The sequence below is a fragment of the Streptomyces sp. MK7 genome, assembly GCF_032658145.1.
Taxonomy (GTDB): Bacteria; Actinomycetota; Actinomycetes; order Streptomycetales; family Streptomycetaceae; genus Streptomyces; species Streptomyces spiralis.
On the sequence record NZ_JAVACL010000006.1, the window covers coordinates 1 to 56563 of the forward strand.

Consider the following 56563-nt stretch of genomic DNA (forward strand, 5'->3'; position numbering starts at 1 on the left):
ACCGCACCAACCAGCCCTTCCCCATCGTCGGCCCCATGCGACGACGCATGTGCGGTGGGTACAGGACCAGCGGGCCGGACCGCTCGTCCTGCCGGATGCCACCTGGATCTACGCTGGGCTCGCAGCAGGCTCGGACACCGCCGGCCAGCAGGGATAAGGCTGAACGAGGTTTTTAACGCTCCCTTGATGGCTTTCTGATGTGTGTGGCTGCCCAGTCCGGTGATCGCCCTCCTAGCATCGCCAGGTGTGAGGTTGCTGCCCAAACACATGCTTGTCGGCCGTCCCCTGCGAACGACCCAGCTCAGCGAGACCCTGCTGCCCAAGCGGCTCGCCATCCCGGTCTTCTGCAGCGACCCGCTCTCCTCGGTGGCGTACGCGACGGAGGAGATCCTGCTGATCCTGGCCTTCGGCGGTACCCAGCTGTTGCACCTGGCCTGGTACATCGCCGCCGCGATCATCCTTCTGCTGGTCGTCGTGATCTCCTCCTACCGGCAGACCTGCTACGCCTATCCGAACGGCGGCGGCGCCTATGCGGTCAGCACCGACAACCTCGGCCGCACCGCGGCCCTGACGGCGGCCAGCGCCCTGCTGGTGGACTACGTCCTGACCGTCGCCGTCTCAGTGGTCGCCGGAGTCGCCGCCATCACCTCGGCCGCGCCCTCGCTGTCGAAATACGCGGTCGAGCTTTCCGTGGCCGCGGTCGCCCTGCTGACGCTGATGAACCTGCGCGGGGTGAAGGAGTCCGGGCGGATCTTCGCCATCCCCACCTACGGCTTCGTGGTCGGCATTTACGCGATGTTCGCCTTCGCCGCGGTGCGCCTGGCCACCGGGCAGACGATCCGAGCCGAGTCGGCCCACCTGTCGATCCACGCCACCGGCACCTACGCCGGCCTGGCCCTGGTCTTTCTCGGCATGCGAGCCTTCGCCTCCGGCTGTACCGCGCTGACCGGTGTGGAGGCGATCAGCAACGGCGTGCCCGCTTTCCGCAAGCCCAAGAGCCACAACGCGGCGATGTCGCTGGCCATCATGGGCCTGATGTCGATCACCATGTTCGCCGGCATCACCGTCCTGGCGCTGCTCTACCACGTGCACGTCGCCGACAGCCCGACCGAGCTGGGACTGCCCGCCTACGCCTCGACGCCGACGGCGCTCGCCCAGATCGCCAAGGCGTCCTTCGGCAACGCCAGTTTCCTCTTCTACTACGTGCAGGCGTTCACCGCGGGCATTCTGATCCTGGCCGCCAACACCGCCTTCAACGGCTTCCCTCTGCTCGCCTCCCTGCTGGCCCAGCACCGCTTCCTGCCCCGCCAACTGCACAACCGCGGGGACCGGCTGGTCTTCTCCAACGGCATCATCCTGCTGGCGCTCGCCGCGATCGGACTGATCATCGCCTTCGACGCCGACGTCTCCTCGATCATCCAGCTCTACATCGTCGGCGTGTTCGTTTCCTTCACGCTGTCCCAGGCCGGCATGGTCAAGCACTGGAGCAAGGAGCTCGGCGAGACGACCGACCCGTCCGCCCGGCGCCGTATCCGCCGCTCGCAGGCCATCAACGCCACCGGTGCCTTCTTCACCGGCGTTGTGCTGATCATCGTGCTGGCGACGAAGTTCCTGCATGGCGCCTGGATCGTCACGATCGCCATGCCGCTGCTGTTCCTCGCCATGCAGCGTATCCGCCGCCACTACGACCGCGTCTCGAAGGAACTGGCCGTCGCCCCGGCAGCCGGAGCCCAGCCGCCCTCCCGCAACCGCGCGATCGTGCTGGTCTCCCAGATCCACGCCCCCACGCTGCGTGCCCTTGGTTACGCGCGGTCCACGCGCCCGCACACGATCGAGGCGCTCAACGTGTCCGTCGAGCCGCACGAGAGCGACCAGCTGCGACGCCAGTGGGACGAGTACGCCCTGGACGTACCGCTGGTGGTGCTGGACTCCCCCTACCGGGAGGTGACCCGGCCGGTCCTCGACTACGTCCGCCGGATCCGCCGCGAGAGCCCCCGCGACGTCGTCACCGTGATCATCCCCGAGTATGTGCTGGGTCGATGGTGGGAGCAGTTGCTGCACAACCAGAGCGCCCTGCGCCTGAAGACACGCCTTCTCTTCATGCCCGGTGTGATGGTCACCAGCGTCCCCTACCAGCTCGACGCCGCCCTCCCCCAGCCGGGTGAGACCGAGGTGCAGTGACCGGCGACCGCGGCGCCCTGTCGTACGGATCGCGTCAATGTGCCGTACAGGCTCCATCAAGGATGTCCGCGACTCGTGGCCAACGCCGAGGCCACGTGCGTTGCTGAGCTGGGAGCACTTCGCACGGGGCCGACGATCGAGGAGGGCGGTCATGGTGGAGTGGCGGACGCTGCGCACCACACCCGTCCGGCCGGTGCCCGAGCCGATCGCGACACCGTTCGTCTGGGCGGCGACCTTTGCAGGCTGCTTGCTCCTGATGGCCGTGCTCAGCGCGGCCGGGGCTCCGCCCAGCCCGTCAGTCATGCTCATCGCGCTGGGCGCATGGGCCATGCTGCTGGGTCTGCCGGCCCGCTTCCGCGCCGCACCCGGCATCGCCGTGGTGTGCTGGCTGTTTCTCAACGACTACGCCGTCACACCCCGCGGCCAACTCGCCTGGCAGGGCGATCGTGACATCATCCGGCTGCTTCTGCTGCTGGCCGCCGCGGTCCTCGGCACCGTCATCGCGCGGATCACCAACGCGATCGGCGCCCACCATCACGTCACCCCCGGTCACGATATGGAGTGACGCGGGGGCGCGGGCCATCCGTGCCGGTTGCCGCACAATGGCAGCGGTATACGAAGCGGAACGGGAGCCGACCGTGCGGGCACGTGACCTGGCAGTGGAGTACGAGACCGTGAGCGTCGACACCGACGCGACGACGGCGGCCCGGCTGATGGCCGAGCACCGGCTGCCCGCCCTGCTGGTCGTTGACCACACCGGCGCTCCGAAAGCCATCCTGCCCGCATCACAGATGATCAAGATCCTGGTGCCCGGGTACGTCATCGAGGACCCCACACTGGCCGCCGTGGTCGACGAACGCCACGCCGACCGGCTGTGCCAGGCACTCAAGGGCCGCACCGTCCACGACTGCCTGTCGCAGAGCGTTCCCCCTCCCCCCATCGCCCCACCCGACGCGACCGCCCTCCAAGTCGCGGCACTCATGGCACAGGTCCGCAGCCCCCTCGTCGCAGTCGCGGAGAAGGACACGACCGGTACACGACTCCTGGGCGTGATCACCGCCTCCCACCTGCTGGAACGGCTTCTCGTGGCCGCTTCATGACGGCGGCATCGCTCCTGGCACCTGCGATCTTCATAGCCGTCTTTACGGCTGTCGCCGTGCATCGCGCCCGGACTTCCACCTCATGAGCGCGGCAGCCCGACGGGGGTCGGTGATCAGATCGGTTTCGATGCCCGACCGCCGCGTAGCCGCCCCCCTCGTCCGTCACGGCCTGTGGCTGTTCGGCAGGTACCTACGAGGGAGCCGTGGCGGAGATGTCCGAAGTCTCCGGTGAATGGCCTGACGCGGGAACGTTGAGGACCATGGTGAGGCCGCCGCCGGGGGTGTCCTCGGCGCGCAGGGTGCAGCCCATGGCCTCGGCGAAGCCGCGGGCGACGGCGAGGCCGAGGCCGACGCCGTTGCCGCTCGGGGCGTCGCCGTAGCGCTGGAAGGGCTCGAAGACGCGGTCCTTGGCCTCGTCGGGGATGCCGGGGCCGCGGTCCACGATGCGGATCTCGACCCGGTCGCCCAGGGCGCTGCCGGAGACGAGGACCGGTTCGTCGGCGGGGCTGTACTTCACCGCGTTCTCCACGACGTTGGCGACGACTCGCTCCAGCAGGCCCTTGTCCACGGCGACCATGGGCAGGGTCTCCGGAACGTCCAGGTCCACGCTGTCCTCGGGAACGCCGGCCAGGGCCATGGGGACGAACTCGTCCACGTCCACCTCGCGGATCACCGGTGCCACGGTCCCGGTCTGGAGCCGGGACATGTCCAGCAGGTTGCCGACCAGGTGGTCGAGGCGGTCGCACCCCTCCTCGATGCCTGCGAGGAGTTCGGCCTGGTCCTCCTCCGACCAGGCCACGTCGTCCGACCGCAGTGAGGTGACGGACGCCTTGATGCCGGCCAGCGGGGTGCGCAGGTCGTGGCTGACCGCGGCGAGCAGCGCGGTGCGCATCCGGTTCCCCTCGGCCAGCACCTTGGCCCGGTCGGCCTCCTCCTGAAGACGCTGGCGGTCCACGACCACGGCCGCCTGCGCCGCGAACGCGGCCAGCACCCGGCGGTCCTCCGCCGGCAGCACCCGGCCGGAGAGGGCCAGTGTCATGTGGTCGCCGGCCGGCACGTCCACGTCGGCGTCCTCGGGACGTTCGATGGCGGGGCCCAGGCCCATCCTGCCCGCCACTGTCCAGGGTGCGGCGTCGTTCTCGCGCTCCAGCAGGGCCGCGGATTCCATGGCGAACGTCTCGCGGACCCGTTCGAGAAGGGCCTCCAGGCTGGTCTCACCGCGCAGCACGTTACCGGCCAGGAAGGAGAGGATCTCCGACTCGGCGCGCAGCCGGGCCGCCTGGTGGGTGCGGCGGGCGGCCAGGTCGACGACGGAGGCCACCGACACGGCGACCGCCACGAAGATCACCAAGGCGAGGATGTTCTTGGGGTCGGCGATCGTGATGCGGTGCACCGGCGGGGTGAAGTACCAGTTGAGAAGCATGGACCCGAACGCCGCCGAGGCCAGTGCCGGCAGCAGCCCGCCGAGCAGGGCCGCCGCCACCGTCAGGGTCAGGAACAACAGCATGTCGTTCGTGAGGCCGAGGTCGGCGTCGATGTGGGTCAGCAGCAGCGTCAGCAGCATCGGTCCCGCGATGCCCGTGAGCCAGCCGCAGATGATGCGGGAGCGGCCCAGGCGGGCACCGCGGGCGATGGGCAGTCCGCGGCCCTTGCCCGCCTCGTCGTGGGTGATGAGGTGGACGTCGAGGTCGGGACCGGAGTCCCGGGCGACACTCGCGCCGACGCCGGGCCCGAAGACGTACTGCCAGCTCTTGCGGCGGGAGACGCCGAGGACGATCTGGGTCGCGTTCGCCCCTCGGGCGAAGGCGAGAAGCGCCGCGGGGACGTCGTCGCCGACGACCTGGTGGAAGGTTCCGCCCAGGTCCTCCACCAGCGTGCGCTGGACGGCCAGTTCCTTGGGCGAGGCGGAGGTCAGTCCGTCGCTGCGGGCCACGTACACCGCCAGTACCTCGCCACCGGCACCCTTCTCGGCCAGCCGGGCCGCCCGCCGGATCAGGGTTCGCCCCTCCGGACCACCGGTCAGCCCGACGACGATGCGCTCCCTCGACCCCCAGATCTTCGAGACGCGGTGCTCGCTGCGGTACTGCTTGAGGTACTGGTCGACCCGGTCGGCCACCCACAGCAGCGCCAGTTCCCGCAAGGCGGTGAGATTGCCCGGCCGGAAGTAGTTGGACAGGGCCGCGTCGACCTTGTCCGGCTTGTAGATGTTGCCGTGCGCCATGCGGCGGCGCAGTGCCTCCGGTGACATGTCGACCAGCTCGATCTGGTCGGCACGGCGTACGACTTCGTCGGGGACCGTTTCCTGCTGCCGTATCCCGGTGATCGAATCCACGACGTCACCGAGGGACTCCAGGTGCTGGATGTTGACGGTCGTGATCACGTCGATCCCGGCCGCCAGGAGTTCCTCGACGTCCTGCCAGCGCTTGGTGTTGCGGGAGCCGGGGATGTTGGTGTGCGCCAGTTCGTCCACCAGCGCCACCTGCGGCTTGCGGGCCAGCACCGCGTCGACGTCCATCTCGGTGAACAGCGCGTCCCGGTACTCCAGCTGCTTGCGGGGTACCTGCTCCAGGCCGTGCAGCATCACCTCGGTACGCGGCCGGTCGTGGTGCTCGACGAACGCCACCACGCAGTCCGTGCCCCGCTCGACGCGCCGGTGCGCCTCGGACAGCATTGCGTAGGTCTTGCCGACGCCCGGTGCCGCGCCGAGGTAGATGCGAAGCTTGCCTCGTGCCATGTCAGTGGTCTCTTGGTCTCTGCTCGTAGCTTCGGCCGCTGCCCGGGCCCGTCATGCCTCGAATCGGTAGCCCATGCCCGGCTCGGTGATCAAGTAGCGGGGGTGTGCGGGGTCCGCTTCCAGTTTGCGGCGCAGCTGGGCCATGTAGACGCGCAGGTAGTTGCTCTTGTTGCTCTGGGAGACGCCCCAGACCTCCTGCAGCAGCTGTTTCTGGGTGACGAGCCGGCCGGGATGGGTGATCAGGATCTCCAGCAGGTGCCACTCGGTGGGGGTGAGCCGCACGTCCCGGCCGCCCCGGGTTGCCTTCTTCGCCAGCAGGTCGATGGCGAACTCGTCTGTCTTGACGAGTGTGGTCTCGGAGACGAGCGGACTCTCTTCGGTACGGCGGACGCAGGCCCGCAGCCGCGCCATGAGTTCGTCCATGCTGAACGGTTTGGTGATGTAGTCGTCCGCTCCCGCGTCGAGTGCAGCGACCTTCTCGTCCGAGGAACGGCGCGCGGACAGCACAAGGATCGGGACGCGCGTCCAGCCGCGCAGGGCCTTGATCACATCCACGCCGTCCATGTCGGGCAGCCCGAGGTCGAGTATCACCACGTCCGGCCGGCGGGCGGCGGCCAGCCGAAGGGCGGTGGCACCGTCGGGCGCCGCGTCGACGCCGTACTGCCTGGCCTGCATGTTGATCAGGAGAGCCCGTACGAGCTGCGGGTCGTCCTCCACCACCAGCACCCGGGTCATCGGTGTGCGGCCTTCCTCTCGTAGGCGGGATCAGAGGTGTGGGGACGGCGGCGGGAGCCGGCGGACCGGAGGTTCCGGTTCGCCGGCTCCCAGCCGACCCGGTCCACAACCCCATTACTTCCGGGTCAGTTCCTTGAGCGCGATGTTGAGCCGCAGGACGTTCACGCGCGGCTCGCCCATGAAGCCGAGCGTGCGGCCCGTCGTGTGGTCCTCGACCAGCTTCCGCACCTGCGCGGCTGGCAGTCCGTTGGCCTTGGCCACGCGGTTGACCTGGAGGTCCGCGTACTCCTTGGAGATGTCCGGGTCGATGGCGGAGGCCGATCCGGTGACCGCGTCGGCGGGCACCTTCGACTCCGGGACACCGTTGAAGTCGGCAACCTGCTTCTTGGCTGCCTTGACGTTCTTCACGAGCGTCGGGTCGCCGGCACCCAGCTGGCTGGAGCCGGTGGTCAGCGGGTCGTAGTCGCTGTTGGACGGACGCCCCTGGAACCACTTCGGGTCCGGCTTGTGAGTGCCCTTGATGTTCCAGCTCTGGCCGATCAGCGTTGAGCCGACCTCGTTGCCGTCGACCTTGACGATCGAGCCGTTGGCCTTGTCGTGGAAGGCCGCCTGGCCGATACCGGTGACCACGAGCGGATAGACGATGCCGGTCACGACGGTGAGGACGAGCAGCATGCGCAGCGCGGCCCACGCCATGCGCGCGGAGTTCGCGAATGTGGTGTTCATGTCCTTCACCCGATCCCGGGGATCAGAGAGATGAGCAGGTCGATGATCTTGATGCCGATGAAGGGAGCGACCAGGCCGCCGAGGCCGTAGATGCCGAGGTTGCGGCGGAGCATCTTGTCCGCGCTGACCGGCTTGTACTGCACGCCCTTCAGTGCGAGTGGCACCAGCGCGATGATGATCAGCGCGTTGAAGATCACCGCGGACAGGATCGCGGAGTCGGGCGAGGACAGGTGCATGATGTTCAGCTTGTCCAGGCCCGGGTAGACCGCCGCGAACAGCGCCGGGATGATCGCGAAGTACTTCGCCACGTCGTTGGCTATGGAGAAGGTCGTCAACGCACCCCGGGTGATGAGGAGTTGCTTGCCGATCTCCACGATCTCGATGAGCTTGGTCGGGTTGGAGTCGAGGTCGACCATGTTGCCGGCCTCCTTGGCGGCCGACGTACCGGTGTTCATCGCCACGCCGACGTCGGCCTGCGCGAGGGCCGGTGCGTCGTTGGTGCCGTCACCGGTCATCGCGACCAGCTTGCCGCCCGCCTGCTCCCTCTTGATCAGCGCCATCTTGTCCTCGGGAGTGGCCTCGGCGAGGAAGTCGTCGACGCCCGCCTCCTCGGCGATCGCCTTCGCGGTCAGCGGGTTGTCACCCGTGATCATGACCGTCTTGATGCCCATGCGGCGCAGCTCCTCGAACCGCTCCCGCATGCCCTCCTTGACGATGTCCTTCAGGTGGATGACACCCAGCACCCGGGCGCCCTCGCCGTCCTTCACGGCCACCAGCAGCGGCGTACCGCCCGCCTCGGAGATCCGGTTCGCCATGGCGTCCGCGTCCCCGGCGACCGTGCCGCCCTGCTCCTTCACCCAGGCGATGACCGAGGCCGTGGCGCCCTTGCGGACCTTGCGGCCGTCCACGTCCACACCCGACATACGGGTCTGCGCGGTGAACTCGACCCACTCCGCGTGCGCCAGCTCGCCCTGGTGCCGCTCGCGCAGCCCGTACTTCTCCTTGGCGAGGACGACGACGGAACGGCCCTCGGGGGTCTCGTCGGCCAGCGAGGACAGCTGGGCCGCGTCGGCCACCTCCGCCTCCGTCGTACCGCGCACCGGCACGAACTCGGACGCCTGCCGGTTGCCGAGGGTGATGGTGCCGGTCTTGTCCAGCAGCAGGGTGGAGACGTCACCGGCGGCCTCGACCGCACGCCCCGACATGGCCAGCACGTTGCGCTGCACCAGCCGGTCCATGCCGGCGATGCCGATCGCGGAGAGCAGCGCGCCGATGGTGGTCGGGATCAGGCAGACCAGCAGGGCCACCAGCACGACCATGCCCAGCTCGGAGCCGGCGTAGTCCGCGAACGGCGGCAGAGTCGACACCGCCAGCAGGAAGACGATCGTCAGGGACGCCAGCAGGATGTTCAGGGCGATCTCGTTCGGCGTCTTCTGCCGGGCCGCGCCCTCGACGAGGTTGATCATCCGGTCGATGAAGGTCTCACCGGGCTTCGTCGTGATCCTGATGACGATCCGGTCGGAGAGCACCTTCGTACCGCCGGTCACCGCGGAGCGGTCACCGCCGGACTCGCGGATGACCGGTGCCGACTCACCGGTGATCGCCGACTCGTCCACCGACGCGACACCCTCGACGACGTCGCCGTCACCGGGGATGATGTCGCCGGCCTCGCAGACCACCAGATCGCCGATGGTCAGCTCGGTGCCCGGCACCCGCTCCTCGGTCCTGCCGTCCTTGGACAGCCGCCGTGCCACGGTGTCGGTCTTGGCCTTGCGCAGGGTGTCCGCCTGGGCCTTGCCGCGGCCCTCGGCGACCGCCTCCGCCAGATTGGCGAAGATCACCGTCAGCCACAGCCAGGCACTGATCGTCCATCCGAACCAGTCGGACGGGTCCTTGAAGGAGAAGACCGTCGTCAGGACGGATCCGACGAGGACGACGAACATCACGGGCGACTTGACCATCACCCGCGGGTCGAGCTTGCGGAAGGCGTCCGGCAGCGACTTGACCAGCTGCTTGGGGTCGAACAGTCCTCCGCCGACCCGCCCGTCGGGCTTGTGCCCGGTGGGCGCGTCCTGGTGGGGCGCGAGGGTGGGAGTGGACGTGGGGGTGGACATCGAGTCCTGCTTCTTTACGTCGGTTTTCTCAGTGTCGGTCGTCATCACGCCAGCCCTTCGGCGAGCGGGCCCAGCGCCAGGGCCGGGAAGAACGTGAGGCCGGTGATGATCAGGATCGCGCCCACCAGCAGGCCGGTGAACATCGGCTTCTCGGTGCGCAGCGTGCCTGCCGTGACCGGGACGGGCTTCTGCTCGGCCAGCGAGCCGGCCAGCGCCAGCACGAACACCATCGGCAGGAAGCGGCCCAGCAGCATGCAGAAGCCCAGCATCGTGTTGTGGTACTCGGTGTTCGCGCCGAAGCCGGCGAACGCGGAGCCGTTGTTGTTCGACGCGGAGGTGTAGGCGTACAGCACCTCGGAGAAGCCGTGCGCGCCCACGTTCGTCATCGAGGACTGGCCCTTGCCCAGCGCCATCGCCAGCGCGGTGCCGACGAGGACCAGGGCCGGGGTGATCAGGATGTAGGCAGCGGCCAGCTTGATCTCGCGGGAGCCGATCTTCTTGCCCAGGTACTCGGGCGTGCGGCCGACCATCAGTCCGGCGATGAACACCGCGATGATCGCCATGATCAGCATGCCGTACAGGCCGGAGCCGACGCCGCCCGGCGCGATCTCGCCCAGCATCATGCCCAGCAGCAGCACACCGCCGGACAGACCGCTGAAGGAGTCGTGGAAGGAGTCCACCGAACCCGTCGACGTCATCGTGGTCGACACGGCGAAGAGCGAGGAGTTGCCCTCACCGAACCGCTGCTCCTTGCCCTCCATCGCGCCGCCCGCCAGCTGCGAGGCGGTGCCCGGGTGGGCGTACTCGATCCAGGTCACGGCGACCACGGCGAGGAACCAGATGACGCCCATCGCGGCGACGATCGCATAGCCCTGCTTCACCGAGCCGACCATCCTGCCGAAGGTGCGCGGCAGCGAGAACGGGATCACCAGCAGCAGGAAGATCTCCAGCAGGTTGGTGAAGCCGTTGGGGTTCTCGAACGGATGCGAGGAGTTGGCGTTGAAGAAGCCGCCACCGTTGGTGCCCAGGTCCTTGATGGCCTCCTGGGAGGCGACCGCACCCGGGCTGATCGCCTGCTTGTCACCCGTGAGCGTGGTGATCGTGTGGATGTCGCCGAAGTTCTGGATGGCACCGCAGGCGATCAGGACCACGGCCGCGATCACGGAGACCGGGATCAGGATGCGGATGGTGCCGCGCACCAGGTCGGCCCAGAAGTTGCCCAGCTCACCCGTGCGCGAGCGACTGAAGCCACGCACCAGCGCCACCGCGACGGCGATGCCCACCGCGGCGGAGACGAAGTTCTGCACGGCCAGACCCATGGTCTGGGTGACGTGGCTCATCGCCGCCTCGCCCGAGTACGACTGCCAGTTCGTGTTGGACACGAAGGAGGCGGCGGTGTTGAACGCCTGGTCCGGGCTGATCGGCTTGAAGCCGAGGGACAGCGGCAGCTTGTCCTGCACCCGCTGAAGCAGGTAGAGGAACAGCACGCTCACCCCGGAGAAGAACAGCACTCCGCGCAGATAGGCGGGCCAGCGCATCTCGGCGTCCGGATTGGCGCCCACCGCACGGTAGATCCAGCGCTCGACGCGCAGGTGCTTCTGGGACTGGAAAACGGCGGCCATGTAGTCGCCGAGGGGACGGTGCACGAGCGCGAGCGCGCCGATCAGCGCGATCACGAAGAGCACATCAGCAAGTACGGGACCCATGTGTGCTCTCAGAACCTCTCCGGGAGGACGAGGGCGAGGACGAGGTAACCCAACAGGGCGACGGCCACGACCAGGCCGACGATGTTCTCGGCGGTCACAGCTTCGTCACCCCCCGGGCGACGAGAGCCACCAGCGCGAATGCCGCAATGATGGCGATGACGAAGGCCACGTCGGCCATCGTGAACTCCTGGATGAGGTTCGAAACGAGATCGGACCCCTACAGGGAACCTGCCATTCGGCCGGATTCCATGCCCCTTAACAGCCCTCATACGGAGAGGCCGACGGCTTTGACGCACCTTTTACGGCGCGCCGCACCCCACCCCGCGGTTGACCACGAAGTTCGTGGGACGGGTCACTCTTTCGGTCAGCTGCTGCCGGACGTGTTCGACGACGATGCCGGCCGGCGTGGTGGTCCGGGCGAGGTCGGCCGTCTCGTGGACGACAGCGAAGGTGTTCGGGCGTCGGTCCCCGTCACCACCTCCAGGCGCCGGGCGCGGGCGGCCGGTTGGGAGACGATCAGGCCGACGGCCGGGAGCGGCACGGCCGTTTCGACGTCGTCCGTGTTCGTCATGGTGAACCGCTCGTACGGGCGGCTGAGAAAGGGGTCGGACCAGGCCGCCGCCGACAACGCCACGGCATCCGGTAGGCCTTGCCCACTTCGGGGGCGGCCGCGAGCCAGACCTTCAGCCGCCCCGGCCGTACGTCATTCGTCGGGCCGTCTCAGAACCTCTCCGGGAACTTGACCGCCAGGACGAGGTACCCGACCAGACCGACCGCGACGATCACTCCCACGATGTGTTGGGCACTCACCGATGTTCAGCTCCTCCAGCTCCCTGGCGGCGTCCTGTTGTGCGCCGCACCCGGCTGTTTCCCCCACCGAAGCGGTTCCACCGCCGGCCGGGGACCTGTTGTGACGGATCTCTGACGCCGCTCACGTGGACTTCGGCGCTGCTTTGACGAGGTGGCGCCCGAGTACGGATCGCACCGTGGGTCGGGAGACGGCGGCACATCGCGGCGCCGGTCGTTTCAGGGGCGGGGCTGTCGTCCGAGCAACTCGGCGAGCCCCCTCCGGGTGACCGCGAGGACGACCCGGTCCTGGGGGCGAAGGACATAGCCGGGATGGAGGTCCCAGACGAGGTCCCTGGCACGGCCACGAGGCCGGGGTGTCGTGGCCAGGTCGGGCAGGCGTTCCCCGGGCGCGGCGGTGTCCAGGGCGATCACCCGCCAGGCCCCGGGCCGGAACGCCTCGGCGATCGTACGGCCTTCCAGCTGGGGGTGGCCGGCCACGTCGAGCGCCGAGAAGAGAAGGACCGTGCGCTCGACCGGTATGGCGCCCAGGACCTGCCGGCCCATCATCGCTCCCGCGAAGGCGGGCGCGGCCAGGTGGGAGACGCTGCGGCTGCGTGTCACGGCGTGTGGATGCGCGGCCCGCAGCGTGCGATAGACGGCACTGGCAAAGTCGTCATCGTGAAGACGCAGGGACACCCGCAGACCGGGATGATCGGAGCGGGCGTGGAGCGCGGCTTCGAGGTTGGTGGTGTCGGAGCTGGTGAGCGCCAGCAGGGCCTGAGCCCGATGGACGCGGGCCGTCTCCAGGACGGCCTCCTGGGTGATGTCACCGACGATGACGGGCACCCGCAGGCGGCGGGCCACCGCTATGCCGCGAGCCTCGGGATTCCTCTCCACACACACCACCGGGATGGCGAGGTCGGCCAGCTGCGCCAGGACCCGGGTGCCCACCTTGCCCAGACCGAGCAGCACCACATGGCCGGACATCCGGCGCGGCACGCGCCCGAGAGAACTGGCGGCCCGGAAGGTGCCCAGGGCCTCCAGGAGGCCCGCGACGAGGACCGGCAGGAGCAGCAGCCCGGCGAAACCGGAGAGGATCTGCAGGATCTGCCGGGTGGCCGACGCGCCGACGGCAGGGTCGTTGATGGCGAAGATGTCGAGCAGCGTCATATAGGCGGCGTGCAGGGGATGGTCGCCTAGAGCGATCGTGGAGGCGAGGGTGAGGGCGACGACCGCGGCCCCCATACCGCCGATCGACCACCACAGTCGGCGCGAGAAGATCGAGGTCAAGGGCGCCGCGGCCAGTCGGCGGACGGGTGCGGGCGAACCCGCGTGGGCGACGGTCTCCAGAGCGATGGTGCCGCGGCCCGTCGCCGCGGCGACCTCCCGGTCGTCCGGCAGCAGCCGCGGCCCGTCCGCCCCACTGCCCTCCGCTCCCTCGTTGCCCGCCGGATCACCGGTGGTGGACGACAGGAGCGCCAGAGTGCACAGCCCCGGGGCCGGTACCACGCCGCGGCCCGGCGGAGCGTGCTCGACCGCCCGCAGCAGCAGTCCGTCCGCCTGGACGACCTTGCTGGTCCCCGCGACGGCGGTCGCGGCGAGCGCGGGCGCGGCGGTGTCCGCGTCCGACAGGACGGTGGTGGAGGTGTCCAGTTCCTCGGGGTCCACGCCCGGCGTGGCCTGGTCGAGCAGCTGGGCCAGGTGTTCGCCGAGCCTGCGGTTGTACAGCCGGACGACCAGGCGGAGGCGTGGGTTGAGCCGGCGCGCGGCAAGTGCCGTACGGATGTTGGTCTCGTCGTTCTCGTACACCAGCGCCAGGGCACTCGCGCCGGCGAGACCCGCCTCGGCCAGGACCGTGTCGTCCGGGGCCGTCTCCGGCAGCACGCGAATCTCCTGCACTGCCGCCGGGGCACCGCCTTCGGGTACACGTGCCCTGGCTCTCGGGACGCGTGTGAGCACGGCCGACGCCAGCGCCGCCGCGCGGCCCGGTCGGCCGACGCCGTCCGTTCCGGGTACGACGAGTGTGACCTGTTCGCGGTAGACGTCCCGGAGTTCTGCCGCCAGGCGTTGGGCGAGCGCGTCGTCACCGCAGACGACCATGTGACCGGTGGTCGGCGCGGGTTGAGGGTGACCAGGTAGGAAAATCACGTGTCACAGACTGCCGCAAAGGACCGTGGGGGTCTCTCACGGCAGTCGCGTGACGTCGTTGGGCGCCCTTCTCATGGGCCTTCACCCGGCCGTGCAGGGACTCTTCTGCCTCGGCATCGCTCCGGAGCTGTCCTGGGGTTTCAGCGCTCCTCACGGAAGTCGACGTGACGGCCGACGACCGGGTCGTACTTGCGCGGCGTCAGCCGGTCGGGGTCGTTACGGCGGTTCTTGCGAGTCACGTAGGTGTAGCCGGTGCCGGCGGTGGATCTCAGACCGCATGCTGTGGGCCACAGCCGGTCGAGGTCGACGAGAACTCGGCATCGACGTCCTGCCCTCCGCCCGCCTCGTCGGCCCGACCGTGACGACGACGCCCCCGCCCGTTCCCGCGTGCAGCTCTCCGACGCTTCGCGATCATGCCGGCCGGTTCCACGGCGTCGAAGGAGCCCGCGCGGGAAAGCCGCGCTCCGTGGCGGGTGTCAGGCCCAGGGGGAGGTGACGACCCAGCTGGTGTCGTCGGCCCAGAACGCGGTGGCGTCCCAGTCGTGGGAGCCGCCGTCGCTCGCGACGTAGGCCGCGTGGTTGTAATGGCGTACGAAGTCGCTGGGGTAGTTGGCGGAGCGGAGCGAGATGCCCTGGCCGTCGTGACTGGCCTGTGGGCAGAAGGTGGCGTCCTGCCGGAAGAGCGCACTGCCGTCGTTGCTGTCGATGCGCAGCCGGAAGTCGTAGTGCCGCAGGTACTGGCCCGGTTTGTCGGCGGACTCGAAGGAGACGCAGGAGGTGTCGCCCAGGCCGGCGCGTACGGTCCAGGTGGCGGCGGACTTGTCGGCGGAGGAACTGGACGAGGAGACCGTCGCGATGGCGGCGTTGCTGTCGGCGCTGTCGTGGCGGAGGTACTCGGTGGTGCAGCAGGACGTGGTGGCCCGCAGCGAGACCCTGGAGCCCACCGTGAGCCGGCTCGCCGTGGAGGACGGCGCGTAGCCGGCCGCGTTGATGTCGGCCTGCACGGCGTTCTCGGTCGCGTCCGAGGGGTATCCGGACGTCATGACGCCTTCGTAGAAGGTGCCGGCGGAGCCGTTGCTGTTGTCGCCGCCGATGCCGAGGATGATGGCCCCTTCCTTGTGCATCGGGTTGTAGCCGGAGACGTTGGGGCGCGGTCCGCTGTAGTAGGTGGACAGGCCCCCGGACTGTGCGTTGCCGGCCCGGATCGCCCACTGGTTCGGCCCGCCCTTGACGGCGGCGGTGAGGAACCGGTGGCTGACGCTCGGGTCGCCCGCGTTGTAGCCGCGGTTGACCCCGGAGAACAGGCCGTTCTCGAGGTCGGCCATGACCCAGGGGCCGTTGCCGGTGCCGTAGCCCCAGGTCTTGCTGTTGCCGAAGTAGATGGTCTCCATGTGGCCGTTGCCGGTGTCGCGGCCGCTGATCTCGGCGTTGCCGTAGTCGAAGCAGCAACCGCCGTTGTAGTGGGTGCCGTCGAGGATCGCGTACATGCCTTCCGGCTGGTCCCCGGTGGCGATGCCGTTGGTGTTGTTGTTGCGGTAACCGGTGCCGGGGGCGATGAAGACGCCGTACGCCTTGTGGCCGCCCACGGTGACCGGCGCGGCCGCCGCTTCCGCGAGGTTGTCGTACCCGCCCGCGGCGGGGCCCGAGAACCCTCCGGGCGGTGCCTGGGTGAGGTGGTTGCCGCGGCCTGACTGGTCGTAGACGACGGTGATGAGGCAGCTCGTTCCCGCGCAGAACGCGTCCTGGGCGGCGGCGTCGGCGTAACCGCCGGTGCTGAGCACGCCGATGTCCCGGGCCGCGCCGTCCGAGGCGCGCTTGACCTGGTAGAGACGGCCGTTGTACGCCGAGTACAGCGCGCGGGTCGTGCTGTGCGCGGCCACGCATGGGGTGCCGCCGGAGGCGTACAGGTCGCAGGGGAGCGAGCCGGCGGCCGCGGCGCTGCTGCCGGCGGACGCCTGACCGCCGAGCCCGGCCAGTGCCAGTGTCAGGGCCAGCGTGAGCAGGGCGAGTGGTCCGATGCGCCGTAAGCGGCTCGAAGTCACGGTCATGGTTTGTCTCCTGAGGATGAGTGGGGTGGGGTTGTGGTCGGCGGCGTCCCACCGCCGGGTGCTCCGAGTCCTTGGTCGGATTGATCAGCCAGCGCTAGTCATGAGCATGACACACTCATTCGGCATTTCGAACGTCGGTCGCATATCCGGACAGGCATTGATGATAGGAAGCCGCCGATGGGTGTCAACAGCCCACGCACGTCCGATACTTCGACCGTCGAAGGCCGAGGTCAGCGGGGTGGTGGGGGCCCGCTCCGCACGGACACGGCCCGCCCCCGGGGAGGGGACGGGCCGTCCTTTCGGCGCTGTCGGGTCGTCGGGCCACCCGCGTCAGGGGCTGGTGCACGTGAGGGTGCCGTCCAGTTCGGTGAACGGGTCGGGAAGCAGCGATCCGGAGGGCGTGGAGCCCGTGCCGGGCACCGGGCAGTCGGCGCCGTCGTCCTCCACGCCGGAGGCGGCCGGCGCGGCGGCCACCACCGCACCGACGGGTCGGGCGTCGTGCAGGACCGAGCCGGCCAGGGCGGCCACGGCGGCCAGGGCTGTGGCGCCTAAAGCGCTCATGAGCGAGGGCGCGACTCACTGGCGCTCTCGATCGAATCGCACGTAGCTCGAAATTTTCGAAACGCCGGCGCGGGACGGCGCGGGCCTTCAGAGGTCGCCGGGAGCGACGAGGCCCGTCAGCGCGCCGACCGGGTCCAGGTCGGGGGTGCCGCGGGGCCACCAGTCGTCGCGGCCGGGCTCCGACTCGTACGCGTACCACAGGCCGTCCCGGCCCAGGCGGAGCTGGAGGTGACCGTGGGGGTGGGTGAGCCGGTTGCGCGAGGGGCGGAAGGCGGGCAGGTCGGCAGCGAGGAGCAGCGGACGGGCCCGGTCGAAGCGGCCGGCCGGCGGATCCCAGGGCTCCTCCAGGACGGCGAGTCCTTCCGGGCCGCCCTGCCGCCAGGCGGCCACCGCGCGTGCCAGGTCGGCCGGGGTGCGGCCGGTGACGGAGGCGAGGGAGGAGTACAGGGTGCGGGTGGCCGCGGTCAGCCCGGAACCGGGGCGGGCCGCGGCGAGCCGTACCGCGTCCTGCCACAGCGTCAGACCGCCGACGGGGTCCCGCCCGGTGGTGAGCAGCGCGTGGGCGCGGGCGGCGGCGTCGGTCGCGAGCTGGTCCAGGGCGAACGGGTCCGGGCCGCCCGGCGCCGCCGGATACACCGGGGGCGGCTCGGGGTGCGCAGGTGGCGGCGGCGGAGCGGGCAGGGGCGGCAGCCGGCGGGGGGCGAGGGCGTCACCGGCGCGCACTCCCGGCAACGGCTCGGGGACGCGCTCGCGCGCGGCTCGGGCGGAGCGGGCGGCGCTCAGCCGGGACAGGGCGTCCAGCAGCTCACGCTCGCCCCGGCCGCGGAGCAGCAGCAGGACGAACGGGTCGGCGTCCAGCAGGCGTGCGGTCTGGTAGCACACGGCCGCCGCGTGTTTGCAGGGGTGGCCGCGATCGGGGCAGCTGCAGTGCGGGGAGAGGTCGCCGGGGCCGGGGAGCAGCGGGACGCCGCAGTCGGCCAGGGACTGGGGCATCTCCTTGTCCAGAAGCGCTGCGATGTGCCCCGGACGCTCGGCGGCCGCGTCCAGGAACCGGTCCCAGTCGGCGTCGTCCAGCGTCCGCACCCGAACCTGGACCCGGTACGGCCGCGGGCGGCTCCCCCGTACGTACGCCAGGACGAGGCCCGGGGTCACGGTGATGGCGTCCACGTGCCCCTGCTCCGCGTAACCCCGCCCTCGGGCCAGCCGCGCCGCGTGGAGGGCGCCCTTCTCCAGCGCGTCCAGCCACGCCTCGCCCCACCAGGTCCCGGCGAAGCCGGACTCCCCCGCCGTCCGGACGGGCGAGGCCGGAAAGGTCCGCCGCACATCACCGTCCCGCCGGGGGGAGGCCATGGTGCGGGGAACGGGGTGGGGTGCGTGGGGTGCGGTGGTGCCCCCGGAGGACTTCACCGCCGTCCGCTCCGACCCACCGGACTCGGGGCCGGCGCCGCGCCGGGCGGAAACCGCGGCACGCAGAGCCTCACGGGCCGCATCACCCGGCCGCTCCGACCCGGGAGACTCGCCAGGGTCGCGGTGGGGTGGGCTGTTGTCCCCGGAGGACGCCGCCGTCATCCCCTCCGGCCCGCCGGGCCCGGGACCGGCGCCGCGCCGGGCGGAAACCGCGGCACGCAGAGCCTCACGGGCCGCATCACCCGGCCGGTCGCCACCGCCGCCGGTGCCCTTCTGCTCCGGACGGTCGGCGTCAGCGGCCGGCCGCTCCGGCCGCTCCGACCCGCCGACCTCGCCGGCCTCGGGGTGGAGTGCTCTGTCGCCCTCGGAGGGCTCCGCCGTCATCCCCTCCGGCCCGCCGGGCCCGCGACCGGCGCCGCGCCGGGCGGAAACCGCGGCACGCAGAGCCTCACGGGCCGCATCACCCGGCCGGTCGCCACCGCCGCCGGTGCCCTTCTGCTCCGGACGGTCGGCGTCAGCGGCCCGCTGTTCCGGCTGTTCCGGCTGTTCCGGCTGTTCCGGCTGTTCCGGCCGGGGGGTCTCGTGGGACTCGGGCATTCGGGGGTCGTCCGGGCCCTGTGCCGGGGTCGGCCGCTGTTGCCTGGCCGCTCGGAGGGCTCGGCGTGCCGCGTCGGCGGGTCGTGGGTTCATCAGCCCTCCCTCCGCAGCGACACCAGGTCGGACAGCTCGCGGTCGGTCAGCTCGGTCAGGGCCGACTCGCCGGTGCCGAGGATCGCGTCGGCCAGGGCGCGCTTGGCGGCGAGCATCTCGGCGATACGGTCCTCGACGGTGCCCTCGGTGATCAGGCGGTGCACCTGGACGGGCTGGGTCTGGCCGATGCGGTAGGCGCGGTCGGTGGCCTGCTCCTCGACCGCCGGGTTCCACCAGCGGTCGAAGTGGACGACATGGCCCGCGCGGGTGAGGTTCAGGCCGGTTCCGGCCGCCTTCAGGGACAGGACGAGGACCGGGGTCGCGCCCTCCTGGAACCGGTCGACCATGCGCTCGCGCTCCGGGACCGGCGTACCGCCGTGGAGGAGGTCGACGGGGACCGCGCGGGCGGCGAGGTGGGTCGTGATCAGGCGGGCCATGCCGACGTACTGGGTGAAGACCAGGGCCGAGCCGTCCTCGGCGAGCAGGGTGTCGAGCAGCTCGTCCAGCAGGGCGAGTTTGCCCGAGCGTGCGGCCAGGCGGTCTCCGCCGCGCGGGTGCTCCTCCTTCAGGTAGAGCGCCGGGTGGTCGCAGATCTGCTTGAGCGAGGTCAGCAGCTTGAGCACCAGGCCCCGGCGGGCGATGCCCTCGGCGGTCTCGATGGCGAGCATCGACTCGCGCACCACCGCCTCGTACAGCGCGGCCTGTTCGCGGGTGAGCGGGACCGGGTGGTCGGTCTCGGTCTTGGGCGGCAGCTCGGGGACGATGCCGGGGTCGGACTTCCTGCGGCGCAGCAGGAAGGGCCGGACCAGGCGGGCCAGCCGCTCCACCGCCTGCTCGTCCTCGCCGTTCTCCACCGCGCGCGCGTGCCGGGCGCGGAAGGACTTCAGGGGGCCCAGGAGTCCGGGGGTGGTCCAGTCGAGCAGGGCCCACAGTTCGGAGAGGTTGTTCTCGACGGGGGTGCCGGTGAGGGCCACGCGCGCGGGTGACGGGATCGTGCGCAGGGCCTTCGCGGTCGCCGAGTAGGGGTTCTTGACGTGCTGGGCCTCGTCCGCGACGACCATCCCCCACTCCTGCTCGGCCAGCCGGGGCACCGCCGATCGCATGGTGCCGTACGTGGTGAGCACGAAACCGCCGCCCAGGTCGTCCAGGGTGCGGTCGGGGCCGTGGAAGCGGCGGACGGGGACGCCGGGCGCGAACCGGGTGATCTCCCGCTGCCAGTTGCCCAGCAGGGAGGCCGGGCAGACCACGAGGGTGGGTGCGCGGTGCGGCCGCTTGAGGTGCAGGGCGATGACGGTGACCGTCTTGCCGAGACCCATGTCGTCGGCGAGGCAGCCGCCGAGGCCGAGGGAGGTCATGAGGTCGAGCCAGGCCAGGCCGCGCAGCTGGTAGTCGCGCAGGGTGGCGGCGAGTCCGGGTGGCGGTTCGGCCGGCCGTACGCCGGCCGTGATGCGGTCCCGCAGGGCCGCGAGCGCGCCCACCGGCACCGCCTCGACCGTCTCGCCGTCGACCTCCGCGGCGCCGGTGAGGGCGACGGAGAGCGCGTCGACCGGGTCGAGCAGGCCCAGATCGCGCTTGCGGGCCTTGCGGACGAGGGCCGGGTCGACGAGGACCCAGCTGTCCCGCAGCCGTACGACCGGGCGGTGGGCCTCGGCGAGCACGTCCATCTCGGACTCGGTGAGCGGGTCGCCGCCGAGTGCCAGTTGCCAGCGGAAGCTCAGCAGCTGCTCGGACTCGAAGAAGCCGGTGCCGTCGGTCGCGGAGCCCGGTGCGGGTCGCACCACGGCGGTGGCGGCGAGGTCCTGGGCCAGGTCGCGCGGCCAGTGCACCGCGACGCCGGCCGCCGCGAGCCGGGTCGCGGCCACGCCGAGGAGTTCGCTCACCTCGTCCTCGGACAGGGCGAGGACGTCGGGGACCTCCTGCTCGCCGAGCCGGTCCAGCGGGGGCCAGACGCGCGCCGCGCGGCGCACGGCGAGGGCGGCGTCCACCCGTGCGCGCGGGCCGAAGGACGCGTCGGCCTCCCCGGCCCACAGGGCCGCCGCGTCGGCGACGAGGGTGGGGTCGGCGAGGCTGTGCACCTGGACGATCGCCGCGCCCGCCCGGCGCGCCGTCCCACCGTCACCGCCGTGACGGCCGTCGCCGCCGTCGCCGTCGCCGTCGCCGTCGAACAGGTCGTACGCCGACAGGTCCAGGCGCAGTGAGATCCGCACCCCGGCGTCCATGCCGGCGGCGACCTCGGCCGCCCAGTCGCGGGCGGCCGGCAGGTGCTGCGGCCGGCGGTCGGCGAAGGGCCTGCCGGAGGTGTGAGGCGCGGCGGGGGTCCGGGGCAGGGTGTCGGCGACGGCGTCGAGGAAGGCGCGCAGCAGCGCCTCGGGTTCCGGCAGCCGGAGCGGGCCGGTGCCGGGCAGTGGCACGGCGTGGCCCTCGTACGGCAGGGCGGCTGCGATAGCGCGCAGGTGCGCGATGTCGTCCGGGTCGAGGGGGCCCGCGCGCCAGGCGTCGTGCCCGGTGGCGGTCAGGCCGGGCAGCATCCGTCCGCGGGCGGTGAGCCGCAGCGCGTGCAGCGCGGCCGCTCCCCAGCAGGCGGTGGCGGGGTGGGCCGCCGGATCGTGCCGGGCACGCACCAGGTGGGGCAGGGCCGCGTCGACCGGCAGGGTGAGGGCGGGTGCCGTCCTGCGGCGGACGCCCCGCCCGTGCGGTCCTACGACCGTGAGCTCGGTGCGCGCGACAGGGGCGCCGGGCGGCCGCTCGTCCTGCCACACCTCGCCGGCCGGGTCCCAGAAGGCGACGCGGCCCTCGCGCGGCAGGGGTGCGGGCAGGAAGACGGCGGCCAGCCGCACGGACACGTGGTCGGCCGTGCCGGCCGTCTCGGCCACGGCCATGTCGCTCATACGTCCTGTCACCTCCCCCTCACCGGTCGAGTCGGTCGTCTTCGACTCTACGGGCGGGGTCTGACAATCGGCTCCGGCTCCGGCCCGCAGGGCCGCTGGAGGACGCGGCGTCAGGGGACGGTGCGGGAGACGACGTAGACCATCGGCAGAACCGGGTTGGAGAGGTTCACGACGACGTCCTGGGTGGGGGCGGGGTTCTTCTGGTGGTGGCTCAGGCCCCACCAGGGGCCGGGGCCGGTGAACTTCCAGCCGCTGATCTTCTGGTCGCGGGCGCTGATGGTGATCGCGCCCTTCCTCAGGTCGTTCCGGTTCACACCCATGGCGTCGAGGTACGTGTCGAGGCCGGCCTGGGTGGTGCGGAACTGGACGTAGAGACGGCTGGTCTTCCAGTTGTTCGTCTCGTAGGAGGCGACCCGGTCGGCGGGGTGCGGGATCGGCACCTGGTAGAGGCGGCGCTGCACCTTGGCGGGGTAGGTGGGGGTGAGGCCGGTCGCCGCGTACTTGGCCTCCTTGTCCTTGCCGCTGTCGCGGCTCTGGTTGGCGGAGATCACCAGATAGCCGGCCGGCACGCCGATCAGCAGCACGATGATCAGCAGGGTGAGGGCCCGGCGGCGGTTGCGGTGCCGGCGGTCCTCGGCCGGCCGGGGCGGTGGTGCGTCCGGGGGCGTCGCCTGGCGTGGCAGCGACATCGTCACAGTGCCTCCCGGGCCGCCCGCCGGGCCTCGGCGTACCGCTCGTAGCGCTCGTAGCGCTCCACGCGGCGCCGCTTGGCGCGCCGGAAGCGGCGGGCGACGAGCCGGGCGAGGTCGGCGGCGCCGACCATGCCGGCCTCGGGGCCGAGCTGGGCGCGCACGATGCGGGCCTCGGGCCGGTAGCCGCGGCCGGTGAGGTGACGTTTGAAGGCGTCCCGGGCCGGGCCGATCAGCAGGTCGTCGGCCGCGGAGACGCCGCCGCCGATGACGAAGCAGGACGGGTCGAGGGCGGCGGCCAGGTTGGCGATGCCGACGCCGAGCCACTGGCCGATGTCCTCCAGCAGCTCGGTGCACATGGCGTCGCCCTCGCGGGCCAGCTCGGTGATCATCGGGCCGGTGATGTCGGAGATGGAGCCCTTGACGTGCTCGATGATCCCGTAGGCCACCGGGGAGTCGGCCGCGGCCAGTTCGCGCGCCTCGCGCACCAGTGCGTTGCCGGAGCTGTACTGCTCCCAGCAGCCGCGGTTGCCGCAGGGGCAGCGGTGGCCGCCGGGCACGACCTGCATGTGCCCGAACTCGCCGGCGACGCCGTACTTGCCCCGCTTGACCTGGCCGTCCTCAAGGATCGCGCCGCCGATGCCGGTGCCCAGCGTGATCATGACGAGGTGATCCTCGCCGCGGCCGGCGCCGAAGCGCCACTCGGCCCAGGCGGCGGCGTTGGCGTCGTTGTCGACCAGGACCGGCACCGACAGGCGTTCGGAGAGGCGGTCGCGCAGCGGCTCGTTGCGCCAGGACAGGTGGGGGGCGAACAGCACGCGGTTGCGGTCGGCGTCGACCCAGCCGGCCGCGCCGATGCCGACCGCGTGCACGTCGTGCCGGTCGGACAGGTCCAGGACCAGCTCGACGATGGTGTCCTCGACGACCTTCGGGCTCTTGGACTTGTCCGGGGTCTCCGTGCGGAGCCTCTCCAGGATGTTGCCGTCGGCGTCGACGACGCCCGCCATCACCTTGGTGCCGCCGATGTCGATCCCGACCGTGGGCACCCGGGGTGCGGTCAGGTGCGAGCGGCGCTCCCGGGTGCCGACCGTGCGCAGCACGGTGGCGCGGCGGGAGCCGATGGGGGCGGTGAGGTCGCGGTAGGTGCTCATCGGCCTCGATTCTGCCGCACCGCCGGTAAGGGTGTCGTAGGGGGCACCGGGGGGCGGGTGCCGCGTACGGCTCGCACGCGCGCGCGTGGAGGCCGTACGGGCGGGTCCCCGCCGCGCCCTACGGGGTGCTTTTCTCCAGCTCGTGACGGAGGTCGTCGAGCTCGCTGCCGCCCGCCATCTGACGGGTCAGCTCCTCCAGGGTGATCTCTTCCCGTGTGTGGCGGCCCACCATCGTGCCCCGCTTCAGCAGCACGAAGCGGTTCCCCACGAGGTACGCGTGGTGCGGGTTGTGCGTGATGAGAACGACACCGAGGCCCTGGTCCCGGGCGGCGGCCACGTACTTCAGGACCACGCCGGACTGCTTCACGCCGAGCGCCGCCGTCGGCTCGTCCAGGATCAGGACCTTCGCCCCGAAGTGGACCGCCCGGGCGATCGCCACGCACTGGCGTTCGCCGCCCGACAGCGTGCCGATGGGCTGGTCGACGTCCCTGAGGTCGATGCCCATGCGGAGCAGCGCCTCGCGGGTGGTGCGGCGCATGAGGTCGATGTCGAGGCGCTTGAACGGGCCCGCGCCCTTGCGGGGCTCGGAGCCGAGGAAGAAGTTGCGCCAGACCGGCATCAGGGGGACGACCGCCAGGTCCTGGTAGACCGTGGCGATACCGCGGTCCAGGGCGTCGCGCGGGGAGGCGAGGCGGGTCTCCTCGCCCTCGATGCGCAGGGTGCCGTCGTCGTGCTGGTGCAGGCCGGCGATCGTCTTGATCAGTGTCGACTTGCCGGCGCCGTTGTCGCCGAGGACGCAGGTGATCTCGCCCGCGTGGACCTCCATGGAGACGCCCTGGAGGGCGCGAACGGTGCCGTAGTGCTTGCTGACGTCGGTCAGCTCGATCAGCGGCGTGCGCTCGGGGGTTCCTGGTGTGCGCCCGGTGGTCCCCGGCGTGCGCTTGGCGGCCTCCGGCGTGCGCCCGGTGGTCTCGGTCATGTCGTCGTCGCCTCCGCGCGCTTGCGGACCCAGGCGTTCAGCAGGGTCGCGAGGAGCAGCATCGCTCCCAGGAAGAACTTGAACCAGTCGGGGTTCCACTCGGCGAAGACGATGCCCTTGCTGGTCATGCCGAACAGGAGCGCGCCGACCGCCGAGCCGACGGCGCTTCCGTGGCCGCCGGTGATCAGACAGCCGCCGATGACGGCGGCGATGATGTAGATCAGTTCGTTGCCGACGCCCTCGCCGGACTGGACGGCGTCGAAGGAGAACAGCAGGTGCTGGCCGGAGATCCAGGCGCCGAAGGCCACGCCCACGTAGAGGGCGATCTTGGTCCTGGCGACCGGTACCCCGACCGCGCGGGCCGCGTCCTGGTTGCCGCCCACCGCGAAGATCCAGTTGCCGGCGCGGGTGCGCAGCAGGATCCAGGAGGCGAGGGCGACCAGGCCCAGCCACCACAAGATGGTGACCTTGACGTCGACACCGCCGATCGTCAGGGTCGAGGCGAAGACTGCGTGGGCGCTCGGGAAGCCCTCCATGTCGGCGATGGTCTTGGTGGAGACCGTGCCGTCGATCAGCTTGGTGAAGCCGAGGTTCATGCCGGTCAGCATCAGGAAGGTGCCCAGCGTGATGATGAAGCTGGGCAGCTTGGTGCGGGTCAGCATGAAGCCGTTGAACGCGCCGACCGCGAGGGTCACCAGGAGCGATACGCCCACGCCGACCCAGGTGTTCGCCGTCATCTGGTAGCTGAACATCGACGAGATCAGCGCCGAGGAGGTCACCATCACGCCCGCGGACAGGTCGAACTCGCCGCCGATCATCAGCAGGGCGACCGGGACCGCCATGATGCCGATCGTGGAGGACGCGTACAGGACGGTGCTGAGGCTGGAGGCCCGCAGGAAGCCGTCCGCGGCGAAGGCGAAGACGACGAAGACGGCGAGTGCGCCGACGAGCGAGCCCAGTTCGGGGCGGGAGAGCAGCTTCCGCAGCGGAGAACCCTGCAGAATCCTTTCGTCAGCGGTTCGTTCCATGGTCGCGCTCATCGGGTGCCCCGCTTCGCGTACTCCTCCAGCGCGGCCGCCTGGTCCTTGGTGACGATCTGCGGGCCGGTGAGCACGGGCCTGCCGCCGCCGAGGACGTCGCCGTTGTACTTGTACAGCCACAGCAGGTCGACGGCCTGGTAGCCCTGGAGGTACGGCTGCTGGTCGACGGCGAAGCCGAGCGTGCCGTCCCTGAGCTCGGCGGCGACCTTGGCGTTGAGGTCGAAGGTGTCGATCTCCGCCGTGCTGCCCGCGTCCGCCTTCGCCTTCACGGCGGTGTCCGCGTACGGGGCGCCGAGGGTGACGACCGCGTCGACGGACTTGTCGGCCTGGAGCTTGGCCTCGATCGCGGACTGCACGTCCGGCATGTCGGTGCCGTTGACGTAGAGGTTCTCGACCTTGCCGGCGAACGTCTTCGCCACACCGGCGCAGCGCTGCTCGTGGCCGACGTTGCCCTGCTCGTGCAGGACGCACAGGGCCCTCTTCTTCCCGCGCTTGGTCAGCTCCTCGCCCACGGCCTCGCCGGCCACGGTCTCGTCCTGGCCGACGTGGGTGAGCGCGCCGAACGCCTTGGACTGAGCCGAGCCGGAGTTCACCGTGACGACCGGGATGCCCGCCTTCTCGGCGCGGGCCACGGCCGCCTTCAGCGCGTCGGGCTTGGCCAGCGTGACGATGATGCCGTCGACCTTCTTGTCCACGGCCGCGTCGACGAGCTGTGCCTGCTGCTGGGCCTCGTCGTCGTGCGAGTACAGGAAGTTGATGTTGTCCTTGACGGCGGCCTGCTTGGCACCGCTCTGCACGATGTCCCAGAAGGTGTCGCCGTCACCGGAGTGGGTGATCATCGCGAAGGTCCAGCGGGGAGTGTTCACCGCCGCCCTTCCCTGGGCCGCCGCGGCCTTGCGGGCGTCCTCCGCCCGTTTGCCGCCGGTGCTGCTGCATCCCGCGAGGGACAGCGACAGTGCCCCTGCCAGCGCGATGCCTACCCAGGTTGGAAATCGTGCCACGAGGCCGTGCCCTTCTTGCCGTGTTCGAACGTACGCACGGGGCTGACGGCAATCCCATCAGCCCCGAACATCCCATTATCGAACACGGGCACGGCGGGACGGACGGCCGGGGAGCAGGCCAGGGTCACATTGTCCGGACATCACGACGCGGCCACGCATGTGGGAGGCGGGAAATCCAGGCCTGCGGGAGGGGCGGTACCGGGGGCCGCTCAGGGCCGTACGAGCAGCTGGAACTCGAAGGAGTAGCGGGAGGGCCGGTAGGTGTGGGTGCCGAACTCCACGGCGCGGCCGGTGTCGTCGAACGTGGTGCGCTGCATGGTGAGCAGGGCGGCGCCCTCCTCCTCGCCGAGGCGCTCGGCCTCGTCGCGGGTGGCGGCCCGGGCACCGATGGACTGGCGGGCGCTGTGGAGGGTGATCCCGGCGGAGCGCATCAGCCGGTACAGGCCGGTGGCCTCCAGCTGTCCGGTGTCCAGGTCGAGCAGGCCGAGGGGGAGGTGGTTGACCAGGTACGCCATCGGCTCGCCGTGCGCGAGCCGCAGCCGTTCGATGCGGTGCACGTCGCCGTCCTCGGCCACGCCGAGGGCCGCTGCGACCTCGGCGGAGGCCGGGACGACCGTGTTGACCAGGACCGTGGTCGCCGGCCGCTGACCGGCCGCCTCCAGATCGTCGTAGAGACTGCTCAGCTCCAGCGGCCGCTTGACCTGGCTGTGCACGACCTGGGTGCCGACACCACGGCGGCGCACCAGCAGCCCCTTGTCGACGAGCGACTGGATGGCCTGGCGGACGGTGGGCCGGGACAGGCCGAGCCGCGCGGCGAGCTCGATCTCGTTGCCCAGCAGGCTGCCGGGGGTGAGGGCGCCGCGCTCGATCGCCGCCTCCAGCTGCTGCGCCAGCTGGAAGTACAACGGCACCGGCGAGCTCCGGTCCACACGGAGGTCGAGCGGGGCGGTAGGGTCCACGACTGGTTTCGGCACGGCCCGAGCGTAGCCCCGTGGCCGGTTGACGGGAAGTCGTGTAGTCAGATTGTCCGGACATGGAGATTGACAGGTGCCCGGGTCCGCCCCCACTTTGTTTCCATGCGCATCGGGGTCATCGGTACGGGCCGCATCGGCACCGTCCATGCGAACACGCTCAGCCGTCATCGCGAGGTCGGCTCACTGATCCTCACGGACGCCGACCCGGCGCGGGCGCAGGCACTGGCCCACCGGCTGGGCGAGACGGCGGCGCCCGGGGTGGACGAGATCTTCACCTGGGGCGTGGACGCCGTGGTGATCACCACGGCCACCTCGGCGCACGCGGAACTGATCGGCCGGGCGGCACGCTCGGGACTGCCCGTGTTCTGCGAGAAGCCGATCGCCCTGGACCTGCCGGGCACGCTGCACGCGCTCGCCGAGGTGGAGGCGGCCGGCACGATCCTCCAGATGGGCTTCCAGCGGCGCTTCGACGCGGGCTACGCCGGCGCCCGCGCGGCGGTGCGCTCGGGCCGGCTCGGCCGGCTGCACACCGTCCGCGCGCTGACCTCGGACCAGGCGCCGCCGCCCGCGGCGTGGCTGCCGCTGTCCGGCGGGCTGTTCCGGGACACGCTGATCCACGACTTCGACGTGCTGCGCTGGGTGACGGGGCGTGAGGTCGTCGACGTGTACGCGACCGGGTCCGACGCCGGGCCCGCGATGTTCCGGGAGGCGGGCGACATCGACACGGGCGCGGCGGTGCTGACCCTCGACGACGGCACCCTCGCCACGGCCACGGCGACCCGGCTGAACGGCGCGGGCTACGACGTCCGCATGGAGCTGGCCGGGGAGCTGGACCAGATCGTGGTCGGCCTCGACGACCGCACGCCCATCGCCTCCACCGAGCCGACCGGGCCGCCGGCCGCGGACAAGCCGTGGACCGGTTTCCTGGAGCGCTTCGGCCCGGCCTACGAGGCCGAGCTGTGCGCCTTCGTCGAACTGGTGCTCGGCGAGCGGCCCAACCCGTGCGACGGACGCGAGGCACTCCAGGCCCTGCGCATCGCCGAGGCCTGCGAACTCTCGCGCCGCGCACACCGGCCGGTCGCCCTCGCGGAGATCCCGGGAGGCACACGGGCCACGACCGGAACCGGGTGACGGCCGGACCAGCACGCGCCGCCACGGGGCGGGCCGCGGTCCACGGTGGTGGACGCCGGGCCTGCCACGCCGTTCGAGGCCGGTCCGCGCCCGTGGAGGCCGGTCGTGCCGGTGCAGGCCGGTCCGTGCCGGTGCAGGCCGGTCCGTGCCCGTGGAGGCCGGTCCGTGCCGGTGCAGGCCGGTCCGTGCCGGTGCAGGCCGGTCCGCTGTGGTCACCAGCGGACCGGGAGGCTTCGCAGGCCGCGGATCAGCATGCCGGGCAGCCACTCGCCCGGCGGGCCGTCGAGGGCGAGGCCGGGGGCGCGGTGCAGCAGGGTGCGCAGGGCGGTGCGGGCCTCCAGGCGCGCCAAAGGGGCGCCGAGGCAGTAGTGCATGCCGTGGCCGAAGGCGAGGTGGCCGCGGGTGTCGCGGTGGATGTCGAAGCGGTCCGGGGCGGGGAAGCGTCCGGCGTCCCGGTCGGCCGCAGCGAGACCGATCATCACCGGATCGCCCGGCGCGATGGCGGTGCCCGCGATCCGCAGCGGTCGCGCCGCGTACCGGAACGTGGCGTTCTCCACCGGGCCCTCGTGGCGCAGCGTCTCCTCGACGGCCTCGTCGACGAGATCGAGGTCGGCGCGCAGTGCGGCGAGCTGGTCGGGGTGGGTGAGCAGCGCGTACACGCTGTTGGTGATGAGGTTGACCGTGGTCTCGTGGCCGGCGATCAGCAGCAGGAAGGCCATGCCGCGCAGCTCCCCGGCCGAGAGCCGGTCACCGTCCTCGGCGGTGGTCCGGATCAGCTCGCTGAGCAGGTCGCCGGCCGGGCCGGCGCACCGCTTGTCCTCGATCAGCTCGGTGAGATAGGCGCCGAGCCGGTCCACGGCCTGTGCGTTCGTCTCCGCGCTGGTCGGCGCGACCACCTCGTTCGACATCTCGCGGAACGCGGCCCGGTCGATCTCGGGCACACCGAGGAGCTCGCAGATGACGGTGATCGGCAGCGGGTACGCGAAGTCCTCCACGAGGTCGGCGCGGCCGCGCGGCAGCATCGCGTCCAGCAGTTCGTCGGTGATCTGCTGTACCCGGGACCGCAGTGCCTCGACCCTGCGCGCGGTGAACGCCCGGGTCACGAGCGAGCGCAGCCGCGTGTGCTGCGGCGGGTCGGTGATCAGCAGGTGCTTGCCGATCACCTGCTCCTCCAGGAACGCCGCGTCCACCGCGCCGATGTCCTTCACCAGCCTCGTGTCGGCCAGGGCGGCGCGCGCCTCCTCGTGTCCGACGACGAGCCAGGTGTCGTAGCCCTCGGGCGGTGGCAGCCGCACCCGGTGGACCGGGCCGAGTTCGCGCAGTCGCGCGTAGACCGGGTGCGGGTCCTCTCGGAACGCCTCTCCGTACTCGGTCAGGTCGATCACGTCCGCCATCACCGCTCCCTCCGGAGCACGAAACTCCCCACGGAGCACGAAAGGCTCCCCCCTGACACGTCAACGCATGAGGTGTCCCCGAAGTGCCCCGGACCCCGATGCCGCTGGACCCCGATGCCGCCGGGCCCGGATGCCCCTGGGCCCGGATGCCCTGGGCTCCCAGGCCCGGTCGTCTTCGTCGAGGAGCCCGGCGTCGTGGGCGAGCAGCGCCATCTGGACCCGGTTGTCGAGGTCAAGCTCGGCCAGGATGCGCGAGACGTGGGTCTTGACGGTGGCGACGCTCATGTACGGTTCCGCGGCGATCTGCGCGTTGGCCAGACCCGGCCGACACGGACGGCGACCTCCCGTTCCCGCTCGTTGAGGGCGGCGAGGCGTTCGCGCGCGCGGGTGCGCCGGTCGTGGGCCGCGCCGCCGGCCGCGTGCCGTATCAGCCGGCGGGTGACGGTCGGCGAGAGCGCCGGGTCGCCCGCCGCGACCCGGCGCACCGCCTCGACGATCTCGGGTCGCCGACGATCTCGATGTCCTCGGCACCCCCAGCATGAGGGACAGCCCCGCCCTCACCAGCGGGTCGTCATCCACGAGGAGCAGTCGGATCGCGGTCATGGGCCCCACCCGACCAAACCGCCGACGCGCCGGCCACACCGGCCCGCCGTCGCCGGACGCGCGCCCGCCGGCCCGGTGGGAGAATGATCGGTCATGCGTGCCGCGTACATCGAGCGACTGGGTTCACCCGACGTCATCCGCTGGGGCGAACTGCCCGCACCCGTGCCGGGTCCCGGCGAGGTGCTGGTGGACGTGCTGGTGACCACGGTCAATCCGGTGGACGCCTTCGTCCGTTCGGGGGTGTTCCGTACGCCGATCCCCCTGCCCTTCGTCATCGGGCGCGATCTCGTGGGCACCGTCGCCTCACCCGGGTGCGGCTTCGCCGTGGGCGAGACGGTGTGGTGCGACAGTCTCGGCCACGACGGGCGGCAGGGGGCGACCGCCGAGCAGGCCGTGGTGCCCTCCGACCGCCTGTACCGGCTGCCGGCCGGCGTACGCCCGGAGGAGGCGGTGGCCGTGTTCCATCCCGCCGCCACCGCCCATCTGGCCCTCCACACCCACGGCGGGCTGCGTCCGGGCGAGACGGTGCTGGTCGGCGGGGCGGGCGGCAATGTGGGCAGCGCGCTGGTGGAGCTCGCGGCGCGGGCGGGGGCGCGGGTGCTCGCGACGGCGGCGCCGCGTGACCACGTCCACGTACGGTCCCTGGGGGCGGCGGAGGTCCTGGACTACCGAGCCGCCGGCCTCACCGAGCGGCTGGCGGCGCTGGCGCCCGACGGGGTGGACGTCCATGTCGACACCTCCGGCCACCACGACCTCGGGGCCGCCGTCGGCCTGCTCGCGCGACGCGGGCGTATCGTCCTCATGGCCGGTCCCAGGGCCGAGCCGGTCCTGCCGGTCGGCCCGCTGTACACGAAGCACGGGTCGCTGCGCGGTTTCGTCATCTCCCACGCGACGGTGGCGGAACTCGCCGAGGCGGCGGCCGCGCTCAACGAGCTGCTCGCGGCGGGCGGCCTGCGGCCCCGGTCGGTCGAGCACCGCCCCATGAGCGAGGCGGCGGACGTCCACCGCCGCCTGGAGCGGGGCGACCTGCACGGCCGGCGCGTCGTGCTTCATCCCTGACCGCTCGCGGCCCGCCCCGCTCCCCGCCTGCCCGACCGGTCGCGGTCCCGGCAAGTCCGGTGAAGTGGCGGGTAGTTCACCTGCGGCCCGGCACCGTCACATCACCTCCACAAGTGAGCGCCGGGCCGCGGGCGCGCCGCACGCCGCCCGGCCCGACCGGTCAGGTGTCCTCCGGGAGCTCGTAGGAGCCTTGACGCCCTCTCCTGCCCGAGGCAGGAGATTCTGGTCCGTACCGCTTGGCGGTACCACCTGGGGTTCCTGTTTCCCAGGCCACCGCCGACCGGTGAGGGTCGGTCTTACACGGCCTCCGCAGGCCTGACTTCCCGCCCGTCCGGCGGTAGGTCCGACAACTCCGTCGTCGGACAAGGCGATCTTAGCCATGTCCCTGCGCCCCTTCGGGCCGCTACGGGCAGGATGCCCTACACCTCCACCCTGAAGGTTGGAGCACTGGGCAAGCGTTCGATAGCGGGGACGGCCCGCGAGGTCGTACGACTGGATGGGCACGGTGTCGACGAGGTCCTGCGCCGGCAGGGAACGGGCGAGGGCGCCGCTGCCGTGGACCTGGAGTTCGCCGTCGGTGCGCTCCTTGATCTCGGTGACCTGCCGGCGAGGTCTTTCGGGGTGCGGTCCGTCGCCTGTCATGAGGTCAGGCCCCACCGGCCCGCAACTCATCGGTGGTTCCGGAGCGGGTCCGGCCGGCCGGCCGACGTCGGTGTCCGTTGGCCGCCAGCGTCCGCGCCGCCCGGCCGCTGGGATGGGGGCATGACTTCTTCAGCGCAGACGAACGGCAAGGTGGCTCTTGTGACCGGCGGCAGCCGTGGCATCGGCGCGGCGACGGCGGTACGCCTCGCTCGCGAGGGCCACGACGTGGCGGTCACCTATGTGAACGCAAAGGAGGCGGCGGCGGAGGTCGTACGGGCCGTCGAGGGGCTCGGGCGGCGGGCGGTGGCCCTGCGGGCGGACGCGGCCGACCCGCGGGAGGCGGCGGGGGCCGTGGGCCGTACGGTGGACGAGCTGGGCGGACTCGACGTGCTGGTGAACAACGCGGGGGTCGGGCTGCTCGGGCCGGTGGAGTCCCTGACGCTCGCCGATGTCGACCAGGTGCTCGCCGTCAACGTGCGCGCGGTGTTCCTGGCCTGCCAGGCGGCTGCTTCCCGCATGGGGCACGGCGGCCGGATCGTCACCATCGGCACCTGCATGACCCAGCGCGTCCCCGGGCCCGGCGGGACCCTCTACGCGACGAGCAAGGCGGCCCTGATCGGCCTGACCAAGGCGCTCGCCCGGGAACTCGGGCCGCGCGGGATCACGGCGAACATCGTCCACCCCGGTCCGATCGACACCGACATGAACCCCGCCGACGGCCCCTACGCGTCCGGCCAGGCGCAAATGACGGCCCTGGGCCGCTTCGGCACCCCCGCCGAGGTGGCGTCCACGGTGGCGTACCTGGCGAGCGCCGAGGCGGCCTACGTCACCGGAACCGAGTTCGCGGTGGACGGCGGCCACGCCGCCTGACGCGACGGCGGCCATCGCGGGGCACGCCGGTGCTGTCAGGCCGGCGCGCCCCGCGAGTTCGGTGGGGCCCCGAACCTCCGGGCCGGCCCGGGGCCGGCAGGGGCAGTCGGCCCGGGGGGCGGGCCGGTGGCCGTAGGCCCGTCGGTCCGTGGTGGCGGGGGGGTCAGCCACCCAGTTCCTGGTGGTGGGCCGTGAGGTGGGTTGCGCCCTGCTGTGTCAGGGTGCCGAAGAGACGCAGGCGGGAGATGCCTCCGTCCGGGAAGATGTCCACGCGCGCGTGCGTGCCGACGGTGGGCGTGGGCAGCACGAAGCGGTGGTTGGTGTCGGGCTGGAGGCGGGTGCGCGGGAGGATCTCCGTCCACTCGCCGTTCTCGCCGTCCTTCACCGACACCGACGCCCAGCCCGCGCTGTTGCCCTTGAGGCAGGCGGTGTCGATCTCGAGGGCACGGATCTCCGACTGGGCGGCCAGCCGGTAGCGGATCCAGTCGTTGCCCCGGTCGCGGCGGCGCCGGGTCTCCCAGCCGTCGTCCATCTTGCGGGAGCGGCCCGGCTGGATGGTGTTGGTGGCCGGTGAGTAGAAGAGGTCGGAGGCGTCCTCGACCCGGCCGCCGTTCTCCAGGGCGACCACGTCGAAGGTGCCGAGCGCCGCGAGCCACTTCGGGTCCGGGACCACCTCGCCGTACACCCGCAGCCGGGCGATGCCGCCATCGGGGTGCTGCTTGACGCGCAGGTGGGTGAAGCGCTGCTCGACGTCGACCGCGAAGCCGTTGGCCGCGTGGCCGCCGACGGCGGTGCGCGGGACCAGCGTCGCCCACTTGACGTCGTCGGCCAGCAGCTCCTCCGGCGACGGGGAGCCGGGCACCGAGGTGCCCTCGACGGACACCGCCTGCGGGTAGTTGCCGCGGAAGTGGGCCGTGTCGACGACGATGCCGCGCACGACGCCCGGCGCGCCGAGCCGGATCAGCGCCCAGTCGTGGTCGTCCTCGATGGGCCAGGGGTGGTCGGCGGAGGCACCGCGCCGCCGCCGGGTCTCCCAGCCGTCCATGATCTTGCCCTTGTGCCCGAAGTGCTCGGGGTCGAACTCGGCGCGCTCGGGCACCAGCAGGTTCTCGCGCTGGGCGAAGAACTCGTCGTTGGCGGCGACGACACCGGCGCCGAGCTGCCGGTCGGCGAGGTTGGCGTACTGGGTGAAGGGGAAGTCGGCGGTGCGGTAGTCCGCGTACGGGTCACCGCCTCCGTAGGGGTTCGCGTCGCCGGTGAAGCTCGCCCAACTGGATTGATGCAGCGCCGTCACGGTGATCAGTTCTTCCTTTCGGTTCGGTGGTGGGCCGGTGCGGGTGGGTCGGGAGGCCCGGTCAAACCCGGTCAGGCCCGGTCAGGCCCGGCCGAGGAGGCGGCCCTTCGGCTCGGTGAACTCGCCGTCCGCCACGATCCGCTCGCCACGCAGCCAGGTGGACTTCACGACGCCGCTGAGGGTCCTGCCCGCGTACGCCGTGACGCGGTTGCGGTGCTGGAGGGCCGCCGGATCCACGGTGAACGTCTCCTCGGGCGCGAACACCGCGAAATCGGCGTCACGGCCGGGTGCGACGGCGCCCTTGCGGGCGTCGAGGCCGACCAGTCGCGCGGTCCGCTCCGACATCCAGCGCACCACGTCCTCCAGGCCGTGACCGCGCCTGCGCGCCTCGGTCCACACGGCGGACAGGCTCAGCTGCAGCGAGGAGATGCCGCCCCAGGCGGTGGCGAAGTCGTCGGTCTTCAGGTCGGCGGTGGAGGGCGAGTGGTCGGTGACCACGCAGTCGATGGTGCCGTCGGCCAGCGCCTGCCAGAGCAGGTCCTGGTTGGCGGCCTCGCGGATGGGCGGGCAGCACTTGAACTCGCTGGCCCCGTCCGGGACCTCCTCGGCGGTCAGGGTCAGGTAGTGCGGGCAGGTCTCGACCGTGATCCGCACGCCCTCCGCCCTGGCCTCGGCGATCAGCGGCAGGGCGTCGCCGGAGGACAGGTGCAGCACGTGGACGCGTGCGTTCAGCCGCCTGGCCTGCGCGATCAGGGCGGCGACGGCGGTGTCCTCGGCGTCGCGCGGACGGGAGGCGAGGAAGTCGGCGTACCTGGGGCCGCCGTGCTGCGGCGCGGCGTCCAGGTGGTGCGGGTCCTCGGCGTGCACGATCAGCAGGCCCCCGAAGCCGGATATCTCGGCGAGCGAGCCGGCCAGCTGGTCCTGGCTCAGATGCGGGAACTCGTCCACGCCCGAGGGGGACAGGAACGCCTTGAAGCCGAAGACGCCGGCGTCGTGCAGCGGGCGCAGGTCCTTGACGTTGCCGGGCAGGGCGCCGCCCCAGAAGCCGACGTCGATGTGCGCCTTGTCGCGGGCCACGTCCTGCTTGACGCGCAGGTTGTCCACCGTGGTGGTGGGGGGCAGGGAGTTGAGCGGCATGTCGATGAGGGTGGTGATGCCGCCGGCCGCCGCCGCTCGCGTGGCTGTCCAGAAGCCCTCCCACTCGGTGCGGCCGGGGTCGTTGACGTGCACATGGGTGTCGACCAGGCCGGGCAGCAGGGCGTCGTCGCCGAGGTCCTCCAGGCGGGCTCCGGCGGGCACGTCCGCGTCGTGGGGCAGTACGGCCGTGATGGTGCCGTCGGCGACCGCGACCGACGCGGCGCGCGTCCCCTCGGGCGTGATGACGCGCGTCGAGCGCAGCACCAGTTCAGCGTCGGACACCCGGACCCCTCTCTGCCACTGTGTGCTTCCGTGGAACGGAAACTGGATGTACGCGGATGGACGCCCACGTAACGCATTTCAACGTTCTGTTGAAGGAGTCTTCACTCCCGCCTTCACCCCGTCAAGGGGGCACACTGCTGAACAGCGGCTCACCGCGTTGCAGTCTGGACGTTTCCACAACGCGGAATTAGAATTCCGATAGACAGAACGTAGTTCCGTACAGGCAGGGAGTCAACCGTGCCCCGGGTAGGCTTTGGCCCTTCCTGCCCGCCTCGAAAGGAACGCGCCGTGCCGACGTCCAGCGCCAGCACCACCGACTCCGCCAAGTCCTCCGCCAGCGGTGGCGTCCAGTCCCTCGAGCGCGCCTTCGATCTGCTGGAGCGGATGGCCGACTCGGGCGGCGAGGTCGGTCTCAGTGAGCTCTCCGCGAGCAGCGGACTGCCGCTGCCCACCATCCACCGCCTGATGCGGACCCTCGTGGCCTGCGGATACGTCCGTCAGCAGCCGAACCGGCGGTATGCGCTCGGCCCCCGGCTGATCCGCCTGGGCGAGTCCGCCTCACGGCTGCTGGGCACCTGGGCCCGCCCCTATCTCGCCCGCCTGGTCGACGAGACCGGTGAGACGGCGAACATGGCCCTGCTGGACGGCGACGAGATCGTGTACGTGGCGCAGGTGCCGTCCAAGCACTCGATGCGCATGTTCACCGAGGTCGGCCGGCGCGTGCTGCCGCACTCCACGGGGGTCGGCAAGGCGCTGCTCGCCCACACCCCGGACGACGAGGTGCGCGCCCTGCTCTCCCGGACCGGCATGCCCGCCGCCACGGAGAAGACGATCACCACTCCGGACGGCTTCCTGGCGGCCCTGGAGGACGTACGCCGGCTCGGTTACGCGATGGACGACAACGAGCAGGAGATAGGGGTCCGCTGCATCGCGGTCACCATCCCGGACTCCCCCACGTCCGCGGCGATCTCCATCTCCGGTCCGGCGGGCCGGGTCACCGAGGCCGCGAAGGAGCGGATCGTCCCGGTGCTCCAGCAGGTGGCGAAGGAGCTCTCCCAGGCACTGGCCAGCTCGGGCCCGACGAGCTGAGCCGGCCGGGCGGCGGCCTGATCCACCCGGGGCCCAGGCCCGACCCGGGCGGCCCTGAAGCGTGCGGGCGCCGGCCGCCCACGCCGGCGGTGGAGCGCGCGGACGCGGCCGCGCCCGTGCCGTTGTGTACGTGTGTGCCGCGCGGGCCGTCAGCCGGGCGGCTGCTGCCCGAACAGGTCCACCGCGGCGCGGACCTCCGACAGGCCGCGGGCCAGGGCGCTGACCGAGCCGATCGATCCGGCGATCAGCAGCAGGGAGCGGCGCAGCCGCGGGAGCTCGGGGACGCCGTGGGCGGCCATCGCGGCAAGGGCGGCGAGTTCGTCCTCGGCTATCGCGCGGTCGGGGAACTCGACGGGGTGGGTGGCGAGTTCGCGGCGTAAGCGGGACACGGCGGCGCGCAGTTCCGCCACCCTGGGGTCCTCTCCGCTCCCGGTCACCGGCGTCTGTTCCAAGCTCCGCAACACAGTCCTCCCCCTCGCACTCCGTCGTGCGCAGTCCCCGGACCCGGGCCAGTAAACGCCACCCGGGGCGGGGTGCGCCAGCGCGCGGACCGAAATTCAGCCCCCCGTTCCCCGGCGCGGCCGACGGACCGTCAGGTATGCAGGACCCATGACACGTACAGATGACGAGGTCGCCGGGCTGGTGCTGGCCGCCGGCGGCGGGCGGCGGCTCGGCGGGCGGCCCAAGGCACTGCTGGTCCACCGGGGCCGGCCCCTGGTGGAGCACGCGGTCGCGGTCCTGCGCTCGGCCGGGTGCGCGCGCGTCCATGTCGTCCTCGGCGCCCGGGCGGACGACGTACGGCGGCAGGCCCGGCTCGACGGCTGTGTCCTGGTGGACAACGCGGACTGGGAGCAGGGCATGGGCTCCTCGCTGCGGGCCGGGCTGGAGTCGCTCTCCGGTACGGGCGCCCGGGCGGCGCTGGTCTCGCTCGTCGACCAGCCGGGGATCACGGCGGAGGCGGCGGCGCGGATCCTGGCCGCCTACCGGGACGAGACGTCGCTGGCCTCGGGTGCGTACGACGGTGTGCGCGGCCACCCCGTCCTGCTCGGCGCCGACCACTGGGCGGGCATCGCGGCGAGTGCCACCGGGGACCGGGGGGCACGCGCCTATCTGAAGGAGCACGCGGCCGCGATCACCCTCGTGGAGTGCGGGGACGTGGCGCGGCCGTACGACATCGACACCGAAGCGGACCTGGGCCACCTCGAGTGAGCGCCGTGGCACGGAGCGCCGCCTTGCCTCGACCAAGAGAATCTCGACATCAACAAACCATTGAACTTCCACTATGAGGAAACTAGTATCCACTGCTCAGAAGCGCCTGACGGGTCCGCAGGCGCCAAACGCCCCCTTTGGCCCGATTGGCATCCAGTGCCACGGCATGGTGGCGATGCACGTGGTTCGCTGAAGAAGCTCCCCCGAAGGAAGTGACAGCTGATGTCCGCTCCAGCGCCGTCCCCGCTGGCCATCGTCGACGCCGCGCCCCTGCCCCGGCAGGAAGAGGTCCTCTCCGACGCGGCGCTCGCCTTCGTGGCGGAGCTGCACCGGCGGTTCACGCCGCGACGCGACGAACTCCTCGCCCGCCGTGCCGAGCGCCGCGCCGAGATCGCCCGCACCTCCGCCCTCGACTTCCTCCCCGAGACGGCCGCGATCCGCGCGGACGACTCCTGGAGGGTCGCGCCGGCCCCGGCGGCCCTGAACGACCGCCGGGTCGAGATCACCGGCCCCACCGACCGCAAGATGACCATCAACGCGCTCAACTCGGGCGCGAAGGTCTGGCTCGCCGACTTCGAGGACGCCTCCGCCCCCACCTGGGAGAACGTCGTCCTCGGCCAGCTCAACCTGACCGACGCCTACACCCGGAACATCGACTTCACCGATCCCGCGTCGGGCAAGTCCTACGCCCTGCGGCCGGCCGAGGAGCTCGCCACGGTCGTCATGCGCCCGCGTGGCTGGCACCTGAACGAGCGCCACCTGGTCGACGCCGACGGCAAGCAGGTCCCCGGCGCCCTCGTCGACTTCGGCCTGTACCTCTTCCACAACGCCCAGCGCCTGCTGGACCTCGGCAAGGGCCCGTACTTCTACCTGCCGAAGACGGAGTCGCACCTGGAGGCCCGCCTCTGGAACGAGATCTTCGTCTTCGCCCAGAACCACGTCGGCATCCCGCAGGGCACGATCCGCGCCACCGTCCTGATCGAGACGATCACGGCCGCGTACGAGATGGAGGAGATCCTCTACGAACTGCGCGACCACGCCTCCGGGCTGAACGCCGGCCGCTGGGACTACCTGTTCTCCATCGTCAAGAACTTCCGTGACGGCGGGGAGAAGTTCGTCCTGCCGGACCGCAACGCGGTCACGATGACGGCCCCGTTCATGCGCGCGTACACCGAACTCCTGGTGCGCACCTGCCACAAGCGCGGCGCGCACGCGATCGGCGGCATGGCGGCCTTCATCCCCTCCCGCCGCGACGCCGAGGTCAACAAGGTGGCCTTCGAGAAGGTCCGCGCCGACAAGGACCGCGAGGCGAACGACGGCTTCGACGGCTCCTGGGTCGCCCACCCCGACCTGGTGCCGATCGCCATGGAGTCCTTCGACAAGGTGCTCGGCGACAAGCCGAACCAGAAGGACCGGCTGCGCGAGGACGTGAACGTCAAGGCCGAGGACCTCATCGCGATCGACTCGCTGGACGCCAAGCCCACCTACGGCGGCCTGGTCAACGCCGTCCAGGTCGGCATCCGCTACATCGAGGCCTGGCTGCGCGGCCTCGGCGCGGTCGCCATCTTCAACCTCATGGAGGACGCGGCCACCGCCGAGATCTCCCGCTCGCAGATCTGGCAGTGGATCAACGCCGGCGTCGAGTTCGAGAACGGCGAGAAGGCCACGCCCGAGCTGGCCCGCGAGGTCGCCGGCGAGGAACTGGCGAACATCCGCGCGGAGATCGGCGAGGAGGCCTTCACGGCCGGGCACTGGCAGCAGGCCCACGACCTGCTGCTGAAGGTCTCCCTCGACGAGGACTACGCCGACTTCCTGACGCTGCCGGCGTACGAGCAGCTCAAGGGCTGACCCCACCACCGCATCCGTGCGTGTGGCCCCGGCGACGTCCGGGGCCACACGGCCGTCCGGGGCTGCACGGCCGTCACCCCAGGTGGGCCGACCAGTCCTGTTCGGCGGGCGGTTTGCCGTGCAGGTCCGGGACCCGCTTGAGCCACTTCGGCCGGCCCTGCTGCGTCTTCGCCGCGCGCAGCGCCTCCTCGGCCGCCAGTTCCTCGCGGCTGGGGAAGTCGGTGGGCAGCCAGGCCGCCGAGACCGCCACCCGCGCGGCGAGATAGGCGACGTAGGCGGCCCTGGCCGCGCCCGGGCCGGCGAACCCCGGTTCGTCGGTGAGCCAGGCGTCCGGCACCTCCGCAAGGACCTCCTCCAGCAGCTCCCGCGTCACCCTGGGCGCCAGTTCGGCGTCGGCGGCGCGGACGTCCGGCGCGTAGTGGCCGAGGGCGTGGTGGCGGAAGTCGTACGCCTTCTCCGGCGCCGAGGTGTCCCAGCGGTGGTGGAAGACGAGGGCCGCGCCGTGGTCGATCAGCCACAGGCGCGGGGGTGCGACGCCGAGGGTGGGCCAGACCATGAGGTTCGAGCTGTGCACGGTCCGGTCCACGTTCACCGTCAGCGCGTCCAGCCAGACGATCCGTCCGGCCTCCAGCGGATCCACCGGGAAGGTCTTCGCCACCTCCGGGGTGAAGTCGCGCGCGCCCGGCAGATAGTCCATGCCGAGGTTGACGCCGTGGCTGGCGTCGAGCAGGTCGCGCACCTCCTGGTGCGGTTCGTGCGCGGCCAGCTCCGGGTCGAAGTGGACCAGGACCAGTTCGGGGAAGCGCAGTCCGAGGGCGCGTGCCAGCTCCCCCACGATCACCTCGGCGACCAGCGCCTTGCGGCCCTGCGCGGAGCCGGTGAACTTCACGACGTACGTGCCGAGGTCGTCGGCCTCGACGACTCCGGGCACGGAGCCGCCGGAGCGCAGCGGGGTCACGTATCGAACAGCGGTCACGTCGCGTAGCACACCGGCCAGGGTACGTCAGGCGCCCTGCCGACCGGTCCGGAACTCTGGACTGACCAGGGGATTGCTCACCGGCCGGTACCGGGCGTCGGCTCCGTCGGCGCCGGTCCAGCGCAGGAGCAGGTTCGTCTTGCCGGGCAGGGTCGGGGAAGTGAGCAGCGCGGAGGCTTCGGGCAGGTCGTGGCGGGCCAGTTCGCGGCGGACGGCCGGCCATGGATCGAGGGCCGGGTGGCGTTCCACCAGGGCGGCGGCGATCTCGCTGAGGTTGTTGACGAACAGGCAGTACACCAGCCGCTCCCAGCCGGCCGCCCGGGACACCTCCGGCAGCAGCTTCACGCCCTCGGCGTCCCTGAACAGCGCCTGCACGGGAAGGCCGCCGGCGTCCACCGCGACCAGCGAGTTCTGCAGATGGGCCTCCAGGACGACGCCGTGCCGGGCGAAGGCCGTCAGGGCCGGCGGGACGACCTGCCGCAGATACGCCGCCCACCACGCCGCCGGATCCACCGGGCCGTCCAGCGGGTTGCCGTGGAAGACCTCGGCCAGGGCGGCGGCGAGCAGCGGGGTCGCACCGGGCAGCAGATGCCCGCGCAGCCCGTCGCGGACGACCACGGCCAGTTCCTCGAAGGCGAAGCCGGCGGTGCGGTAGCCGCGGTCGCTCAGCCAGGCCGCCGGGCCGCCGAGGGCCGCGAAGGCCGCCGCGACGGCCGAGTCCGTGCGGCGCAGCTTCAGCAGGTCGTGCCGCCACAGCCGCCGTACGTCGTTGGTGATGCGCACGTCGAGGCTGAACTTCAGGAAGAGATCGGCGTCCGGGGCGCGCACGGTGCGGATGGCCGCCGTGGGCCAGACGTCGAAGGGGGTGGTGCCGAGCCGGATCAGCCGGCCGTCCGCGAAGGCCTCGGCGAGGTCGCGGCCCACCAGCTCCAGCTGCCACGGGTGGGCGGGCAGCAGCCGGTAGCCGGGCGGGGCCTGGCCGAGGGCGTCGAGCGCAGAGGTGTCTCCGTCCTCCACCACCGTGTCCGCCCGCACCCCGAGCAGCACCAGCGGAAAGCGGGCGTACGCCTCGGGCGCGTACGGCAGCCAGGAGGCGACCGGGGCGCCGCCGCGCGCCTTGGGCGCCGGGTGGTGGGGGTGCCCGGTGACGAGGGACTGCTCGGAGCGCAGGTACGCGTCGCCGGGCGGTGTCGCCCGGTCACGGGCGGCGAGCAGCGCCGCCACCGCCTCCCGGCTGTCGATCATCTCGGCGGGCAGTTCGTCGTTGGACAGGCCGGTGTGCCGGCGCAGCTCCTCGGCCACCAGTTTGACCAGTTCGGTGTGGTCCACGCGCCGCCAGCGGCCCGCCGCGTACACCTCCGGTTCCGCGGGGCGCCGCCCCTCGCGGACCCGCAGCAGCCGTCCCCCGCCCGGCAGCCGGTACACCCGCCGTCCCCCCTGGCCCGCGCACGGCTGTGCCACCTCGCGGATCAGGCAGTTCAGCAGGGGCGCGGACGCGTAGGCGTCGGCGCGCCGGCCGACGTCGTCGGTGGGGGGCATGGGCTCCACGGGTTCCATTCGTTCCCTACGTCCGCACGGTGCGAAGGTGATCAGTATGTCCGCCCGGCGCGCTAGCGTGGCGCCGGCGTCCGACCCGTACCCGAGGAGCCCGACCGTGCACCGTCTCCCGAGCGCCGAGGCCGAGATCGGCGAGGAGCTGGCCGTGGTGCGTCCCGACCTGGTCTCACGGTACGCGGGCGAGCTGAGCGGTGCGCGGGCCTCCGTGCTGACCCGGCTGTGGCGGGCGCTGGCGCACGAGCCGCTGCCGTGGGTGACGGACCGGGAGCGGGTACGGGACGGGCTGGTGCTGCGCCTCGCCGACGGCCGCGCGCTGCACGGGCCGCCGTCGGATCCGTACACCACGGCCGCCTACGTCACCGCCGTACGGCTCGGCGGCAGGTCCTACGCGGATCCGGCGCGCCTGATGACCGGCCTGGCCGTGCCGCACGGCGAGGCCCTCGCCGCCGAACTCCGGTACAGCGCCGCCTCGTTGGCTCTGTCGCGGGCCGATCAGCCGCTGGACCCCGAGGCCCCGCCGCCGGCTGGGACCGCGCCGGACTGGGTGTGGGAGCAGCGGGTGGTCGACGGTCATCCCTTCCACCCCAACTGCCGGTCCCGGCCGGGTTTCTCGGTGGCCGAGCAGCTGGCGTACGGCCCGGAGCACCGACCGCTGGTGGAGCTGTGCCTGCTGCCGGTCGCGGCGGAGGAGTGCCTGGTGACCGGGACGTGGCCGCGGGAGCTGCGGGACGGCGGGCGGCTGCTGGTCCCCGTGCATCCCTGGCAGGCGGAGCACGTGCTCAAGCGGCCCGGCGAGGGCGGCCGCCTCGCCGCGCACCCGCTGATGTCGCTGCGCACGCTGGCCCTGCCGGACGGGCCGCACGTCAAGACCGCGCTCTCCGCCCGTCTGACATCGTCGGTGCGGGACATCTCGGTCGGCTCGGTGGCCGCCTCGGCCGTCCTGTCGGCCTTCGCCGAGGACCTGGCCCCCCGCACGGAAGGCCTGCTGCACTTCACCCGCACCCTCGGCGCGGCCACCGCCCACTCCCCCGATCTGGCCGCCGTGTGGCGCGAGTCGCCGCGGACGTACACGGCACCCGGCGAGCAGGTGCTGCCGGTGGCGGTCCTGCCCGTCACCGGCCTTGCGGACTCCCCGTCCTGGCTGGCCGCCTTCGCACGGCTCGCGCTCACCGCCGGGCTGCGCCTGCTGGAGCTGGGGGTGGCCCTGGAGGCGCACGGCCAGAACCTGCTGGTGGTGCTGTCCGGTTCGGGCGCCCCGCTGCGACTGGTCTACCGGGACCTCGCCGACATCCGCGTCAGCCCCGCACGGCTGGCCCGGCACGGCATCGCGGTCCCGGAGCTGCCCGCCCGCAACCTCACCGACGACCCGATCGCCCTGCGCCGGAAGCTGTTCGGCTCCCTGGTGGCCGGCGCGCTGGCGGGGGCGGCGGGTTCGCGGACGGCCTTGCGGGCGGCCCTGGCAGCCGCCGTAAGTGACCTTCCGCGTACGGCGGATGTCCGGGCGCTGCGGGAGGAGCGGCTGCCCGCGAAGGCGTTGACGCTGATGCGGCTGTCACCCGGGACGCCGGGCGACCGGTGGACCACCCTGCCCAACCCGCTCGTTTTGGATCAGGGCGCCTCCGATCAATAAGATCCGCCGATGATCACAAGACAACGGCTGGCGGCAGGAGTCTGTGCTCTGCTCGCCGCCCTGACGGCCGGGATCGCCTTCCCCGCTGGCGCGGTCGCCGACGAACCGGACGGCCGGGCCGCCCCGAAGGTCGAACTCGTCCTGGACGTCAGCGGTTCCATGCGCACCCGGGACATCGACGGCGGAACGCGGATGGCCGCGGCGAAGCAGGCGTTCAACGAGGTGCTGGACGCCACGCCCGAGGAGGTCCAGCTGGGCATCCGCACCCTCGGCGCCAACTACCGCGGCAACGACCGGAAGACGGGCTGCAAGGACACCGCGCAGCTGTACCCGGTCGGCCCGCTGGACCGCACCGAGGCCAAGACAGCGGTGGCCACGCTGGCGCCGACCGGCTGGACCCCGATCGGACCCGCCCTGCAGAAGGCGGCGACCGACCTGGAGGGTGGCGACGGCACCCGCCGAATCGTCCTGATCAGCGACGGCGAGGACACCTGCCAGCCGCTGGACCCGTGCGAGGTGGCCCGCGAGATCGCGGCCAAGGGCATCGGGCTGACCATCGACACCCTCGGCCTGGTGCCGGACGCCAAGACCCGCGACCAGCTCAGCTGCATCGCGGACGCGACCGGCGGCACGTACACCTCCGTGCGGCACAAAGAGGAACTCTCCGACCGTGTCGGCCAGTTGGTCGACCGGGCGGCCGATCCGGTGGTGACACCGGTCGCCACCCAGGGCGCCGGGGACTGCGCCAAGGCACCGGCGCTCAAGTCCGGCCTGTACACCGACCGTGAGGAGTTCGGGCAGCAGCGCTGGTACCGGGTCGATGTCGACCCCGGCCAGGAGCTGCGGGCCTCGGTGAGCGTCGCCGACGACCGGACCGTGAACCCGGACTACGGGCTGCTGCTGCGGGCCGTGACGGTGCACGGCCGGGAGATCGTGCGCGGTGAGGCGGCCGGCACCGGCCGTACGGACGTGATATCGACCGGACTTCGCTACCCGAGGCCCGAGAGCGACGACGAGAACGCCCCGGCCGAGACGGTGTGCCTCCAGGTCACCAACTCCTTCTCGCCGGCCCCCGGTGTGAAGACCACGCCGGGTCTGCCGCTGGAACTGACCGTCGACGTGGTGGACGGTCCGGACAGGGCCGGTGACGTGGCGGCGTTCGGTCTGGGACGCGGCTGGTGGCTGCTCGGCGTACTGGTGCTGGTCGGCTTCCTGGCCGGGCTGCTGTGGGGCTGGCTGTCGCGCTGGCGGGTCGCGGTGTGGAGGACGAACTGATGCGTATCACTCGTGTGCTGGGCGCCACGCTGCTGGTGCTCGGGCTGGCCGCCGGGCCGGCCGCGGCCGACTCCTCGCCCTCCCCGAGTCCCTCCGACGACGGCAAGGCGCCCACCCGGGCGGGCACCTCCTTCCGTACGGCCACGGAGATCGAGCAGGGGCAGCAGGCCACCGCGAGCGGCTCCACCGGCGACTACCTCTACTGGTCGTTCCCGGCGGACACCGGGCAGCGCCCCACCGTCAAGGCGACGGTGAAGCTCCCCGAGACGCACGGCTCGCAGACCTGGCAGCTCGACGTGTACGACGGGCTGCGGCGCCGCCAGGCCTGCCAGTACGGCGCCCAGACCCGCACCGCCGCGCAGGACGCCCCCTCGGTCGAACTGGCCTGCGTGCTGCGCACGGTGCGCGGCTGGTCTGAGCCGTGGGCGAACGACCCGCTGCAGGGCACCTACTACATCCGGCTGACGGTGGTGAACCTCGGCGCGGCCGACCTCGGTCTGCCGGTGAACGCCGAAGTCCGTGTCGACTCCAAGAACATCGGCGGCGCGGCGGCGGTGGACGGCTCCCTGGCCGAACCGCTCGTCCCCGGGATCGCCGTCAAGTCCGCGGAGGACGACAAGGACGGTTCCAAGCCGGTGCTGTCCAGCTTCGGTTCGGACGACGGCTGGTCCTCCGGCTGGTGGTCCGACCGGTGGGTGTGGACCGGGATCGGTGCGATCCTGGCCGCGCTCGCGGGCATCGGCGGGTACACGCTGACCCGGGGGTCGGGCCGGCCCTCGCGGGTGCCGCCGGGAGCCTGACACTCCGTCAGCACCGATGTGCCGGAAGGCCCGTCCCCTCGGGGCGGGCCTTCTCTCATGCCTGCCGCAGGAATTTGGCCAGGGTGCCGTCCCCGGTGACGTCGACCCGGCCGCTGCGCACCGCGTCCGCCAGGCCCAGCTCGCCCCGGGCCACGGCCGTGCAGGACGCGGGATCCAGTGCCAGCACGGCGTCGGGCTCCGACGGGGCGGGTCCGTCGCCGTACACAGGGCCGTGCTCCGGCCGGACACCCTCGCCCGCGTACAGGTGGAAGACTCCTTCCTCCAGCCGCACTTCCACCATCCCCTCGCCCGCCCCCGCATCCCGCAGGGCCCGCAGCAGCGGCAGCGCGAACCAGTGGGCGCGCAGGGCGTCCGTCGGCCGCGGCTCGCCCAGCTCGGCCTGCCCCCACTCCCCCAGCGCCTGGAGGACCGGCAGCAAGGCCCGTCCGCGTGCGGTGAGTTCGTAGACGTAGGCGGCGCCCGGCGGCGGCAGCCGGCGCCGGCCTGCCAGCCCGTCCCGCTCCATGTCCTTCAGCCGTGAGGCCAGCATGTCCGTGCTGACGCCCGGCAGATCCGCGTGCAGGTCGGTGTAGCGCCGCGGTCCGGCCAGCAACTCCCGGACGATCAGCAGGGTCCAGCGATCGCCGACGAGGTCGAGCGCCCGGGCGGTGGAGCAGTACTGGTCATAGCTACGGCGAGTGCGGGGTGACATGCGACGCAGTCTAGACATGTTGTTGGACTTTCCAAGCTCCTACTTGGTAAAACCAAGCAACACCAGTTTCCGGAGGGGCGCATGGAGTTCCGGCAGTCGAGCAAGCTCAGCGAGGTCTGTTACGAGATCCGCGGTCCGGTGATCGAGCACGCCGACGCACTGGAGGAGGCGGGCCACAGCGTGCTGCGCCTGAACACGGGCAACCCCGCGCTGTTCGGCTTCGAGGCGCCGGAGGAGATCCTCCAGGACATGATCCGGATGCTGCCGAGGGCGCACGGCTACACGGACTCGCGCGGCATCCTGTCCGCCCGCCGGGCGGTCGCCCAGCGCTACCAGGAGCGGGGGCTGGAGGTCGGGGTCGACGACGTCTTCCTCGGCAACGGCGTCTCCGAACTGGTGTCGATGGCGGTGCAGGCGCTGGTGGAGGACGGCGACGAAATCCTCATCCCGGCCCCGGACTTCCCGCTGTGGACGGCGGTGATGACCCTCGCCGGAGGCAAGGCGGTCCACTACCTGTGCGACGAACAGTCCGACTGGTACCCGGACCTGGACGACATGGCCTCCAAGATCACGGACCGCACGAAGGCGGTGGTGATCATCAACCCGAACAACCCCACGGGCGCCGTCTACCCCAAGGAGGTCCTGGAGGGCATCCTCGATCTCGCCCGCCGGCACGGACTGATGGTCTTCGCCGACGAGATCTACGACCAGATCCTCTACGACGACGCCGTGCACCACTCGACCGCCGCGCTCGCCCCCGACCTGGTGGTCCTGACCTTCTGCGGCCTGTCGAAGACCTACCGCGTGGCGGGCTTCCGCTCGGGCTGGCTGGTGGTGACGGGCCCCAAGCAGCACGCCAGGGACTACCTGGAGGGCCTGACCATGCTGGCCTCCATGCGCCTGTGCGCCAACGCCCCCGCCCAGTACGCCATCCAGGCCGCGCTCGGCGGCCGCCAGTCCATCCGCGAACTGACCGCACCCGGCGGCCGCCTGCTCGAACAGCGCGATGTGGCCTGGGAGAAGCTGAACGAGATCCCCGGCGTGTCCTGCGTGAAGCCCAGGGGCGCCCTCTACGCCTTCGCCCGCCTGGACCCCCAGGTCCACAAGATCCACGACGACGAGAAATTCGTCCTGGACCTTCTCCTGCGCGAGAAGATCCAGGTCGTCCAGGGCACCGGCTTCAACTGGCCGTCCCCCGACCACTTCCGCATCCTCACCCTCCCGCACGCCGACGTACTGGAGACGGCGATCGGACGGATCGGACGGTTCCTGAGCGGGTACCGGCAGTAGGCGGGCCGGCGCCAGGCATACCGGCAGCAGGCGCACCGGCGGCAGGAGGCGCTACGCCGACACCCGGCCGGCCCTGGACCGATCAGCCCCGCGCGGCCTCCTCGGGCGGCGGCGACGGCGGGTCGTCGGCCGTGACGCGGGCCAGCAGTGCGCGGGCCTCCCGGATCCGGGGGTGGTCCGGGTACAGACTCCGCTCGCAGTCCTCCAGGGCCTCACGGGCCGCCGCCTCCGCCTCGCTCCTGCGTCCCAGACCGTGCAGGGCGACCGCGATGCCCATACCCAGGCGCCCGCTCAGGCTCCGGTCCCGGAGCGGGACGAACCGGCGCGCCTCCGTGAGCGCCTCCTGGTACCGCCCCTGTCCGTTCAGGCTGATCACCAGGCCGCAGTGCAGAGCGGCGAGCGTACCGCCCTCGGCCCGGGGCAGATTTCCCCGGGCGACGGCCTCGGCCTCCTCGTAACGGTCTTGTCCGCACAGGGCGTCGACCAGGTTGTCCAGCACGCACAACTCGGTGTGGGACACGGAGGTCAGATGCTTGATGCGGGTCAGGCCGCGCAGTGTGTCCAGCCCCTCGCTCTCCGCCTCGCTGTAGCGTCCCTGACTGTTGAGGACCAGCATGCGGTTGCTCCGGACCATCAGCAGCAGCGTCCGCCCGGACCCGGTGATCCCCTCCAGCTCTGCCGTGAGGGACTCGAGTTCGGCCAGCACCTGCGTCCCGCGTCCCTGGGCGCAGGCCGCTGCCGTGGCCAGGCCCCTGGCGTGCCACCCGACGGCCAGACCCCAGGCCCGCTTGCGCAGACGCCCCGCTCGCGCCTCGATTGCCCTGGCCCCGGCCTCCGCCTCCTCGTACTCGCCGTCCCTGTACAGCTGATGGAGACGCTCCAGGGCGGCCACCTCCCGCGAGCGGCCCCGTATCACGCGTGCGATCTTCACAGGCCGTGAGGTTACGCGAGGCCGCCTGCTCCCGGAATCCGCGGTTCGGGCCGCGGCGGTCCGATCGGCCGACGGGAATGATCGGGCGTGCGCCTCTGTTGCCTGACCCAGCGGATGATCAACGAACAGGGGGACCGGCATGGCGGTCGGCGTCCAGGGGACGGTGGCGGAAGGGTTCGAGGGCGTGCGGGAGGAGTTCGCAGCGTTCCTCGCCGGGGAGGCGCACGAGCCCGGCGCGCAGCTCGTGGCGTACCACCATGGCCTCGCCCGAGAACGGCCGTCTGGCCCAGTCCGTCCTGCGGGCCGCCGCGGCCCTGTGACATTTTTCTGACGTTGACCAGGAAGGGAGGGCGGACATGGGTGATCTCTTTCTCGTCCGGCACGGGGAGACCGAGTGGTCGCGGTCCGGGCGGCACACCGGGTGGACGGACGTGCCGCTGACCGAGCACGGCCGTGAGGAGGCGCGGCGGCTGGTGCCGCTCGTCCGGTCGCATCGGATCGGCGCGGCGTTCGTCAGCCCGTCGCAGCGGGCCCGGGAGACGGCCGAGCTGGTCGGGGTGCACGACGCGCGGGTGGACGCGGACCTGCGGGAGTGGGACTACGGCGGGTACGAGGGCATCACTACCGCGGAGATCCAGCGGACCCGGCCCGGCTGGTTCCTGTTCAGGGACGGGGTGGCGCCGGGACCGCCGGACCATCCCGGGGAGAGCGTGGAGCAGGTCGGGGAGCGGGCCGACCGGATGCTGGCGAAGGTCGACGCCGCGTTCGCCAACACCGAGGGGATCGTGCTGCTGGTGGCGCACGGCCACTTCCTGCGGGTGCTCACCGCGCGGCGGCTGGGGCTGCCGCCGTCGGCGGGGGCGCTGTTCCAGCTGGCCACGGGCACGGTGTGCCGCCTGGGCACGGAGCACGACCGGCCGGTGATCGCGGGCTGGAACCTCCGGGCGGCCGAGCCGTCCGTGTGACGGCGGGCGCGGGGGTGGTTGTCAGACCCGGGTCGTAGGCTTCGAGCGGGTGGAGGAGCCTTCGGAGGACGGTGGAGGAGCCGTCGGAGGACGGGGAGGGAGGACGCCGTGACACGACCGCCGACCGCCGCGCAGCGCCGGGTCATCGACGCCGCCGACCCCGTGACCGGGCGGGTCAGGGGCACCCAGGCCCAGCTGGCGGCCCTGATCGAGCGGGGCCTGGCCTTCCGTCATCCGCGCCCGCCGCACGACCACTTCCTGACGCCCGCGGGGCATCGGATACGGGAGGCGGGGCCGGAGGCGGACGCCGCCGGCCGTCCCGCCTCCGGGCCGGAGCGGGTGGCCTCACCCGGCGGTGTGTTCGCTGCCCGCGTCGGCGGCGAGGAGGACACGGCGGGGTACGAGGGGCCCTCGCGGGTGCGGGAGGTGCACAGCGCCTGGCAGGGGCTGCTGGAGCTGCGCCGGATGACCAATCCGGACGGGGCCACCGACCGGCCGTGCGGCTGGGAGCGTACGCATCTGGTGCGGTCCGCGGCGCTCGCCCTGGAGGCGGCCGGACATCCTCCGGCCGGCCCCGGCGGTGACGGCTACCGGGTGCGGGCGACGCCGCAGCCGGAGGCGGTCGCGGTGTACGGGCCGCCGGATCCCGGGGCGCTGCGGGACCTCGCGGCCACGCTGGAGCGGGCCGGGTGGCAGGCCGGGGAGTACACCGAGCCGCGGACCAGGACGCGGTATCTGCTGGCGTCCCCGCGCCGGGTGTGAGGTCCGTGCCAGGATCGACGGGCCGGAGTGTGCTGTGCGAGAGGGACGAGAAGGGGACGCAGTGAGCGAGCCGTTTTCCGTGCGGGTGACCGTCCGCGGATACGAGACCGATGTGCAGGGCCACCTCAACCAGGCCGTGTACCTCAACTACGCCGAGCACGCCCGCTGGTCGCTGCTGCGGGCGGCCGGGATCAGCCAGGCGGGCCTCATCGCCAGGGGCATCGGCCCGGTGGCGCTGGAGACGACCATCCGCTACCGGCGGGAGCTGCTCGCGGGCGACGAGGTCGACGTGACGTGTGCCTTCGAGTGGGGCGGGGGCAAGACGTTCCGGATCGAGCAGACGATACGCAAGCTCGACGGCACGGTGGCGGCCGAGATCACGGCGGTCGGCGGGCTGATGGACCTGACGGCACGCAAGCTGGTCGCCGACCCGCAGGAGCACTTCAAGGAACTCACCACGGATCCCGCGCTGTTCGGCCTGTGACCCGCCCAGGTCCTTCGCAACACGCCCTGGGGATACGGCGGCTCGGGTGCCGTACCCCCGGGGCGGTCGGGTGGGTCAGTGTGCCGGTGCCGTCTGCGCCGACTCCGCGATCTCCTGGCCCGCCTCCATCGGGTGGGTGACGTCCTCCGCGTCGCGGCCCTTGCCGATGTGGTTGAAGAGCAGGTTCAGCAGGACCGCCACGACGCAGCCGGTGGAGATGCCGGAGTCGAGGACGATCCGCGCCGTCTCGGGGAAGGCGTGGTAGAAGTCCGGCGTCGTGATCGGGATGATGCCGACGGCGAGCGAGACGGCCACGATCAGGACGTTGTTGTCCTTGTCGAGGCCGGCCCGCACCAGGGTCTGGATGCCGCTCGCGGCGACCGAGCCGAACAGGACCACACCCGCGCCGCCGAGCACCGGCCGCGGCACGACCGCGATGAGCGAGGCCGCCATCGGGCACAGGCCCATCAGGACCAGGAAGCCGCCGCCGACGGCGACCACGAAGCGGCTGCGGATGCGGGTCATGGCGACCAGGCCGATGTTCTGCGCGAAGGCACTGCACATGAAGCCGTTGAACAGCGGGCTGATGGCGGAGCCGAGGGTGTCGGCGCGCAGACCCGCCTTGATCGTCTCCTCGCCGGAGGGACGCTCGACGATCTCGCCGAGGGCCAGCATGTCGGCGGTGGACTCGGTCATCGAGACCACCATGACCACGCACATCGACAGGATCGCGGCGATCTGGAACTGGGGTGCGCCGAAGTGGAACGGGGTGGGGAAGCCGACCACGTCGGCGTCCGTGACCGGGGCGAAGTCCGTGACGCCGAACGGTATCGCGATCACCGTGCCGGCGACCAGGCCGATCAGGACGGCGATCTGCTTGACGAAGCCCTGGGTGAAGCGGCGCAGCAGCAGGACGAGGAGGAGGGTGATGCCGGCCAGGGTGAGGTATTTCGCCGAGCCGTAGTCGTGCGCGGCGGGATTGGGCCCCTGGGCCCAGCCGAAGGAGACCGGCAGCAGCGAGACGCCGATCAGGGTGATCACGGATCCGGTGACGACCGGCGGGAAGAAGCGGACCGCCTTGCAGAAGACCGGCGCCGCGAGGAAGCCGAGGAGGCCGGCGACGATGACCGCGCCGAAGATGACCGGCAGGGCGTCGGACTTGTCCTTGGTGGAGGCGACGATCGCCGTCATCGGCGCGACACCGGCGAAGGTGACGCCGTTGACGAAGGGCAGCCGGGCGCCGATCTTCCAGATGCCGAGGGTCTGCAGGAAGGTGGCGAGGCCCGCGGTGAACAGGCAGGCGCCGGTGAGGAAGGTCAGTTCGGTGCCGGACAGCCCTACGGCCGCGCCGACGATCAGGGGTGGGGCGACCACTCCCGCGTACATGGCGGCCACGTGCTGCAGGCCGCTGGTCGCCATTTTCAGGGCGGGAAGCTTCTCGTCGACGGGGTGGGGGGACACGGCCGGGGGTCGTGTCTCCTCGCGGGATGTGGGGTGAGCGGCCACGGCTGCTCCTCCGGTCGGTTAACACGTCGGCTGACGTGGGTGTCAGGGAGGTGGTGCGTGTGGTCGTGCGGGACCGGGGACGGGTCCTGGGAAGGACCCGCGGGGGGTGGCGAACGGAGACCGTTCCGGGGCGCGCGTCCCCGCGCGCCCCGGATCCGGCCGCCGTGGACCCCGCTCGGGTCCACGGCTACCGGCCGGGAGCCGTCCCTCCCGGCCGGAGCTCTTCGACTGCTCAGAGCCTGTGTCGCTTCCCCGGCCGGGGAAGCGACACAGGCTCTCAGCCCTGCGCCGCGATCCGCGCGAGCCGCTGCGCCTCCTCGCGGGTGGAGCGGGCGATCGCGTCCTCGTCCACGGTGAGCAGGCGGTTGTCCTCGACGATCTGCCGGCCGTTCACGAAGGAGGCCGTGACCGGGGCGGCCGCGCCGAAGACCAGCGCGGTCACCGGGTCGGCGATCGAGGCGTGGGCGAGGGTGTCCAGCTTCCACAGCACCAGGTCGGCGAGCTTGCCGGGCTCCAGGGAGCCGATCTGCCCGGCGCGGCCGAGGACCTCGGCGCCGCCGTAGGTGCCCAGGCGCAGCGCCTGGCGCGCGGTGAGGGCGGCCTCGCGGTGCGGGCCCAGGCGGTTGATGAGCAGCGCGTTGCGCAGCTCGGTGTGGAGTTCGCCGGACTCGTTGGAGGCGGTGCCGTCGACGCCGAGGCCGACCGGCACGCCCGCCTTCAGCATGTCGGGGACCCGGGCGATGCCCGCCGCGAGGCGGGCGTTGGAGGACGGACAGTGGGCCACACCCGTCCTGGTGCGGGCGAAGGCCTCGATGTCGGAGTCGGTCATGTGGACGCAGTGCGCCATCCACACGTCCTCGCCCAGCCAGCCGGTGGACTCGAAGTAGTCGGTCGGGCCCATCCCGAACAGCTCGTGGCAGAACTTCTCCTCCTCCACGGTCTCCGAGCCGTGGGTGTGCAGCCGTACGCCGAGCCCGCGAGCCAGCTCGGCGCCCTGGCGGAGCAGTTCGGTGGAGACGGAGAACGGGGAGCAGGGGGCCACCGCCACCTGGGTCATGGCGTCGAAGGAGGCGTCGTGGTGCTTCCTGACGGTCTCCTCGGTGGCGGCGAGCGCACCGTCCAGCGTCTCGACGGCGAAGTCCGGCGGCAAGCCGCCGTCCTTCTCGCTGCGGTCCATCGAGCCGCGGGCCAGCGTGAACCGGACGCCCGTCTCGGCGGCGGCCCTGATGATCGCGCCGGACAGGTCGCCGGAGCCGTGCGGGTGGACGTAGTGGTGGTCCATGGCGGCGGTGACTCCGCCGCGGGCCATCATGCCGAGGGATCCCTGCGCCGCCGAGTAGCACATCTGCTCGTCGATGCGCGCCCACGTCGGGTACAGCGCCACCAGCCAGTTGAACAGGTTGTGGTCGGTGGCCAGGCCCCGGGTGATCCACTGGTAGAAGTGGTGGTGGGTGTTGACCAGACCGGGCGTGGCCAGGTGGCCGCTCGCGTCGATGCGGCGTACGACGTTCTCCAGGTCCGCGGGGGCCCGGCCGGCACCGACCGACTCGATCCGGTTGCCGGCGATGACGACGTGCCCGGAGGCGTACTCGGTGTCGCCCGCGTCCACGGTCGCGATCGCGCAGTTCTCGATGACGATGCGCTGGGCTGCCGATGATGCCATGGCGCTTCCTCTTGTCTTTCGGTGGCGGACCCGTGAACAAGGGGGACGGGGTGTCCACGGGGAGGGCACGGCAGGACCCTAGGAGGATTTGAGTGCCGGAGCCGTGCGGCTCCGGGTGCCGAGATGGTGGAAGAACAGGTTGAGCAGGACCGCGACGAGCGCGCCGGCGCTGATGCCGGAGCCGAGGACGGTCTGCGCCCGGGCCGGGAACTCGGCGTGGAAGGCCGGCGCGGCCAGCGGGATGATGCCGGCGCCGAGCGCCGCGGCCACCAGGATGATGTCGGAGCTGTCGTCCAGCCCGGCCTCGGAGAGCGTACGGATGCCGCTGACCGCGATCGAGCCGAACAGCACGATGCCCGCGCCGCCGAGGACCGGCATGGGGACCAGGGAGACGACCGCGCCCAGCACCGGGAAGGCACCGAGGACCAGCAGGGCGCCCCCGGCGACTGCGACGACGCAGCGGCTGCGCACCCGGGTCAGCGAGACGACGCCGACGTTCTGGTGGAGCTTCTCGTCCACCGGGTGCACGGACATGACGGCGTCCTCGGTGTGCACCGGCGGGGTGGAACCCGGGGCTTTGGCGGGCCCCGTTGCAGGCTGTGCCATTTCGTTCCCTCCGGTGTGGCGCGTCACCGGCCCGGGTGGCGGGGCCGGTGGCACGCGTCCCGCGTCAGAGGTTGGTCATGTCGACCGGGATGAGCTGCTCGGCGCCGTCCCGCAGGATGGTGGCCTCGATCAGGCCGTAGGGGCGGTCGGCGGCGAAGTAGACCGCGCCGTCCTTGGCGTCGTTGTCGATCCCGAAGGGCGACAGGTCCGAGCGGAAGTGGTGCTTGTTGGGCATCGAGAAGCGGATCTCGTCCACCTCGTCACGCGAGTTCAGCACCCGCACACCCATCTCGAACAGGGTCTGCTGGAGCGAGTACGAGTAGGTCTCGGCGAACGCCTGCAGCGCGTGCTTGCGCACCCCGTTGTAGGAGCGGTCCCAGTCCGGGGCGTGCGAGTCGATGCCGTCCCAGTTGTGCCGCCACCAGGTGGAGACGGTGGTGGCGAGGATGCGGTCGTGGTCCTCCTGGAGGGTGGTGTACTTGTCCTTCAGGAAGCCCCAGAACTCGGAGTTGGTCGTGTTCAGGACGGTCAGGTCCTTGAAGCCGGAGAGCACCTGGACGCCGTGGCCGTCGTAGGTGATCTGCGCGACGCGGGTCTCCTGGCCCTTGCGGACGAAGGAGTGGGCGATCTCGTCCGCGCCGACGAAGCGGGCGCCGGACTGCGAGGTCTCGATCCGCTCCCAGGCGTACTCCTCGACGCGGATGCGGGCCCGGTGGATGGGCTCGTTGTCGTCCACGAAGTGACGGGCGAGCTTGACGCCGAAGTCCTCGGCGCTCTGGATGCCGTACTCCTTGGCGAAGGCGTACACCGTGTTCTTGGTGGTGTCGGTCGGCAGGACGTTGGCGTTGGAACCGCTGCGGTGGACCTCCTCCATGTCGCCGGAGAGGGCGACGGAGACGTTCAGGTCCTTGATGTGGTGCGTGTCGCCGTCACGCGTGATCTTGACAACGCGGTTCTCGGACTTTCCGTACTGGTTCTGTCCCAGGACGAAGCGGGTCATGGTGTCGGTCAGCTCCCTCGGTAAACGGAGTAGCCGAACGGGTTGAGCAGCAGCGGAACGTGGTAGTGCTCACCGGGCACCACCGCGAAGGCGATGGTGACCTCGGGGAAGAACACCGGCCGGCCGTTCTCGCTGTCCCGTAGCGCGGGGGCGTCCTGCTGGGCCGCGGCTTGTTTCTTGGCGAAGT

48 protein-coding genes and 3 pseudogenes (1 of these 51 cut by a window edge) are annotated in these 56563 nt (G+C 71.8%); 16 read left to right on the forward strand and 35 right to left on the reverse strand.

Going from position 1 to position 56563, the window contains the following annotated elements; genetic code table 11:
- Positions 1-267 precede the first annotated feature (267 nt).
- The 3 genes from R2S09_RS10230 (at position 268) to R2S09_RS10240 (ending at position 3281) form a co-directional block, all read left to right on the forward strand.
- On the forward strand, positions 268-2181 hold the full coding sequence (locus R2S09_RS10230) for an APC family permease (RefSeq protein ID WP_316740727.1): 1914 nt from the start codon (positions 268-270) through the stop codon (positions 2179-2181).
- Positions 2182-2332: 151 nt separating this feature from the next.
- Positions 2333-2746: a hypothetical protein gene (locus R2S09_RS10235; RefSeq protein ID WP_316740509.1), complete on the forward strand. Its 414-nt coding sequence runs from the start codon at positions 2333-2335 to the stop codon at positions 2744-2746.
- A gap of 73 nt (positions 2747-2819) precedes the next feature.
- On the forward strand, positions 2820-3281 hold the full coding sequence (locus tag R2S09_RS10240) for a CBS domain-containing protein (protein WP_316740510.1): 462 nt from the start codon (positions 2820-2822) through the stop codon (positions 3279-3281).
- A gap of 190 nt (positions 3282-3471) precedes the next feature.
- On the opposite strand, the gene R2S09_RS10245 is transcribed toward R2S09_RS10240, so the two are convergent.
- The 19 genes from R2S09_RS10245 to R2S09_RS10335 all read right to left on the reverse strand — a co-directional run bounded on the left by R2S09_RS10245 (position 3472) and on the right by R2S09_RS10335 (position 27646).
- Positions 3472-6015 (reverse strand): DUF4118 domain-containing protein, encoded by a 2544-nt coding sequence (locus tag R2S09_RS10245; RefSeq protein ID WP_306184077.1) that lies wholly within the window; start codon positions 6013-6015, stop codon positions 3472-3474.
- A gap of 51 nt (positions 6016-6066) precedes the next feature.
- Positions 6067-6750 carry a response regulator gene (locus R2S09_RS10250; protein WP_316740512.1) on the reverse strand — a complete coding sequence of 228 codons (684 nt, stop codon included), beginning with the start codon at positions 6748-6750 and terminating at the stop codon, positions 6067-6069.
- Between the two features lie 114 nt (positions 6751-6864).
- Positions 6865-7476 carry a potassium-transporting ATPase subunit KdpC gene (kdpC, locus tag R2S09_RS10255; RefSeq protein WP_316740513.1) on the reverse strand — a complete coding sequence of 204 codons (612 nt, stop codon included), beginning with the start codon at positions 7474-7476 and terminating at the stop codon, positions 6865-6867.
- A gap of 5 nt (positions 7477-7481) precedes the next feature.
- Positions 7482-9635 carry a potassium-transporting ATPase subunit KdpB gene (kdpB, locus tag R2S09_RS10260; RefSeq protein WP_316740514.1) on the reverse strand — a complete coding sequence of 718 codons (2154 nt, stop codon included), beginning with the start codon at positions 9633-9635 and terminating at the stop codon, positions 7482-7484.
- On the reverse strand, positions 9635-11296 hold the full coding sequence (gene kdpA / locus R2S09_RS10265) for a potassium-transporting ATPase subunit KdpA (protein WP_316740515.1): 1662 nt from the start codon (positions 11294-11296) through the stop codon (positions 9635-9637). Before kdpA ends, kdpB begins: the two co-directional genes overlap by 1 nt.
- 8 nt (positions 11297-11304) lie before the next feature.
- On the reverse strand, positions 11305-11394 hold the full coding sequence (gene kdpF, locus R2S09_RS10270; RefSeq protein ID WP_306184084.1) for a K(+)-transporting ATPase subunit F: 90 nt from the start codon (positions 11392-11394) through the stop codon (positions 11305-11307).
- Positions 11395-12016: 622 nt separating this feature from the next.
- Positions 12017-12106, reverse strand: a complete 90-nt coding sequence (gene kdpF, locus R2S09_RS10275) for a K(+)-transporting ATPase subunit F (RefSeq protein WP_316740516.1) — start codon at positions 12104-12106, stop codon at positions 12017-12019.
- A gap of 216 nt (positions 12107-12322) precedes the next feature.
- On the reverse strand, positions 12323-14185 hold the full coding sequence (locus tag R2S09_RS10280; RefSeq protein ID WP_316740517.1) for an NAD-binding protein: 1863 nt from the start codon (positions 14183-14185) through the stop codon (positions 12323-12325).
- 188 nt (positions 14186-14373) lie between these two features.
- Positions 14374-14526 carry a 50S ribosomal protein L33 gene (rpmG, locus tag R2S09_RS10285; RefSeq protein WP_316740728.1) on the reverse strand — a complete coding sequence of 51 codons (153 nt, stop codon included), beginning with the start codon at positions 14524-14526 and terminating at the stop codon, positions 14374-14376.
- Between the two features lie 183 nt (positions 14527-14709).
- A complete protein-coding gene (locus R2S09_RS10290) occupies positions 14710-16281 on the reverse strand; it encodes an alpha-L-arabinofuranosidase B (RefSeq protein ID WP_316740518.1) in 1572 nt (523 codons plus the stop codon).
- Between the two features lie 330 nt (positions 16282-16611).
- Complete coding sequence (locus R2S09_RS10295) at positions 16612-16842, reverse strand: hypothetical protein (protein ID WP_316740519.1); 231 nt, start codon at positions 16840-16842, stop codon at positions 16612-16614.
- A gap of 87 nt (positions 16843-16929) precedes the next feature.
- Positions 16930-18939: an SWIM zinc finger family protein gene (locus tag R2S09_RS10300; protein ID WP_316740521.1), complete on the reverse strand. Its 2010-nt coding sequence runs from the start codon at positions 18937-18939 to the stop codon at positions 16930-16932.
- Entirely contained in the window at positions 18939-21827 is a 2889-nt protein-coding gene (locus tag R2S09_RS10305; protein WP_316740522.1) for a DEAD/DEAH box helicase, read from the reverse strand. Before R2S09_RS10305 ends, R2S09_RS10300 begins: the two co-directional genes overlap by 1 nt.
- 110 nt (positions 21828-21937) lie before the next feature.
- Positions 21938-22522, reverse strand: coding sequence for a sugar kinase (locus R2S09_RS10310; RefSeq protein WP_316740524.1), 585 nt, complete (start codon positions 22520-22522; stop codon positions 21938-21940).
- Positions 22519-23667, reverse strand: a complete 1149-nt coding sequence (locus R2S09_RS10315; RefSeq protein WP_306184098.1) for an ROK family glucokinase — start codon at positions 23665-23667, stop codon at positions 22519-22521. Before R2S09_RS10315 ends, R2S09_RS10310 begins: the two co-directional genes overlap by 4 nt.
- A 118-nt stretch (positions 23668-23785) precedes the next feature.
- Entirely contained in the window at positions 23786-24646 is an 861-nt protein-coding gene (locus R2S09_RS10320; protein ID WP_316740526.1) for an ATP-binding cassette domain-containing protein, read from the reverse strand.
- Complete coding sequence (locus tag R2S09_RS10325; RefSeq protein WP_399143934.1) at positions 24643-25674, reverse strand: ABC transporter permease; 1032 nt, start codon at positions 25672-25674, stop codon at positions 24643-24645. The genes R2S09_RS10320 and R2S09_RS10325 overlap by 4 nt, the downstream gene beginning before the upstream one ends.
- 8 nt (positions 25675-25682) lie before the next feature.
- Positions 25683-26687, reverse strand: a complete 1005-nt coding sequence (locus R2S09_RS10330) for a sugar ABC transporter substrate-binding protein (protein ID WP_306184103.1) — start codon at positions 26685-26687, stop codon at positions 25683-25685.
- A 209-nt stretch (positions 26688-26896) separates the two neighbouring features.
- Positions 26897-27646, reverse strand: a complete 750-nt coding sequence (locus R2S09_RS10335) for a GntR family transcriptional regulator (protein ID WP_316740729.1) — start codon at positions 27644-27646, stop codon at positions 26897-26899.
- Positions 27647-27763: 117 nt separating this feature from the next.
- Here R2S09_RS10335 and R2S09_RS10340 point away from each other — a divergent pair, with 117 nt between their 5' ends.
- The gene (locus R2S09_RS10340) at positions 27764-28792 is read left to right on the forward strand and encodes a Gfo/Idh/MocA family oxidoreductase (RefSeq protein WP_316740529.1); all 1029 of its coding nucleotides are present in this window, start codon (positions 27764-27766) and stop codon (positions 28790-28792) included.
- Between the two features lie 212 nt (positions 28793-29004).
- Here the strand turns inward: R2S09_RS10340 and R2S09_RS10345 are convergent, their stop codons facing one another.
- Both R2S09_RS10345 and R2S09_RS10350 read right to left on the reverse strand, forming a co-directional pair.
- Positions 29005-30186, reverse strand: a complete 1182-nt coding sequence (locus tag R2S09_RS10345; protein ID WP_306184106.1) for a cytochrome P450 — start codon at positions 30184-30186, stop codon at positions 29005-29007.
- Between the two features lie 168 nt (positions 30187-30354).
- Positions 30355-30789: pseudogene (locus tag R2S09_RS10350) on the reverse strand (response regulator transcription factor); the annotation flags it as partial.
- 93 nt (positions 30790-30882) lie between these two features.
- Between R2S09_RS10350 and R2S09_RS10355 the strand changes: the two are divergent.
- Entirely contained in the window at positions 30883-31848 is a 966-nt protein-coding gene (locus R2S09_RS10355) for an NADPH:quinone reductase (RefSeq protein ID WP_316740531.1), read from the forward strand.
- 456 nt (positions 31849-32304) lie between these two features.
- On the opposite strand, the pseudogene R2S09_RS10360 reads toward R2S09_RS10355, so the two are convergent.
- Positions 32305-32454 (reverse strand): annotated as a pseudogene (locus R2S09_RS10360) (dihydrofolate reductase); the annotation flags it as partial.
- 156 nt (positions 32455-32610) lie between these two features.
- Here R2S09_RS10360 and R2S09_RS10365 point away from each other — a divergent pair.
- Positions 32611-33360, forward strand: a complete 750-nt coding sequence (locus R2S09_RS10365) for a 3-oxoacyl-ACP reductase family protein (protein WP_316740532.1) — start codon at positions 32611-32613, stop codon at positions 33358-33360.
- A 163-nt stretch (positions 33361-33523) separates the two neighbouring features.
- Here the strand turns inward: R2S09_RS10365 and alc are convergent, their stop codons facing one another.
- Both alc and allB read right to left on the reverse strand, forming a co-directional pair.
- A complete protein-coding gene (alc, locus tag R2S09_RS10370) occupies positions 33524-34663 on the reverse strand; it encodes an allantoicase (RefSeq protein WP_399143937.1) in 1140 nt (379 codons plus the stop codon).
- Positions 34664-34735: 72 nt separating this feature from the next.
- Positions 34736-36073, reverse strand: coding sequence for an allantoinase AllB (allB, locus tag R2S09_RS10375; RefSeq protein WP_306184115.1), 1338 nt, complete (start codon positions 36071-36073; stop codon positions 34736-34738).
- Between the two features lie 288 nt (positions 36074-36361).
- On the opposite strand from allB, the gene R2S09_RS10380 reads away from it, so the two are divergent.
- Positions 36362-37162, forward strand: a complete 801-nt coding sequence (locus tag R2S09_RS10380; protein WP_306184117.1) for an IclR family transcriptional regulator — start codon at positions 36362-36364, stop codon at positions 37160-37162.
- 149 nt (positions 37163-37311) lie between these two features.
- Here the strand turns inward: R2S09_RS10380 and R2S09_RS10385 are convergent, their stop codons facing one another.
- The gene (locus tag R2S09_RS10385; RefSeq protein ID WP_306184119.1) at positions 37312-37626 is read right to left on the reverse strand and encodes a DUF5955 family protein; all 315 of its coding nucleotides are present in this window, start codon (positions 37624-37626) and stop codon (positions 37312-37314) included.
- Positions 37627-37771: 145 nt separating this feature from the next.
- Between R2S09_RS10385 and R2S09_RS10390 the strand changes: the two genes are divergently transcribed.
- Both R2S09_RS10390 and aceB read left to right on the forward strand, forming a co-directional pair.
- Positions 37772-38371, forward strand: a complete 600-nt coding sequence (locus R2S09_RS10390) for a nucleotidyltransferase family protein (protein ID WP_306184121.1) — start codon at positions 37772-37774, stop codon at positions 38369-38371.
- A gap of 222 nt (positions 38372-38593) precedes the next feature.
- On the forward strand, positions 38594-40219 hold the full coding sequence (aceB, locus tag R2S09_RS10395) for a malate synthase A (RefSeq protein ID WP_316740534.1): 1626 nt from the start codon (positions 38594-38596) through the stop codon (positions 40217-40219).
- 73 nt (positions 40220-40292) lie between these two features.
- Here the strand turns inward: aceB and R2S09_RS10400 are convergent, their stop codons facing one another.
- Positions 40293-41207: a HipA family kinase gene (locus R2S09_RS10400; RefSeq protein WP_306184125.1), complete on the reverse strand. Its 915-nt coding sequence runs from the start codon at positions 41205-41207 to the stop codon at positions 40293-40295.
- A 15-nt stretch (positions 41208-41222) separates the two neighbouring features.
- Complete coding sequence (locus R2S09_RS10405; protein WP_316740535.1) at positions 41223-42752, reverse strand: IucA/IucC family protein; 1530 nt, start codon at positions 42750-42752, stop codon at positions 41223-41225.
- Positions 42753-42849: 97 nt separating this feature from the next.
- Here R2S09_RS10405 and R2S09_RS10410 point away from each other — a divergent pair, with 97 nt between their 5' ends.
- The 3 genes from R2S09_RS10410 to R2S09_RS10420 are packed head-to-tail and all read left to right on the forward strand — an operon-like array spanning position 42850 to position 46457.
- Positions 42850-44382 carry an IucA/IucC family protein gene (locus tag R2S09_RS10410; protein ID WP_316740536.1) on the forward strand — a complete coding sequence of 511 codons (1533 nt, stop codon included), beginning with the start codon at positions 42850-42852 and terminating at the stop codon, positions 44380-44382.
- Positions 44383-44391: 9 nt separating this feature from the next.
- Positions 44392-45657, forward strand: coding sequence for a VWA domain-containing protein (locus tag R2S09_RS10415; RefSeq protein ID WP_316740537.1), 1266 nt, complete (start codon positions 44392-44394; stop codon positions 45655-45657).
- Positions 45657-46457: a hypothetical protein gene (locus tag R2S09_RS10420; RefSeq protein WP_316740538.1), complete on the forward strand. Its 801-nt coding sequence runs from the start codon at positions 45657-45659 to the stop codon at positions 46455-46457. Before R2S09_RS10415 ends, R2S09_RS10420 begins: the two co-directional genes overlap by 1 nt.
- A 55-nt stretch (positions 46458-46512) precedes the next feature.
- Here R2S09_RS10420 and R2S09_RS10425 read toward each other — a convergent pair whose 3' ends face one another.
- Positions 46513-47169 carry a winged helix-turn-helix transcriptional regulator gene (locus tag R2S09_RS10425; RefSeq protein WP_316740539.1) on the reverse strand — a complete coding sequence of 219 codons (657 nt, stop codon included), beginning with the start codon at positions 47167-47169 and terminating at the stop codon, positions 46513-46515.
- 81 nt (positions 47170-47250) lie between these two features.
- Between R2S09_RS10425 and R2S09_RS10430 the strand changes: the two genes are divergently transcribed.
- On the forward strand, positions 47251-48459 hold the full coding sequence (locus R2S09_RS10430) for a pyridoxal phosphate-dependent aminotransferase (RefSeq protein ID WP_316740540.1): 1209 nt from the start codon (positions 47251-47253) through the stop codon (positions 48457-48459).
- An 82-nt stretch (positions 48460-48541) separates the two neighbouring features.
- On the opposite strand, the gene R2S09_RS10435 is transcribed toward R2S09_RS10430, so the two are convergent.
- Positions 48542-49390 (reverse strand): tetratricopeptide repeat protein, encoded by an 849-nt coding sequence (locus R2S09_RS10435; RefSeq protein WP_316740541.1) that lies wholly within the window; start codon positions 49388-49390, stop codon positions 48542-48544.
- A gap of 118 nt (positions 49391-49508) precedes the next feature.
- Complete coding sequence (locus tag R2S09_RS40535) at positions 49509-49649, reverse strand: hypothetical protein (protein ID WP_399143935.1); 141 nt, start codon at positions 49647-49649, stop codon at positions 49509-49511.
- A 97-nt stretch (positions 49650-49746) separates the two neighbouring features.
- Here R2S09_RS40535 and R2S09_RS10445 point away from each other — a divergent pair, with 97 nt between their 5' ends.
- From R2S09_RS10445 to R2S09_RS10455, 3 genes are all read left to right on the forward strand, one after another.
- Positions 49747-50355, forward strand: coding sequence for a histidine phosphatase family protein (locus tag R2S09_RS10445; protein WP_306184139.1), 609 nt, complete (start codon positions 49747-49749; stop codon positions 50353-50355).
- A 108-nt stretch (positions 50356-50463) separates the two neighbouring features.
- Entirely contained in the window at positions 50464-51117 is a 654-nt protein-coding gene (locus R2S09_RS10450) for a hypothetical protein (RefSeq protein ID WP_316740542.1), read from the forward strand.
- A gap of 61 nt (positions 51118-51178) precedes the next feature.
- On the forward strand, positions 51179-51601 hold the full coding sequence (locus tag R2S09_RS10455; RefSeq protein ID WP_306184142.1) for a thioesterase family protein: 423 nt from the start codon (positions 51179-51181) through the stop codon (positions 51599-51601).
- A 75-nt stretch (positions 51602-51676) separates the two neighbouring features.
- Here the strand turns inward: R2S09_RS10455 and R2S09_RS10460 are convergent, their stop codons facing one another.
- From R2S09_RS10460 to uraH, 5 genes and pseudogenes are all read right to left on the reverse strand, one after another.
- A complete protein-coding gene (locus R2S09_RS10460; protein ID WP_306184430.1) occupies positions 51677-53062 on the reverse strand; it encodes a nucleobase:cation symporter-2 family protein in 1386 nt (461 codons plus the stop codon).
- Positions 53063-53384: 322 nt separating this feature from the next.
- Positions 53385-54770, reverse strand: coding sequence for an 8-oxoguanine deaminase (locus tag R2S09_RS10465; protein WP_316740543.1), 1386 nt, complete (start codon positions 54768-54770; stop codon positions 53385-53387).
- A 78-nt stretch (positions 54771-54848) separates the two neighbouring features.
- Positions 54849-55271 (reverse strand): annotated as a pseudogene (locus R2S09_RS10470) (solute carrier family 23 protein); the annotation flags it as partial.
- 169 nt (positions 55272-55440) lie between these two features.
- Positions 55441-56376 (reverse strand): factor-independent urate hydroxylase, encoded by a 936-nt coding sequence (gene pucL, locus R2S09_RS10475; protein ID WP_316740544.1) that lies wholly within the window; start codon positions 56374-56376, stop codon positions 55441-55443.
- Between the two features lie 8 nt (positions 56377-56384).
- Positions 56385-56563 carry the final stretch of a hydroxyisourate hydrolase gene (uraH, locus tag R2S09_RS10480; protein ID WP_030180884.1) on the reverse strand. Its footprint extends 223 nt past the window's final position, so 179 of the gene's 402 nt are visible here — the last part of the coding sequence; its start codon lies off the right edge, out of view; the stop codon is at positions 56385-56387.

What these genes read in the sequence shown, in the direction of transcription:
- R2S09_RS10230 (WP_316740727.1), top strand. Translation starts at nt 268, where the DNA reads ATGCTTGTCGGCCGTCCCCTGCGAACGACCCAGCTCAGCGAGACCCTG.
- R2S09_RS10235 (WP_316740509.1), top strand. Translation starts at nt 2,333, where the DNA reads ATGGTGGAGTGGCGGACGCTGCGCACCACACCCGTCCGGCCGGTGCCC.
- R2S09_RS10245 (WP_306184077.1), bottom strand. Translation starts at nt 6,015, where the DNA reads ATGGCACGAGGCAAGCTTCGCATCTACCTCGGCGCGGCACCGGGCGTC.
- R2S09_RS10250 (WP_316740512.1), bottom strand. Translation starts at nt 6,750, where the DNA reads ATGACCCGGGTGCTGGTGGTGGAGGACGACCCGCAGCTCGTACGGGCT.
- kdpC (WP_316740513.1), bottom strand. Translation starts at nt 7,476, where the DNA reads ATGAACACCACATTCGCGAACTCCGCGCGCATGGCGTGGGCCGCGCTG.
- kdpB (WP_316740514.1), bottom strand. Translation starts at nt 9,635, where the DNA reads ATGACGACCGACACTGAGAAAACCGACGTAAAGAAGCAGGACTCGATG.
- kdpA (WP_316740515.1), bottom strand. Translation starts at nt 11,296, where the DNA reads ATGGGTCCCGTACTTGCTGATGTGCTCTTCGTGATCGCGCTGATCGGC.
- R2S09_RS10280 (WP_316740517.1), bottom strand. Translation starts at nt 14,185, where the DNA reads ATGGTCGTCTGCGGTGACGACGCGCTCGCCCAACGCCTGGCGGCAGAA.
- R2S09_RS10290 (WP_316740518.1), bottom strand. Translation starts at nt 16,281, where the DNA reads ATGACCGTGACTTCGAGCCGCTTACGGCGCATCGGACCACTCGCCCTG.
- R2S09_RS10295 (WP_316740519.1), bottom strand. Translation starts at nt 16,842, where the DNA reads ATGAGCGCTTTAGGCGCCACAGCCCTGGCCGCCGTGGCCGCCCTGGCC.
- R2S09_RS10300 (WP_316740521.1), bottom strand. Translation starts at nt 18,939, where the DNA reads ATGAACCCACGACCCGCCGACGCGGCACGCCGAGCCCTCCGAGCGGCC.
- R2S09_RS10305 (WP_316740522.1), bottom strand. Translation starts at nt 21,827, where the DNA reads ATGAGCGACATGGCCGTGGCCGAGACGGCCGGCACGGCCGACCACGTG.
- R2S09_RS10315 (WP_306184098.1), bottom strand. Translation starts at nt 23,667, where the DNA reads ATGAGCACCTACCGCGACCTCACCGCCCCCATCGGCTCCCGCCGCGCC.
- R2S09_RS10320 (WP_316740526.1), bottom strand. Translation starts at nt 24,646, where the DNA reads ATGACCGAGACCACCGGGCGCACGCCGGAGGCCGCCAAGCGCACGCCG.
- R2S09_RS10325 (WP_399143934.1), bottom strand. Translation starts at nt 25,674, where the DNA reads ATGGAACGAACCGCTGACGAAAGGATTCTGCAGGGTTCTCCGCTGCGG.
- R2S09_RS10340 (WP_316740529.1), top strand. Translation starts at nt 27,764, where the DNA reads ATGCGCATCGGGGTCATCGGTACGGGCCGCATCGGCACCGTCCATGCG.
- R2S09_RS10345 (WP_306184106.1), bottom strand. Translation starts at nt 30,186, where the DNA reads ATGGCGGACGTGATCGACCTGACCGAGTACGGAGAGGCGTTCCGAGAG.
- R2S09_RS10355 (WP_316740531.1), top strand. Translation starts at nt 30,883, where the DNA reads ATGCGTGCCGCGTACATCGAGCGACTGGGTTCACCCGACGTCATCCGC.
- R2S09_RS10365 (WP_316740532.1), top strand. Translation starts at nt 32,611, where the DNA reads ATGACTTCTTCAGCGCAGACGAACGGCAAGGTGGCTCTTGTGACCGGC.
- R2S09_RS10390 (WP_306184121.1), top strand. Translation starts at nt 37,772, where the DNA reads ATGACACGTACAGATGACGAGGTCGCCGGGCTGGTGCTGGCCGCCGGC.
- aceB (WP_316740534.1), top strand. Translation starts at nt 38,594, where the DNA reads ATGTCCGCTCCAGCGCCGTCCCCGCTGGCCATCGTCGACGCCGCGCCC.
- R2S09_RS10405 (WP_316740535.1), bottom strand. Translation starts at nt 42,752, where the DNA reads ATGGAACCCGTGGAGCCCATGCCCCCCACCGACGACGTCGGCCGGCGC.
- R2S09_RS10415 (WP_316740537.1), top strand. Translation starts at nt 44,392, where the DNA reads ATGATCACAAGACAACGGCTGGCGGCAGGAGTCTGTGCTCTGCTCGCC.
- R2S09_RS10420 (WP_316740538.1), top strand. Translation starts at nt 45,657, where the DNA reads ATGCGTATCACTCGTGTGCTGGGCGCCACGCTGCTGGTGCTCGGGCTG.
- R2S09_RS10425 (WP_316740539.1), bottom strand. Translation starts at nt 47,169, where the DNA reads ATGTCACCCCGCACTCGCCGTAGCTATGACCAGTACTGCTCCACCGCC.
- R2S09_RS10430 (WP_316740540.1), top strand. Translation starts at nt 47,251, where the DNA reads ATGGAGTTCCGGCAGTCGAGCAAGCTCAGCGAGGTCTGTTACGAGATC.
- R2S09_RS40535 (WP_399143935.1), bottom strand. Translation starts at nt 49,649, where the DNA reads ATGGTGGTACGCCACGAGCTGCGCGCCGGGCTCGTGCGCCTCCCCGGC.
- R2S09_RS10445 (WP_306184139.1), top strand. Translation starts at nt 49,747, where the DNA reads ATGGGTGATCTCTTTCTCGTCCGGCACGGGGAGACCGAGTGGTCGCGG.
- R2S09_RS10465 (WP_316740543.1), bottom strand. Translation starts at nt 54,770, where the DNA reads ATGGCATCATCGGCAGCCCAGCGCATCGTCATCGAGAACTGCGCGATC.
- pucL (WP_316740544.1), bottom strand. Translation starts at nt 56,376, where the DNA reads ATGACCCGCTTCGTCCTGGGACAGAACCAGTACGGAAAGTCCGAGAAC.